We start from the raw sequence: 54597 nt of genomic DNA on the forward strand, positions 1-54597 counted from the left end.
TCTTCGCCGGCAAAGTGAGCGCCCAAGGCTTCGACGCAACCCACCACAAAATCGAGAACGTCAAAGCCGGAGACGTGAGCGCGGCCAGTACCGACGCCATCAACGGAGCGCAGCTGTGGAAGGCTTCGAGCAGCCTCGCCACCCACCTCGGCGGCGGCTCCTCCGTCAACCCCGACGGCACCGTCTCCGCCCCCACCTACAAGTTCAAGTACGTGGACGGCGGCAGCTACAACACCGTCGGCGACGCCTTGAGCGCCGTAGACAAACAGTTCGGCAAAGTCTACAACAACTTCGGCAACGTCTACAACCAGATGGGCGAACTGCGGCGCGACCTCAAGAACGTCGGCGCGCTCGGCTCCGCCCTGAGTGCCTTGAAACCGATGCAGTACGACCCGCTCGAACCCAGCCAGCTCATGGCCGGCTTCGGAACGTACAAAGGCGAATACGCCCTGGCCCTCGGCTGGGCGCACTACGTGAAAGAAGACTTCATGGTCCACGCCGGAGTGTCCGTCACCCACCACGGCGAGTCGATGGCCAACGCCGGCCTGACGTGGAAGATCGGCAGGAAAGCAGACAAGGAACAGATCCCCGAACGTTACCGCAAAGGCCCGATGAGCAGCGTCTACGTGATGCAGAAGGAGAACGCCCAGCTGCAGGCGCAGGTGGCGTCGCATGCACACGAGATCGCGGAGCTGAAGGCTTCCCAGGCGCACGAGATTGCCGAACTGAAGGCTTCTCAGGTCCGCGAGATGGCGGAACTGAAAGCCGACATGGAAGAGATGAAGCGTCTGCTGCGGGCTTCGAAACGGAGATAACGTTTCAGCCTAACGTTCCGATCCTTGGATCGGCACGTATCGGCAATGTAATGTAAAGAGAAAGGACTGCAAAGGAAAGGACCGGCAATGCAGAGAAAAAGGGCGGAGTCTTATTCGCTCCGCCCTTCTTCTTTGTTCGTTTTTTATCTGTTTCTATTTATTTTCTATCAATTTGCCATTTATTCGAGGAGGTTTTATCAGTGAAACGTTTGATGCAGGCGGCAGTTTTATTTCTGACATTCGCTATGTCCGCGGCGGCGTCCGCCACGGAGATCGCCGTGGTGGACACGGAAAAGCTCCTGGTCCAGTCCGAACCCGGCAAGCTGGGACGGGCCCATCTGGAGGCAGTGCAGAAAGTGCTCCAGAAAGGGTATAACGACCTGCGGGCGCTGTACCGCGGCCAGGAGAACACGGCCGAGGCGCAGAACGCGGTCGCGCAGGGACAGGCGGCGCTGGAACGGCAGATGGAAGTGGAACGCGCGGCGGTGACGTCGGTGCTGCAGTCGGAACTGATGGCGTCCGTGGAAACGTGGCGGAAGAAGAATCCGAAGTTCCACGCGGTGATGGCGCGTCAGCTGCTGCTCGACGCGGCGCCCAGGCTGGACGTCACCGACGCCGTGCTGAAGGAGATGAACAGGCGCAGGCCGAAGTTCGCCGCCCTTCCCACGGTGACGGTGAAGAAGCCGGAAGTCCCCGCCAAGGCGGAACAGGCGTCTGCGGAAGCGAAGTAACGGCCGAAACAGGAAAAACGGAACGACAGGATCCCCGAGCGGGGGAGGCGCAAAAAACGCGTCCCCCGCGCGGGCATCGTTTCGTCTCGGGTGTCCCGTCAGCGCCGCTCGGAATCGAGATAATGCGGCGTCCGGTACGTGAGCACTTCGGCCGAGCTTTCGCCGACCAGCATCATGTCTTTGATTGGGAAGAATAAGGACAAAAAAGCGCCCCGGATTTTCAAGCCCAGTGTGCCGTTCCCGAACGGCACACCGGGCTCGAAAATCCGGGCGCTTGGTTGATTTCGATTTTCCGCCGCTCTTTGCCCTCACGCCTGCGCGGCGATGGACAGCGGCACGACGGTGTTGTAGGTGACGCCGCCGCGCTGGAAATCGTGGATCGAGACGTTCACGCCGAAGGCGCGGCGCATGTTGTCTTCGGTGATGACGTCCGGCGCCGCGCCGTACAGATCCGTCTCGCCGCGCCCGAGCAGCAGCGCCTTGTCCGACAGCTTGAGGGCGTGCGCGGGAAAATGCGTGTTGACGATCACCGACATGCCGTGTTCGTGCGCCAGATGGCGGATGATGTCGAGGATCACCAGCTGGTTGCGGAAGTCGAGGTTGGATTCCGGCTCGTCCATGACCAGCAGCCGCGGCTGCGCCGCCAGGGCGCGGGCGGTGAGCACGAGCTGCAGCTCGCCGCCGCTCATGCGGTCGCAGCGCTTGTCCGCCAGTTTGACGATGCCCGCTTCTTCCATGGCTGCCGTGGCGATCGCCTCGTCCTTCGGTCCCGGCTGGCGCGTCACGCCGAGATGGGCGCTGCGCCCCAGCAGCACCATCTCGCGGGCGGTGTAGGGGAACAGGCTTCCCTTGGCCTGCGGCACGTAGGAAACGCGGCTCCACAGCTCGCGCGCCGCATAGTCCGCCAGCGGTCGGCCGTCGATGACGGTGCGCCCGCTCTTCCACGGCAGAAATCCCATCATGCAGCGCAGCAGCGTGGTCTTGCCGACGCCGTTGGGGCCGAGGATCGCCAGGATCTCGCCGGGGCGCACGGAGAAGGACAGGTCGCGCAGGATCGCGCGCCCGCCGTAATCGAAGCAGCCTTTTTCGACGGAAAAGATCATTGCGCCGTCCCCCTCGTCCTGCGCAGCAGCGAGATGAACACCGGCGCGCCCACGAGCGCTGTGAGGATCGACACGGGGATCTCGGCGGCGGTGAGGCTGCGCGAGCAGGTGTCGATGACGAGCGTGAAGACCGCGCCGAGCGAGACGCAGGCGGGGACGATGCGCTGGTTGTTGCCGCCGCGGAGCATGCGCGCGATGTGGGGGATCAGCAGGCCGATCCAGCCGATCTTGCCGCACATCGATACGCAGGACGCCGTCATCGCCGTGGCCGCCAGAATCACCGCCAGGCGCATGGCGCGCAGGTTGACGCCCATGGAGCGGGCCTCGTCCTCGCTGAGGGCGAGGATGTTGAGCCGCCAGCGCAGCAGGTAGATCGTGAGCGCGCCCGCGGCGATCATCGGCAGGCCGACCAGCAGCGTCGAGTAATTGGCGGCCGAAAGGCTGCCCATCAGCCAGTAGGTGATCGTCGGCAGCACTTCTTCCGGGTCGGCCACGTACTTGAGCAGCGACACGGCCGCCTCGAACAGCGCGCCGATGACCAGGCCCGACAGCACGATCATGATGATCGAGTTCTTGCCGCGCACCTTGGAGATGGTCCACGTCAGCGCCACGGCGCCGAGGCCGAAACAGAGCGCGAAAAGCTGCACGGAGACCATGTCGAGCCGGAACATCAGCGCCGCGACGGCGCCGCACGAAGCGCCGCTGGAAACGCCCAGCGTGTCGGGCGTCGCCAGCGGATTGTTGAACAGGCTTTGAAAGGCCGCTCCCGAGAGCGCCAGCGCCGCGCCGCAGCACAGCGCCGTGAGCACGCGGGGCAGGCGTACGCCGAAGACGACCGACCGCTCCATGGGCGCGATCTCCGCTCCGGTCAGCGGCGACAGCAGCACGCGCAGCGTGTCGCTCGTGCTCAGCGCGTAACGGCCGAAGCCGAGGCAGAGCAGCGCCGCCAGCACGGGAACGGCCCAGAGCAGCAGCGCGCCGAAGCGACGTGATTGACCGGCCATCAGAAGATCGCGGCCTCGCGGGGCGGGTTATAAATGGCTTTCAGATCCTCGCCGGTCAGCTCGTAACCGTAAAAGCGGCGGTAGTAATCCTTCATCATCGCGTCCAGGTCGACGTCGCCGAACAGCTCGGGATGCACGCGCTGCGCCACCCAGACCAGGCTCAGCGGCGTGTCGCCGGAGGGCGGGTACCAGCGGTAGACGCCGAGCGGGAACTTGTGGACGCGCCTGTTTTTGACGGCGGCGACGTTGCTCCAGTCGTAGCCCTCGATGGCGTTGTCGTAGAAGTCCTCGGGCACGTAGGGGCAGAAGTTGTTGATGAAGATCACCTCGGGATCCCAGCTGTAGATCTGCTCGAGGTTGACCGTCTTCCAGCCTTTCAGTTCCGCGGCCGCGTTGACGCCGCCGGCGTGTTTGAGGTAGAAGGAAGCGTAATCGCCTGAACCGGCGACCACCAGCTGGCCGCCGCTGAATCCGGCGAACATCAGCGCGCGCGGTTTTTCGGCTGTGTTCGCTGTGCGTTCCTGGATCATCTTCAGCGTCTCGCGGCCGAAGTCCGCCACGCCGTCGGTCTTGTCGCCGGAGCCGAAGATCTTGCCAAGATAGTCCGCCCAGTCGGCGAACGTGCCCACGGGATCGCCGCCGTACTTGCCGGGTTTGAAGCCCACGGCGGGGATGCCGGCGCGCCGGTACATCTCGCCCTCGGCCTTCTCGCTGGCGCGGTAGAACACCACGTCGGGGGCCATCTTGATGATCTCCTCGACGTTGATCTTGCCGCCTGTGGCGAAGTCGCACTTCAGCTTGAGGATGTCGGGATACATCTTCGCCAGGTAGGAATGTTCCGCCGCGCTCATGGCCGCCGCGGGGATGCCAACGAGCCCCTGCGCGCCGCCGCGGTAGAGGCAGTAAATGCTGGTCAGCGGCATGATCGAAGAGATCACCACGCGCTCGGGATTTTTCGGAACCGTCGCCTCGGCCCCCGTATCGTCGACAAAAGTCACCGTCTCCCCGCTTTTTCCCCAGCCGGGAGCGGCGAAAAAAAGCGCTCCGATCAGCAGGAACGAAAGAAAATTTGTCCGCTTCATCGCGATTCTCCTTTGATATGAACGAAATCGAATTTACGCGGCCGCGCCGCGAAAACGCCTAATAGACGGCCGCTTCGCGCGGCGGGGCGCAGATGTATTCCACGTCTCCGTCGCTCAGATCGTAGCCGTAGAAGCGGCGGTAATAGTCCTTCATCGCCTGCGCCATGTCCACATCGCCGAACAGTTCCGGCTGCAGGCATTTGGCCGCCCACAGCAGGCTGAGCGGCGCGTCGCCCGCGGGCGGGTACCAGCGGTACATGCCCAGCGGGAACTTGTAGACGCGCCTGTTCTTGACGGCGGAAACGCTGCTCCAGTCGTAGCCCTTGATGGCGTTGGCGTAGAAGTCCTCGGGCACGTAGGGGCAGAAGTTGTTGATGAAGATCACCTCGGGATCCCAGGCGTAGACCTGTTCGAGGTTGACCGTCTTCGAGCCGTTCAGCGCCGAAGCGACGTTGACGCCGCCGCCCTCGTTGATGTAGAACTCGGCGAAGATCGTGCCGCCGGCCGCCGCCAGCTGGCCGTCGCGGAACCCGGAGAAAACGATCGCGCGCGGACGCTGTTCGGGCTTGAGCGACGCGGTGCGGACGCGCAGTTTTTCCAGCGTCTCGCGGCCGTATTCGGCGATGCCGTTGGTCTGTCCGCCGCCGCCGAAGATCTGGTCGAGCCGCTCGATCCAGCCGGCGAACGTGGCGATGGTGTCGACGCCGTGCTTGCTGGTGCTGAACGCCACCGCGGGCAGCCCGGCCTTGCGGTACATGTCGCCCTCGGCGACCTCGTTGGCGCGGTAGAAGACCACGTCGGGATGCAGCTTCATCACTTCTTCGACGTTCACCTTGCCGCCTTTGGCGAAATCGCATTCCAGCGTGAGGATGTCGGGGTAGACCTTGGCCAGATAGGAATGGCGCGCCGCGCTCATGGCCGCCGCGGGGATGCCCACGAGATTCTGCACGCCGCCGCGGTACAGGCAGTAGACGCTGGTCAGCGGCAGGATCGAGGAGATCACGATGCGCTGGGGATTTTTCGGGAACGTCACTTCGACGCCGCGGTCGTCCACCAGCGTGATCGTCTCCCGCTCCGCGGCCGCAGCCGCAGCCGCGCCCGCCAGAGCCGCGCTGCAAAGCGCCGCGGCCAGAAAACTCGCGAAAAATCGTTTCATGTCTTTTACGCTCCTTTACTCTTCGATAGAATCGCCTCGACGAGGCGGTCCATTTCGGCGCCCAGCCAATGGGGCGCGTGATCCCAATAGAGTTTGCTCGACAGCGCCGGATGAGGCAGTCCGACGAGTTCGACGCCGCTGTCCGGCGGGATCAGCCCGGCGAACAGCGGATCGCCGACGATCGTGCGGAAGCGCCCCGACTCGACCAGCCCGCGCAGCGCCGTTTCGTCGGCGACGTCCAGATCGCCGGGCGAAGCGAGGCGGCGGTCCAGCCCCAGCATCGTGCCGACCGTCACGGGCAGGCCGGGCGAACGGGCGAGGAGCTCCGCGCGCAGCGCGGCGGCGCACGCCTGTTCGCCGACGATCAGCACGCCGCCGTCGCGGCTGGGCGCGTTTTGCGCGCGGCATTGGCCGTCGGCCAGCGTCCGTTCGATCAGTTCCAGCGCCGTCTCGCCGCCGCACAGCGGCAGCGCCGCGACCCACGGGGCGCCGTAACGGCGGCGCAGCAGTTCCGCCGCGTCCATCCCCGACTGCGTGACGGCGAGGTTGAGCGCGGCTTCGCCGAGGCGTTCGATTTGTTCGAGCGAAACGCCCATCATCAGGCGGCCGTTCACTTTCAGCCCATGCCCTTCGAGGAACGCGGCCAGTTCGGCGGCGTTGCCGTTGTCGGCAAAGTCCAGCGGCGTCATGCCGAGGATGTTGACGCTGCGGGGGATCTTCTCTTTCGTTTCCTTCGCGAAGCGCTCGATCAGCGCGGTCTGCGCGGCGCCGACGCCCGCGCCGTAGCGGACGATGCCGTTGGTCGGGAAACCGAAACAGGGCAGGCCGGTGTGGTTTTCCAGCTCCGCGGCGATGCCCTTGAAGTCCGTGCCGATCACCATCGGCACGGGGCTGCCGATCACGGCGACCATCGTGGGACGGAGTTCCTCGCAGGCCGCGATGACGCGGTCGACGAGCTTGTCGTCGTCGCCCAGCACGGCGTCGATCTCGCGCAGTCCCGAACAGAACGTCCGCGCCGGCGCGTCGTACCAGCGCGGCTCGTCGTAGCCCGTGTAGTTGCCCGTGCAGCCCGAGGCGTCGTGAATGACGGCGAGGCCGCCCAGCTCGTACATGGCGGAGCAGACGCCCGAATAATCGCCGGCGTAGGCCGGCAGCGTGATCCACAGTTTGCTCACAGCACCAGCCCCGCTTTCTTCACCATGTCTTTCAGGTCGCTCTCCGCGGCGGCCGCGGCGCGGATCATCTCCAGCATCGCCGCGATGCCGCGGTAGCCCCAGTGCCCCTGCTGCGCGTCGGCGGGGGCCACGTGCCGCGAGCCGGTGATGTAGCCGCTGTTGTAGCCGATGCAGAGGCTTCCGGGCAGGCGGTCGCGGAAAAGCGCGCGCTGCGGATCCTGCGGCTGCATGATCTCGACTGCGGCGCAGCGTTCGCGCAGCCAGCGGTAATTTTCCGCGTCGGGGCCGACGACGTCCTGCACGATCAGGCGCTTCACGCAGAAGCCGCGTTCCAGCAGCGCCCTGGCGAGATCGAACGGCCGCGTCACGGCGTCGCCGTCGAGGACGACGGGCTGTCCGGCCAGAACTTCGCGCGTGCGCGCGAAATCCTCTTCGCACGCCGCCTCGTAACCCGAAAGGTCGGGACAATCCGCGCCGAGCGCCGCCGCCAGAGCGCGATACGTTTTCGTCACCTCGCGCGGGTCGTAGCTGACCAGCGCCCGCAGCCAGGGCGTGCCGTGCTTCTTTTCCATCCGCTCCGCCGCGTAAACGCCCGGCGGCGCCAGAACCACGTTCAGGCGGCTGCGCGCCATCTGCTGGAACTCACCGAACGTCGAAAAGTCGGTGATCTGCCGCGCGGGAACCGCGCCCATGCGCGCCAGCAGATCGTAATACTCGCCGTCCTTCAGCAGCGGCACGAGGCTGCCGATCAGGTTGACGCCGCCGTCTTTCCGCTCGGCCACGTCGAGCGTGGAATAGATCTTGTCGCGGATGTTCACGGCCGGCGGCACCTTGGTGTCGGTGGTGATGGGGTTCATGTGGCAGTCGATGAAGCGCACTTCGGGATGGCGCGCGTGCAGTTCCGCCGCTAGCGCCTCGTGGTCGGTGCCGAGCAGGTCGTCGAGGCAGGTGACGAAGATCATCATCACCCGCGGCGTGCGGCCGCGCTTTTCCAGCCAAGCCAGCAGCTCTTCCGCGCCGTCGACGATGGCCTGTTCGTAGCCGCCGGAGACGATGTCGTCCTCGCTCAGATAGAGATAGGAGATGGTGTCCTTGCGCCCCTGCAGACAGGCGCTCAGCGCGCCGTGGCGGCCGCAGGCGGCCGGGCCGGCGAAAAGCTGATAGCTCTCGGGCAGCAGCTGCCCCATGCGCGCCACGCCCCAGCTGCCGTGAGCCGGCGACGTGTACGTCAGCGTGCCGCGAAACGGGCTGCCGCAGGAAGCGCAGCCGCCGCAGCTCATGAGCAGACCTCCATGACTTTTTGCGCCAACTCGCGGTAGCGAGACGCCATGGCCGAATCGGGCAGCGCTTCGACGACGGTTTTGCCCTGCGCTTCGGCGGCCTGCACGGCCCCGTCGCGAGGCACCGTGTAGAGCACCCGCGTCCCCATCTCCGAGGCGGCCTTTTCCACGAGCGCCTGTTCGTCCGCCACGTTGCGCGAGTTGAGGATCAGCCCGGCGACGCCGGCGTAGCCGCGCTTGCCGAAGTTATTCACGGCGCTCACGATGTTCGAAGCCGCGTAGAGCGCCATCATCTCGCCCGAGGTGACGATCAGCACGCGGTCGGCGTAGCCGCCGCGGATCGGCATCGCGAAACCGCCGCAGACCACGTCGCCGAGCACGTCGTAAAAGACGACGTCGGGCCGGTATGCGTCGTAGGCGCCGAGTTCCTCGAGCTTTTCGAAGGCGGTGATGATGCCGCGCCCCGCGCAGCCGATGCCGGGCGTGGGGCCGCCGGCTTCGACGCAGAGGATGCCGTCGAAGCCCGTAAAAACGATGTCTTCCAGCGTCACGCCGGTCGCGCCTTTTTCGCGGATGCGGTCCAGCACCGTCGGGATCCGCACGCCCCCCATGAGCGTTTTGGTGGAGTCCGACTTGGGATCGCAGCCGATCTGCATGACTTTATGGCCGAGGCGGCTCAGCGCCGCCGAGAGGTTGGACGCCGTCGTCGATTTGCCGATGCCGCCCTTTCCGTAAATCGCGATTTTGATCATTCTTTTGCCCCCGAAGATCTCTCTTTAAAAGTTAGATTTCTCTAATTCGGATGTTGAAAATAAAAGTCAGTCTCCGCCCGAATTTTTATTAGTTGAGACTAACTTTTTGAGTTATACCATTCCAATCGGACGCTGTCAATCCGCCTCGCGTCATGGGAACGTTCTTCTCCATGGCTCTTTCTTGTGCCGATAAAAAAGCTCCCCCTCGGGAGCGCCTCGCGAAATTTCTTCGCGTGTTCGCTTTGAGTGGGAGCTTGGCTCCGTTTTATACTATTTCTTAATTAAAAGGCCGAACGCAAGGGTGCTGCGGGGGAGTTCAGTCGCTCGGACATACTCGACCGCTACGCGGTCTGCGCGGCTCGCTTTGTGAATCTCCCCCGCAGCACCCGGAAAACTATGTTAATACTTTCTATCAAGAATTAGTATTATTTTTTCTCGATAATCTCCACGACAGGCGCGGGCCATCTCCGCGTCGTCGCGGCGCCCGCTATTCCCGATCCCGGTCCAGCAGCAGGTCGACGGCGTCGAGGTAGCCTTTCAGGCCGCGCCCGGCGATCTGGGCGACGCAGGCGGCGCGGGTGTAGGAATGGCGGCGGAAATCCTCGCGCGACTGGATGTCGCTGACGTGGACTTCGACGGCGGGAATGCCCACGGCGCGCAGCGCGTCGGGAATGGCGACGCTGGTATGGGTGTAGGCGGCGGGATTGATGACGATGCCGTCGACCTTCCCATAGGCTTCCTGGATGCGGTCGACGATCGCGCCTTCGTGGTTGCTTTGGAAGAATTCCACGTCCGCGCCGGCGGCGGCGCAGTGCGCGCAGATCATTTTCTCCAGGTCGGCCAGCGTGGCGCGGCCGTAGATCTCCGGCTCGCGCACGCCGAGCATGTTCATGTTGGGGCCGTTGACGACGAGGATCTTCATAGCTGCAAAGCCTCCTTGATTTTTGCGGCGGCGTCCTGCGCCGACGACGCGGAAACGGTCAGGTCGGCCCAGGCGCGGTACAGCGGCAGACGCCGGCGGCGCAGTTCTTCCACGCCGACGGACTGCGACAGGGGCCTTCCGTCGACGGGCAGTTCGCCAGGGCGGTCGAGCCAGACGCAGATCCCGTTCTGGCGGAGCAGCGGGCGGTTGCGCGGCTGCGTGACCACGCCGCCGCCGGTGGCGATGACGATGCCGCTCTCCTTGGAGACGTCGGCCAGCGCCTCGGTCTCGAGCCTGCGGAAGGCGGCTTCGCCGCGGCGGGCGAAAATTTCCGCGATCGGGCAGCCCTCGCGTTCGGCGACGATCCGATCGAGGTCGCGCACGGGGCGCCCCGTCAGCCGGCCGAGAACCTGCGCCGTCGTGGTCTTGCCGCAGCCGGGCATGCCGATGAGCGCGACGTTGCCGGTACGGCGGGCGATGGCTGCGGCGATGCGGTCCGTCAGCGCCGCGGGCAGTCCGCGGCCGAGGAACAGTTCGCCGGCGCGCACGGCCTGGGCGGCCAGCATCGCCAGGCCGCCGCGCGCGGGGAGGCCGAGTTCTTCGGCCTGAAGGAGCAGCGCCGTGCGCAGCGGGTTGTAGATCACGTCGAGCACGAGCCGGCATCTGGGAAAGAGCCGCAGATCCACGGGGGAGGCGCCGTTTTTCGGGTACATTCCCACGGGCGTCGCGTTGACGATCAGCTCGGCGTCGGCGTGCCTTTCGAGGGTGGCGTAGGTGTCGCTCCCCGAGCGCGAGATCACGGCGAAGGGGATGCCGCAGCTTGTCAGCACGGCGCGCACGGTGCGCGAAGCGCCGCCGCTGCCCAGCACGAGCGCGGGGCGACCGCGCAGACGTTCCGCGTCTTCCCCGAGCAGATGCAGAAAACCGTCCCAGTCCGTGTTGTCGCCGCGCCATCCCCCGCCGGGCAGGCGCGTCAGCGTGTTGACGCAGCCGACGGCGCGGGCGCGCTCCGACAGCTCGCGGCAGCTTTTCATCGCGTCGATCTTGTAGGGAATGGTGACGTTGAAGCCGTCGCCGTCGCTCGCGCGCAGAAAGCCGTCCAGCTCTTCCGGCTCCAGGGGATAGAGCTTGTACTCGTAATCGCCGATCAGGGCGTGGATGGCGGGCGAGAAGCTGTGGCCGAGCGCGCGTCCGATCAGGCCGAAGCGCCCCATTTACACCACCTCGGAGTAGCTGCCCAGATATTTGAGCGTGGTGACGGCGCCCTGCAGGTCGTCGAAGATGCGCAGGAAGGAATCGTCATAGACGGAGGAGTCGAGGTCGAAATAGAACATGAATTCGAAATCGCTGTTGGCCAGCGGCCGGCTCTCCAGCTTGAGCAGATTGATGTCCAGCGCCTTGAAGCGGGACAGCACGTGCGACAGCGAGCCGCGCTTGTGCGGCAGCACCATCATCAGGCTGGTGCGGTTGGCGCCGGGATAAATTTCCAGATCTTTGGCGATGCAGATGAAGCGCGTGAAGTTGCTGCCCGCGTCCTGTACGGAAGCCTTGAGGCAGTCCAGGCCATAGAGTTCGGCGCAGCCGCGCGACGACAGCGCCGCCAGATCCTTGCGCCCCGACTCGCGCACCATCTGCGCGGCGACGGCCGTGTTCTTGACGGGCGTGGCCTTGACGCCGAGCGACTTGAGAAAGCTCTGGCTCTGCGCCAGCGCCTGCTCGTGAGAGATGATCTCTTTGATGTCGCCGATGGAAACTCCGGGATTGGCGAGCAGGCAGTGGTCGATCTTGACGCGGCAGCTGCGCACGATGTAGCAGCTGTGCTCCATCATCAGATCGTAGATACGGTTCACCGAGCCGGCCGTGCTGTTCTCGATGGGCAGCACGCCGTAGCGGCACAGCCCCTGCTCGACGGCGGAAAAGACGTTTTCGAAGTACTGAAAGTACATGATGCTGCCCGAGGGGAACATGCGCTCGCAGGCCATCTGCGAATTGGCCCCCTCCGCGCCCTGACAGGCGACCGCGGAACGGATGGGAAACTGCGCCGGCGTGTTGGCCAGCGCCAGCGAGATCTGCCGCTTGAGCGGCGAACCGCCGGCGATGATGCGGTGCTGCTCGGAACGACTCAAGTCGAAGATCAGCGAGAACAGCGCGTCCATGGACGGCGCCATCTCTTCCCCGACCGAACCGGCCAGATCGTTGAGCTTCTGACGTTCGCGGGCGGGATCGTAGATGGGGATCTTGTTTTTGGCTTTGTAGGCGGCGATGTCGCGCACGACGGCGAAGCGCCGCGTGATCAGGTCGACCAGACCGCGGTCGATCTCGTCGATCTGGGTGCGAAAATCTTTCATGTCCATTTTTCATTCGGCTCCTTTGAGCGGTTCGTAATTTCCCGGAAGCAGGGCGTCGCAGAGGGCGACGGCGGCGGCCGCTTCGACGACGGGGACGGCGCGCACGGCCGCGCAGGGATCGTGACGGCCTTTGACTCTCAGCTCCGTGGGCTGCATGGTCCTGAGGTTGAGGGTCCGCTGCGCGCGGGCGATGGAAGGCGTCGGCTTGAAGGCGGCGCGGAAGATCAGCGGCATGCCCGTGGAGATGCCGCCGAGAATGCCGCCGGCGTGGTTCGTGGCCGTGCGTACGGCGCCGTCTTCGCACACGAACGGGTCGTTGTGCTCGCTGCCCCTCATGGCCGCGGCCGCGAAACCGCTGCCGAATTCCACGCCCTTGACGGCGGGAATGCCGAAAAGCAGCGAGGCGATCCCGCCTTCGAGCCCGCCGAACATCGGCTCGCCGAGCCCCGCCGGCAGGCCGACGGCGGCGCATTCGACCACGCCGCCGAGCGAATCCCCCGCGGCGCGGGCGGCCTCGATCGCCGCGGCCATACGCGCCCCGGCGGCCGCGTCGAGCACCGTCAGCGGCGAGAAAAGGCGCGCGTCGAAATCGGACCGGGAGACGGACACGGCGTCGAAAGCGCGATCCTCCACGCCGCCGACGCTCCTGAGATGCGCGCCGACGAAGATCCCCCGCGCCTCGAGGATTTGCAGACAAACGCCGCCGGCCGCGGTCAGCGGCGCCGTGAGCCGGCCGGAAAAATGGCCGCCGCCCGAGGCGTCCTGAAAGCCGCCGTACTTGACGGCACTCGTGTAGTCGGCGTGCCCCGGCCGCGGCACGTCCCGAAATTCGGAGTAATCGCCGGGCCGCGCGTCGGCGTTGCGGATGATCAGGCAGAGCGGAGAGCCGCACAGCCGCCCGCCGGCAAGACCCGAAAGGAACTCGATCCGGTCGGCCTCGCGGCGCGGCGTCGCCAGCGGGCCGCCGGGCGCGCGGCGTTTCATGAAGGCGTCCAGCCGCTCCATGTCCACGCGGAACCCGGCCGGCAGCCCCTCGATCACGGCGCCGACGGCGGCCGAATGGGACTGCCCGAAGATGGAGAGGCGGATGCGTTCCCCCCAGCTTGAACTCATGATCATGCCTCCGTTCTGACGACGCCGCCGAGCGCGGCGAAGTCGCCGAAAAAGCCCGGATAGGACTTGTCCACCGCTTCCGCGCCCGTGATCGTCACCGTCTCGGAACACAGCACCGAGGCGGCCGCGCCCAGCATGGCGATGCGGTGATCGCCGCACGCGTCGACGATGCCGCCGCGCAGCGAGCCGCACCCGTCGATGAGGATGCAGTTGCCGTCGGGCACCGCGTGTCCCCCCAGAGCGTTCAGCGCGCCGCAGACCGAGGCGACGCGGTCGCTCTCTTTGAGCCGCAGCCGCCCGACGTTCGCGATCGCCGTGCGCCCTTTGACCGCCGCCGCGGCGACGGCCAGCGCGGGCACCAGATCGGGCGTGTCGCTCGCGTCGATGCATGTTTCGCGCAGCTCCGCCGGCGCCGCCGCGATGGAATCGCCGGCGATCGAGACTTCGGCCCCCATGCGCCGCAGGAACTCCGCCACGGCGCTGTCGCCCTGCAGCGACGGCAGCGCCAGCCCCGTGACGGCGAGCTTTGCGCCGGCCGCCCCGGCGCAGAGCCAAAAGGCCGCGTTGGACCAATCGCCTTCGGCTCTCAGCTTGGCGGGGGCGACGTATCGCTGCGCGCCGGAGACGGAGAAGCCGCCGACGGAACGGCCGACGGTGATGCCGAAAGCCGCCAGCGCCGCCAGCGTCATGTCGACGTAACCGGCCGATTCCAGCCGGTCGGCGATGAGGACGCGGCTGCTGCCTTCGAGCAGCGGCAGCGCAAAGAGCAGTCCCGTGAAAAACTGCGACGACACCGTGCCGGGCAGACGGTACCGGCCCGCCGTCAGCCGCCCCTCGACGACGGGGTGAACCGTTCCCTTGCCGGTGATGACGGCGCCGTGCCGCTCCATTTCGTTCCACAGATCGTCCATCGGCCGCGACGGCAGTTTGCCGTGCAGCGTGAAGCGTGCCTTTCGCCCCAGCGCGGCCGCCAGCGGCGTCATGAACCGGTACGTGGAGCCGCTTTCCCCCGGATCGAGTTCGACCGCGCCGCCCGCGTTCCGGTCCAGCGGCGTGACGGCGATGGCGCTGCCGTCGAAGGCGATCCCGGCTCCCAGCGCTTTCAGGCAGCGCACCGTGGCCTCGATGTCCTGCGAGACGACGCGGCAGGGCAGCTTCGTCGGCCGGTCGCCCAGCGCGGCGCAGATCAGCAGACGATGGACGTGCGACTTCGAAGGGATGGCGGCGATCGTGCCGCTCAGTTTGCGGGGCGTGATGGTGACGATCATGCCGTGACGCCCTCCGTTTCGTCCGCGGACAGGGCTTCGAGCCCGTCTTCGAGGAATTCTCGCGCCTCTTCGAGCATGACCTTGCGCCGCTCCACGCTGCCGATGCCGCGGGGAAGCACGAGCGTGACCGTGTCGGAAGCGCGCTTTTTGTCGGCGAGCATGCCCGCGAAAAGTTCGTCGGCTCCGAACCGGGTCGTCTGCGGCAGGCCGCGCCGCCGCAGGGCGCCGGACAGCTGGACGAGCGTCTCCGGCGCGCAGATGCCGCGTTTGGCGCTGGCGGCGGTGATGATCATCATGCCGATGGCGACGCAAAAACCGTGCGGGATCGAAAAGCCGCTGCATTTTTCCACGGCGTGGCCGAACGTGTGCCCGAAGTTGAGGATCTGGCGCAGCCCCGTCTCCTTCTCGTCGCGGCGCACCACGTCGCGTTTGATCTCCACGCAGCGGTGCACGATCCCGGCGATCTCGGCGGCGCCGAGGTCGGGCTTGCACGCCGCGCCGAAAAGTTTGGCGTCGCGGATCATGCCCGTCTTGACGATCTCGCCGAAGCCGTTGGCCAGCTGCTCTTTCGGCAGCGTCGCCAGCGTTTCCGTGTCGTAGAGCACCAGATCGGGCTGATAGAACGTGCCGACCAGGTTTTTGCCCGTCTCGAGGTCGATGGCCGTCTTGCCGCCCACCGATGAGTCGACCGCGGCCAGCAGCGACGTCGGCAGTTGTACGAGGCCGATGCCGCGCATATACAGCGAGGCCGCCAGCCCGCCCAGGTCGCCGACGACCCCGCCGCCGAGGGCGAAGAGCGTGTCGCTGCGGATCATGCGCAGCGCGGCCATGCGGTTGAGCAGGTCGAGGAGCGAACGCATGTTCTTGTTCCGCTCGCCGGCGGGAACGACGTGCAGGGTCGGCCGGAAGCCGGCGCGTTCCAGCGAGTCGGCGACGCGCCGCGCGTAAAGCGGCGCCACGTTGGCGTCGGAGACGATCAGCGCCTGACCGGCGCCGCGCAGGGGCGCGGCGATCTCGCCGGCGGCGCCGAGCAGATCGGCGCCGGTGTGCACGTAGTACTTCTTCGAAGGCGTGGAAACTGTGACGCTGTTCATTTATCCGTCCACCTCTTCCTTTCTCCGGCGTCCCTCTTCGAGCAGCCGCCAGAGCCGTTTTTCGTCGCCGGCGGCGATGGCGTCGCGGTACTGCCGCAATTCGCCGAGAATCTGGTCGATCTCGGAGAGCAGATGATCGCGGTTTTCGAGGAACAGATCCGTCCACATCGTCGGGTTGAGCCAGGCCACGCGGGTCAGGTCGCGGTAGGAACCGGCGGAGAAGCCGCGGTGCTCGCGCGCCGTCGGGCTCTTCACGTAGGCGTTCGAGACCACGTGCGCCAGCTGCGACGTGAAGGCGATCAGCCGGTCGTGATTCTCCGCCGTCGTCACGGCGAGGCGTTGGAACCCCGCCGGCATCACGAAACTCCTGACGCGCTCCAGCAGCGCGACGTCGTCGTACACGCGCGGCACCACGACGAAACTGGCGCCGCGGAACATGTCGGCGCGGCTGTTTTTGAAACCCCAGCGGTGCGTGCCCGCCATCGGGTGCCCGCCGGCGTACTCGAAACCGTACCGCCTGGCGAGCCGAAAGCCGGCTTCGCAAATGCGGCGCTTGATGCCGCAGCAGTCCATCACCAGCGCCGCCGCCGGAATGAAGGGTGCGTTCGCCTCCAGCCACTGGCAGGAAAGTTCCGTGTGCAGGCAGACCAGCACGCCGTCGCATTTCCCCAGCGTCTCGCGGTCCAGCTCGCCGTCGATGGCCCCCAGCAGCCGGGCGAATTGCAGCGTGGACTGATCCCGATCGGCGGCGTAGACGGCAAACGTCTCGTCGGCCGCCTTGTAGGCGCGCGCGAACGAGCCGCCGATCAATCCCAGCCCGACGATGCCGATCGTCTTCATGCCAGCGCCTCGCGCACGGCGCGCACCTTCCGCGCCGCCGCGTCGAACTGCTCGGGCGTCAGCGACTGGGCGCCGTCGCACAGCGCGTGGGCGGGATCGTTGTGGACCTCGATGATCAGCCCGTCGGCGCCGGCCGCGGCGGCGGCGTAGGACATCGGCGCCACGTAGCGCGAGTAGCCCGTGGAATGGCTGGGGTCGATGATCACGGGCAGATGGGTGAGCTCGTGCAGCACGGGCACGGCGGAAAGATCGAGCGTGTTGCGCGTGTAGGTCTCGAACGTGCGGATGCCGCGCTCGCAGAGAATGACGTTCTCGTTGCCGCCGGCCATGATGTACTCCGCGCTCATCAGCAGTTCCTTGAGCGTGTTGGCCAGCCCCCGCTTGAGCAGGATCGGTTTGCGGCAGCGTCCCAGTTCCTTGAGCAGGTCGAAGTTCTGCATGTTGCGCGCTCCCACCTGAAGCACGTCCACCTCGGCGAACAGGTCGAGATCGTTGATGTTCATGATCTCCGAGACCAGCGGCAGCCCCGTTTCCTTCTTGGCCTCGAGCAGCAGCCCGATCCCCTCGCCGCGCAGCCCCTGGAACGCGTAGGGCGACGTGCGCGGCTTGAACGCGCCGCCGCGCAGCATCGTCGCGCCCGACGCCTTGACGGCTTTGGCGATCGAAACGATCTGCTCGCGGCTTTCCACCGAGCAGGGGCCGGCGATGATCTGGAAATGGCCGCCGCCGATCTTGACGCCGTTCACGTCGACGACGGTCGGCTCCTCGTGGAACTTGCGGTTCGCCTTTTTGAACGGATCGCTGATGCGCGTGACGCGCTCGACGATGGACAGGCTCTCGAGCATCTCGATGTCGACCTTGCTGACGTCGCCGATGAGGCCGATGATGGTGTGGAACTCGCCCTGCGAAACGTGGCAGGAGAGCCCCATGCCCTCGAACCATTTGCAGAGACTGTCGCGCTGCTCCGGGGTGGTGCCGTTCTTCAAGACTGCGATCATGTGAAAACTCCTCCTTAGGAAATCGTCGAAACCGTCTCGTCCTCCGCGGACGGAAAAAAACAAGGCCGTGCAGCGATTCTGCACGGCCTTATGACTCTCCGAAAAAAACTGCGTTTTACCGATCAGCTTTTTGGCAGCACAAAATCACTTTTCTGGAAGCTCCAAAAAAGTAAAAGTAATAGCATTCGGCTGCAAAAAAGCTGACGTTCATCATCAGGAACGCTCCGTCATGCCTCTGTGGGCAGGATACTTTTCGATACCGTTAAGTATACTGCGCCTCCCCCGGAATTGTCAATTATTGCGAAGATCGCGGGACGAGCGCGCAAACGGCGGTGGCTTTTGCCGCGTTTCTGCCTTAAAATAGCTCCAGATTCCCCCAACGACTTTCAAGGAGGCATGCTGATGAAAAAGTTTCTGGCCTGTGCGGTCGTTTTTCTGAGCGCCGCGGCGCCGGCGGCCGCGTCCGAGTCGCTCACGGTCTACGGCTTCGACGCCGCCCAGATGCAGCGCTTCATCCTGGCGACGTTCGACGGTTCCGCCCGCATGGACGTGATCGAGCAGAACGACGTCGTGCTGGCGCTGGCGAAAGAGATCCCCGCGTCCCGCGTGGAACATTTGATGCCGGAATACCGCGTCCCCTCGCGCGACCCCCTCGTTCCCGACCGCTGGGAACGCGAGCCCGTCGACTTTGCCGAAGAGCGGGCCACGTTCAGCTTCCGTCCCTCCCGCGACGGCGGCCTGACCGTGACGATGCGCGCCGACCTCGTCGCCAACCCCGGCATGTGGCGCCGGGAACGCACCGTATCGCGCGACTGCGGCGATTTCCACGCCTACGCCCGCTACGCCCAGGCCTTCTTCACCGGCGGCTGGGGCTCGGGCATGGATCTCGAAGAGCGGAACGGCCGCATGCACGTGCTCGACGTGCTCGAAGGCAGCTCGGCCTGGAACGCCGGCATCCGCGAAGGCGACCGCATCCGCGTCATCAATAAGACCCCTGCCGACAGCGTGGCGCTCGATTATTTCGGCCGCAAATACCAGTGGAGCGACTACGGCAAGCCCTTCACCGTCGAGATGGAGCGCCCCAACGGCGAACGCTGGCACGCCGAGCTGAGCAACGACTACATCCCCGCCCAGACGGCGCGGCTCGAACGATTCTTCGGAGTGAGCGGCGTCCAGCCCGGCCGGACGCGCGAAGAAGTGGAAGCCTCGACGCGGCGCTGGGTCTCCCCCGAGGAGAAAAGGGCGCGCGAAAATGCCCCCGCCGTACCGTCCAGCGGCATGGAATTCGACGACGCCGGCCGCGTCGCGTCGGTCGCGCCCGGTTCGCCGGCCGATCTTGCGGGCGTGAAGCCCGGCGACGTGATCGTCGAGCTCAATCTGGTCAAGTTCGGCGACACGGGCGCGGCGAAAGCCCGCGAAACCATCGAAAAGCGCGTCGCCGGCGGCCTGACGGCCATCCTCGACCTGAAGCGCGGCGGTGCGACCTTCACCGTCCGGGTGAAAAAGCCCGCCTCGGGCAAAAAATAAAAGGAGCGTGCGTTCGATGAAAGAAATCATGCAGGTCAAAGGCCTGAAACCCCGCGGGCATTACGCGCTGGCGCTGATCCACGACGGACTGATCTTCATCTCCGGCCAGCTCTCCAAGGATCCGGAAACGGGCGAGAACCGACCCGGATCCATATAAAGATGAAACCATGCGCGCGCTGAACAACGTCGACCTCATCCTCAGAGAGTGCGGTTCCTCGCGCGACAAGGTGCTGAAGACCACCGCCTTCGTCGGCGGCGAAGACGACTGGGCCGCGGTGAACCAGTGCTACGCCGAGTTCTTCGGCGCCCGTCACCCGGCCCGCTCGATCGTCCCCGTCGGCGCGCTGAACGCCGGCCTGAAAGTGGAGATCGAAGTCATCGCCGCCGTCGAGTAATACTGTTTCTCAATTAAAAGGCCGAACATAAGGGCGCTGCGAGGGAGATTCGCAAAGCGAGCTGCGCAGACCGCGCAGCGGTCGAGCTCCTTCTGAGCGACTGAACTTCCCCGCAGTCCCCCGAAAACTGTGCTGATGCTTTCTATCGAGAAATAGTATTACTTTTCCAATTTGCGATAGAAGTGCCGGCAATAAAAAGCCGTTCCCATCTCTGCGCCGCGGCGCGGAGACGGGAACGGCTTTTTCGTTTGGGGCTTACAGGCGCGCGGCCTGCGCTTCGATCTGGGCGGCGATCTTTTCCAGCGCGGCGCGGTCCGTTTCGTCGAAGCGAGCCGGTTCGGGGCTGTCGAGATCGAGCACGCCCCAGAGGCGGCCGCCGACGGTCAGCGGGATCACCAGCTCGGAGCGGGAGGCGTCGTCGCAGGCGATGTGCCCGGGGAAGGCGCGCACGTCGGGGACGAGCTGACTTTTGCCGGCGCGGACGGCGGCGCCGCACACGCCCTTGCCGGGCGCGAGGCGCGAGCAGGCGGGCTTGCCCGCGAAGGGGCCGAGCACGAGCTCGCCGCCGCGCAGGAGATACAGCCCGACCCAGTTGACGCCGCCCACGGTCCAGTACAGATAGGCCATGAAGTTGCACAGGTTGGCGAGCGGGTCGCGTTCGGCGGCGGCCAGGGCGGCCAGCCGGGCGGAAATGAGGCGGTAGCGTTCGTCCTTCGTCAGTTTGGCGGGGATTTCGACGGAGATCATCTCACAGGCTCCTTTCGCAGCGGGCGCTTTTGCGCCGCGTTTCTGCCGGCATTGTACCACGAAAGGCCGAGCGGGCGGCGGGAAAATATTGTACAATAAGACCACGCCGGGAAAAATCCGGCGCGAGGAGGAATAAAAGTCATGAAGTACGTCTGTTCGAGATGCGGGAAAGAGGAAGACGCCGCAACGCGAAAGCCGCGCTGCGAGTGCGGCGGGCTGTGGGATCTCGAGTTCGAAAAGCCGAAGTTCAGCCTCGACCTCGTCGACCGGGACGAGTGGAGCGTTTTCCGCTACCGCGCCTTCATGCCGCCGCTCGGCGAGGCATGGAGAGCCGTCAGCCTCGGCGAGGGGCTGACGCCCGTGGTGCGCTTCGACGACGATCTGTCGCTGAAGATGGATTACTTCATGCCGACGCTGTCGTTCAAGGACCGCGGCGCCGCCGTGCTGGTGTCGCACTGCCGCGCCGCCGGCGTAGAATCGGTGGCGCAGGACAGCAGCGGCAACGCCGGCAACAGCGTGGCGGCCTACTGCGCGCGGGCCGGCATCGCCTGCGAGATCTTCGTGCCCGAAGGCACCTCGCCGAAGAAGATCGACATGATCCGCGCCCACGGCGCCGTCGCCAACGTGGTTCCCGGCTCTCGCGACCACTGCGCTGACGTGTGCCGCGCCGCCGTGCGCGAGCGCGGATTGTATTACGCCAACCACGTCTACAATCCCTTCTTCTACGAAGGGACCAAGACCTACCTGTACGAGATTTACGAGCAGCTGGGGCGCGTGCCGCGGAACATCTTCGTGCCTGTCGGCAACGGCACGCTCTACCTCGGCGTCGTCAAAGCGCTGGAAGAGTTCCTCGCCGCCGGGATCATCACGGGAATGCCCAACGTCGTCGTCATGCAGAGCGAGAACTGCGCGCCGCTGCTGGAAGCCTGGCGCAGCGGCGAGGAGCGGCTGGCGCGGATCGTCCCCCGTCCCACGCTGGCCGAGGGCATCGCCATCGGACAGCCGATGCGCGGCGAAGCCATCCTCGCGTCGGTGCGCAAGTACCATTTCAAGATCGTCGCCGTGCCCGAGGACGCGATCCTCGCCTGCCGCCGCGAACTGGCCGCGAAAGGCGTTTACTGCGAGCACACGGCGGCCGCCAACTACGCCGGCTACCGCCGCTACTGCGAACTGTACGGGAGAACGCCCGACAGCGTCATCCCCATGTGCGGCGCGGGGCTGAAATCCGATCACTGAGGCGCGAAAACGACGCCCGGCATGAAACGGCGAAAACGGGGACATCTCGCCGACACAGGAGACATCGGCGTCGAGCGCGAAATGTTCCACGTGGAACATTTCGCGGCGGCGCGCATCGACAGGAGCGAATCGCATGGAACGGGACGGCGGGGAAACGATCATTCGGTTGGATATGAGTCGGAGCAGGACTTGCGTGTACGCTGAACTCGCCGCGTTTCTGGACGAAGCGGCGCGGGCCGCGCGGACGCCGCTGAGCGGCTTTCGCGTCGGCGCGTCGGCGCTGGGAAATTCGGGGCGCGTCTATCTGGGCGCCAATCAGGAGTTCGCGGGGCTGCCGCTGAACTTCACCGTCCACGCCGAACAGGCCGCGGCGATCGCCGCCCGCGCGCACGGCGAAACGCGGCTGATCGCGCTGGCCGTGTCGGCCGCGCCCTGCGGCTACTGCCGCCAGTTTTTGACGGAGCTGAAAGCGCCGCTGGACGTTGTGCTGAACGGCGAAGCGCGGCCGCTCGGCGCTTATCTGCCGCACGCTTTCGTCCTGGAACGCGGCGGCGAGAATCTGCTTACCCGCGCCGCGGTTCTGAAAGCGGCCGACCTGGACGGGCTGGCGCGGGCCGCGGCCGCGCACGGCTACGCCCCCTACACGGGCACGCGCAGCGGCCTGGCGCTGCGCACGGCTTCCGGCCGGGTCTACGCCGGCTGTCTGCTGGAAAGCGGCGCCTACAACCCTTCGCTGACGGCGCTGCAGACGGCCCTGACGCTGCGCGCCCTCGACGGCGCGGCGGACGACCCTGTCGCCGCGGCCGTGCTGGCCGAGGCCGGCCCTGCTCCCTTGGCCCCGCTCCTGCCCGCGCTGCTGGCGCGCATCGCGCCGCGCGCGGAAGTTCGGACGATCCCTTTGAACGACGTCTCATAAACGACAAGCCTGTCTCAAAGCTCGCGTAAGGCGAACCGGGAGACAGGCTCTTTTTGTGGGATGACCGTAGATCGTGCCGTTTTTTTTCCGCGGCTGGCGCCGTTTCCCTTGACGCTTTTGCGGCGCGTTCCGTTTACGTCTAAAAGAACAGAGGGCGCTCCCCCAGCCGCGCCGTCACGAACAGGCTGTCGGTAAAAACCGGCCGCAGCAGGCGGAAGAACAGCTTCATACTTCCGTGAAGGCGGCGCAGCAGCCCGCTGTCGCCGTAATTGCTGACCTCGATGTCGCCGAGGACGGGGAACAGCGCCTTGACCTGTTCGGGGCGCGCGTCGTATTTGAAGCCCCAGCCGCCGAACAGCCCCGGTTTGACGCCGCGCACGATGCGGTGCGCGTGGCGGGCGAAAAACGGCGTGGCCGTGTCGAAGAGCACCGCCGCTCCCGGGCTGTGCCGCGCCAGCCGCGCGAACATCTCGTTCAGCGCGTCCGCTTTGAGGTACATGAGAACGCCGCAGGCGTAAAACAGATCGACGCGCGGCGGCAGGAGCTCGACAAACTCGGGCTGCAGCACGTCGGCGGCGATGAAATGGTGCGCCGCGTCCTCGGCGTAGACCGACCGGCGGGCCGCGATCCCGTCCGGCAGGTCGTAGTCGTACCACCGCGCGGCCAGATCGCCGAGGCGGAACGGGCGGCTGTCCAGCCCCGCGCCGAGATTGGCGACCACGCCCTGCGGCTTCTCCTTCAAAATTTTCGCGACGGCGGCGTCGAAGGCCAGCTCGCGTACCAAAACGCCCGCGTTGATGCGCCCCGTTTCCACACTTTTGATCTGCTCGGGCGTCAGGTTCCCGACGATCTCCTCCGCCCACGGGTCGTAAAAGTCTTCGTCCGGGTTCTGCGACGCCCGCGCCCGGGCGACGACGGTGATCAGCGCCGTGCCTTCCAGCTCTCGAAGTTTCAGTTCCATCGTGTTCCCTCCTTGCGCGCAATTGAGTTAGTCTATTATAACTTGCTCCGCTCCCCTTGAAAAGGCGCGCCCGCGGGCGATTCCATGAGGAACGTTCATCGGCTGTAATGGAACGCGGCGACGGTCGGAGTTCCCTGTTTTGCGAAGCCGGCGCCGCAGTAATACTAATTCTTAATTAAAAGGCCGAACGCAAGGGGCTGCGGGGGAGTTCAGTCGCTCGGAAAACTATGTTAATACTTTCTATCAAGAATTAGTATAAAACCGGCTCCCGCACCAAAACGCGCGCGAAAAATCGCCCGGCCAGTGGATTTGGCCGGGCGATCCTTTGTGCGCGGATACGTTTGTTATTTGGCGGGACGGGTGACGGGGCCGTAGCCGATGAAGTCGTTCCACTCCTGCGGATAGGGCGTGGTCTTGAAGTTGACGTAGCCGAGGGCGTATTTACCCAGCAGCACGTCGCCGAGGGTCTGCCAGCGCTGGTTGAAATCGACGGCGTTGGCGTAGGCGAAGTCGGTGATCAGGGAGACGGCTTCGTCGCGCTTGCCGGCCTTGATCAGCTCGGCGGCCTTGTCCTGGACCATGGGCGTCAGCACGTAGAGCGGCTGAAGTTTCTCGTCGCGGGCGGCGTGGATGTCCTTGCGGGCGTCCTGATAGTGCAGGCCGGCGATCTCCTGGACGCGGGTGTTGACCCACCAGCCGGACTTGCTGTCGTAGGGGTGGAAGCGGTCGCCGATGTTGTAGAAATCGGGCAGCTTTCTCATGATGGGCCACAGCGGCGTGATGTAGGTGGTGTCGGAAGCGCCGTAGCCGAACCAGCTGATGCCGCGGATCTCTTCGGGCAGGTCGCCGCGGACCTGGGCGATGTGCACGTAGCAGGTGCGCATCATGTTGATGGAGCGCTCCCACGTCGAACCGGGCTTGGTCTTGCTGCTGTTGGCGAAGCGGATCGGATTGCCCCAGGGGCCGGCGGCGGGACCCTTGCTGAGGTCGTAGGGCGTGCCTCCGTACCAGTCGCCGGTGATCGTGAAGATGTCCTGAACGCTGACCTTCTTGTCGGGAACGATGGACATGGGCAGCTCCATGGCGTTGGGATCGAACGTCTTGCTGGGGGCGATCAGCGACAGCACGCGCCACTCGCGGCGCATGGCGTACAGCTCGGTGCTGGGGCAGTACACGTCGGCAGGGCTGAAGTTCTTGCGGTCGACCTTTTTGGCGTCGACGAAGCCGTTCTTGACGGCGAAGTCGACGATGTCGGGGCAGGCCATGACGTTTTCCTTGTCGTCCAGATTCAGATTGCGCAGACGGGCGCGGTTGGCGGCCACGAAGATGTGGTCGTCGGGCATGCGCCAGGCGGCCCAGATGCCGTTGCCGTAGACTTCGAAGATCCAAACCTCGTTGCCGTCGGTGATCGGCATGGTCTCGCTGAGATCGTAGAAGCCGTGCTTCTCGACCATCTCGCCCATGACCTTGACGGCCTCGCGGGCGGTGGAAGCGCGCTCGAGGGCGATGTCCTGAAGGCTCCAGGCGTCCAGAGAGCCGACGGCGTCCTTCTCCATGATCTGCTTGACTTTGAGCGCGCGTTCGTCGGTGTCGTCCACGCCGTTGGTGGCTTCGCTCATGGCGACGCCCTTCTCGTTCATGAAGGAATAGCGGGAAGAGAAATAACGGTAGGTGTGCTTGACCTGGGGCGTCTCGTCGAGCTTCTGCTGTTCGCCCGGGTAACCGTGCTGGTCCTTGACGATCGCGCGCATGGATCCTTCGGGCCAGTCGGCCTCGGGCACGATGTACAGGCGCGAATTGGCCGTGCGCGAGTCGTCGTTGTGCGTGATCATGGCGCTGCCGTCGACGCTGGCCTTCTTGCCGACGGCGATGACGGTGCAGGCGAACGACGCCTGGGCGGTCAGCGACAGGGCGAGCAGTGCGCCGACGAGAACTTTGCGGTTCAGTTTCATAAATGAATCCCTCCTGAAAAATCATTTTCTCTCCGGCAGCCGGAGAGGGCGGTGCAAGGGCAGCCGAAAGCCGCCCGAAAAACCAGTCGCGTCAGTCGAGGAACACTTTCTTGGGATCGGCCGTGGCCGGATCGTGCAGGAACGCGCCCAGCCCCTTTTCCTTCAGGTCGGGATGGCGCGGGAACTCCACCAGCAGCTCTTTTTCGGGCTCGTCGATCAGGAAGTCGTTCATCTGGTTGATCATCTCGAGCGCGCCCGAAAGGTGACGGCCGACGCGGTCCCACATCGGGCAGCCGTCCTTGATGTCGTAGTCGCAGTAAAGCAGGCCGTGATCGGCCGCCGTCTGCAAAAATTCGTCCTTGCCGTCCATCATCAGCTTCTCGGTGATCTTGCCGGCGACGCGGTCGATGAACGGTTCCGGCGTCTCCATCAGCACCACGTAGGAGTCGCAGAAGTCGCCCGCGTCGCGGTGGCTCAGACCGCGCAGGCTCTTGGGCGAAGCTTCGCACTTCATCGGGAACTCGGAAGCCGTCAGCACCATCGAAGCCATCATGGCCATGTCCAGCGAACGGTCGTGGGCCACGTAGGTGGCGACCACGGGGTACATCAGCGACGCTTCGTGGGAATCGACGAACAGCGTGATGTTCTCCTTGCGGTTCACTTCCATGATCGCCCAGGTCAGCTGCTCGGTCAGGTTGCCGTCGGGGCGGCCGGGATAGGTGCGGTTGAGGTTGCGCGAGTCGGTGTAGTCGAGGTTCTGTCCCGAAGGATAGTGCACGTAGGTGAACGGGTCGGGCCACTGATCGACGGGCGCCGTGTTGCGGTCGCCGATGCGGTAGCGGCGCAGGCCGTGATCGGTCTCCACGTGGAAGAACTTGGGATAGGCGTTGCCCAGCATGCCCACGGTGGAGGCGCTGTAATTGGCATGCGGCGCGATCAGCACGCGGCCTTTTTTGACCTTGATGTTTTCCATCATCACGTAGGCCGACATCGACGTGGCCGGCTCGTAAGGGTGCGTGCCGCCGAGGTAGAACATGCTGCCGCCGGGCACGCCCGAGTCGAACACGTAGACGGGGGTGTCCACGCCCGTGCCCTTGATCGGCGGGAACCAGTCGGAGAGCATCTTCTTCTCCGTGAACGAATCGGAAACGACCACCTGTTCCTTGTAGTTGCGAAGCTCCAAAAATTCTTTGCCGCCCAGCCAGGCCATGACGCCCGCGACGGCGAGGAACGCCAGCTTGCGCGCGACGGCGCCTTTTTCGTAGTTGAAAGCCATTGTGTCCGTCCTCCTACTTGATGCGCAGCGCGCGCAGGATGAAGGGGATCAGCGTGTACGCGTAGACGATGTCGTAAACGATCGAGCGGCGCGTTTTCCTGAAAAACAGCCCCCTCAGCAGGACGAGGCCGCAGATTCCGGCCATGCCGAAGTAGATGTAGTGGATGATCTCATTGGCGTTGCGCATGAATTCGTCCATGTTCAACCATCCTCCCTAGTAAACGATGAGCCAGCTCAGCTTGTTGGCGTAGATCAGCATGAGCACGGCGACGACGGCCATGAAGATGCAGGGGACGAGAATGGCCCCAAGGAACGACATGTAGCTGCCCTTGTAGCCCGAAACGTCGACCGCGACGCGGCCGGAGATGCGCGAGGGCGGCAGGCAGTCGCCCAGCGGGTAGAGCAGGCTCAGCGCCGTGGCGATGATCGTCACGTTGACGCCGACCGAGTTGAACAAAAAGATCAACGGCGTGCCGAGGATGATGCCGCTGCTGTAACTGAGCGAGCCCTGCGCGAGGGGCAGCACGAACGGCGCGAAGACGTAGATCAGCACCACCGGCAGCGTCACGAACGTGATCGCGATCAGGCCGCGCACGCCCGTGGCGGTCATGATGTTGACCAGCACGCCGACGCTGATGACCGTCGCCAGCAGCGGGAACACCTGCTCCGACGTGTTGGCGAGCACCTCGTACCAGCGCTTGAAGCCGCTCCTTTTGGGCGAGACCAGCACGGCCACCAGCGTGCTGATCAGGAAGATCAGCGGGATGCCCAGCGTCGGGATGCTGAAAGCCGCGTACTTGGAAAGCAGCAGCAGCACGATGAAGACAGCCAGCGGCGCGAGGATGCGGAACCAGTTCATGCCCGCCGGCGCTTCGGGCAGCTCGGCCAAAATCTGTTCCTTGGATTCGGGCTTGCCGCCGCGCAGCAGATAGAACACTGTGAAAACCGTGATGAGGACGATCGGCGCCAGCAGCGGCACGTCGAAACCGACGTAGGGCATGTTGGCCTGGGCGCACATCAGCATCACCCACAGGTTGATGGGCGGCGCCACGGCGGCCAGCATCGAAGTGACGTAGATGAAGGCGACGATCTTCCTGTCGCCGATGCCCATGAAGCGCAGCACCGTCGCGACCATGCCGCCGACCACGAACATGGAGACGCTGCCCGCGCCGGTCAGCGCGCCGGGGATCAGCATGATCACCGCCAGCAGAAAGAAGAGCACCCATTTGGAGCCGTAGAAGCGCTCCACCATCTTGCGCACGAGCGCGTCCATGGCGCCCGTCTCGGAGTAGAAATTGATGAAGATCGAGGCGGTCAGGAACGTGAAGGCCACGTCGAAATACGTGAACGTTCCCTCCACGAAAAGGCGGACGGGGAACCCCAGACCGCCGGCCAGCGCTCCGGCGATGGCCGTGACGACCATGGAAAGCTCGGGCGATTTCAGCTTCCAGCTGGCCAGGGCGAAGACGATCACCATGACCGCCAGAACCATAGAAGTTTCGGCGTACATTACGAACCTCCTGTCACAATAAAGAGCGCTCGATCGGCGACGCGGGGGGAAACGAAAACTTCTCTCTCACAGGCCGGGATCCAGCGCTCAGCTTCTGGTGCCGCGAAATTCTACTTGGCGTACATCGTCTTGACGAATTCGCCCAGATCCATAGCGCTGTCAAGATAGGTGATAGGGATGTTCTTTTCCTTGGCGAGGTTCGTGAACTTGCCGTCGGCGTCGCCTTCCTTGTTGACCACGATCTGGTCGGCCAGAGGGATGATGGCGTCGATGGAACGCTCGTCGGCGCTGCCGGGCTTGCCGCGGCGGGCCTTGCCTTCGATGTGGGCGGCGATGACCTGGATGCCCAGCTCCTTGGCCTTGGCCATCATCGCGTCCAGACGGACGATCTCCTGATCGATGGTGATGCCGGAAGCGCCCAGCCCCTTGGCGGACGAGCCGATCACCACGACCATGGTCTTGTAGCCGCCGGCGACCAGGTCTTCGGGCTTGGGTTCGGCATTGTAGGTCATGTCTTCCACGGCCTTGGCGCGGCGGATCAGCAGACGGCCCATCTTGCCTCCGGGGCCCTGCCCGGCGTTGGTCACCAGCAGCGGCAGATCGCCCTTGGGCGCTTCGGCGCCGGTTACGGCGGCGAACGAGCCCGCCGCGAGCGCAAGGCACAGCAGCATGATTACCAGCAGCGACAACGAAATCTTCTTCATGAAAAAAGCCTCCTCACAAAAAATGGCGGTCAAACTTTTTCCCGACGCCGTTTCACCGGGAAATCGCCGCGGCATAGACCACGGTGTACCGAACTTTTATAAAGCGAAAATGCCTTTTCATCAAGAAGAAAATCAATGTAATATTGTATACGTGCCGTTGTGCAGAGCGCCGCGCGGGCGGTGTTGGGGACTAAATCGAACAAAACCGAACAAAATTTTTATTGCGTGAATCGGAATCTTTTGTAAATCAACGGAACACGGAATCCGGCGCGTTGCGTCGATCAAATCTCCCGGTTTTTGTTCACGTTCGAAACGGACGACAAACTATAAAAAATATCCGGCCTCCTTCCACGGCGGAAGAAAACCGGATATTTTGCTGTTGTTTGCGGATTTTCTTGCTAATGGTTTAAAGTTCCTTGCCGGTGAGGAGCTTATAGGCTTCTTTGTACTTGCCAATCGTCTTTTCGACGACGTCGGGGGGCAGCGTGCCGTCGTTGCCGGGATGGGCCTTGTACCAGTCGCGGGCGAACTGCTTGTCGAACGACGGCTGGCCGTGCCCCGGCTCGTAGCCTTCCAGCGGCCAGAAGCGGCTGCTGTCGGGCGTGAGCATTTCGTCGCCGAGCACGACGCGCCCGTTCTCGTCGACGCCGAACTCGAATTTGGTGTCGGCGATGATGAGGCCGCGCGACAGCGCGTAGGCGGCGCATTTTTCGTACAGCGCCAGCGTGCGGTCGCGGATCGTGCGCGCGTACTCTTCGCCGCGGCCGGGAAAAGCCTTTTCGAGCAGCGCCGCGCTCCGCGCGAAGTCGATGTTCTCGTCGTGATCGCCGATCTCGGCCTTGGTACTGGGCGTGAAGATCGGCTTGGGCAGCTTCTGGCACTCTTTCAGCCCCGCGGGCAGGCGGACGCCGCAGACGGCCCCGTCCTTTTGGTAACTGGCCCAGCCGCTGCCGGTGATGTAACCGCGCACGATGCACTCCACGGGGATCATCTTCAGTTTTTTGCACAGCATGGCGCGGCCCTGGAAGCGGGGCGCGCGGAAGAACTCCGGCATCGCCGCGTTGTCGGTGCCGATCATGTGGTTGGGGACGATGTCCCGCGTGAAGTCGAACCAGAACCGGCTCATCTGCGTGAGCACGGCGCCCTTGCCGCGCACCTCGTTCCTGAGGATGATGTCGAAGACGCTGATGCGGTCGGTGGCGATCATGACGAGATTTTCGCCGAGGTCGTAGATCTCGCGGACTTTCCCTTCTTTTACGGGCACGAACTGCTGCATCGTTTGTATCACTCCTGATTTTTAAGGATGAAAAATCTTAATTTCAGCATTCAGTATAAAGCAATTTCCGCAGGACACAAGAGATAAATAAGAAATGCGAATGAAAATTTTATGCATCCGCGCCGCGCCGGAACGCCGGGCGCGTTGCTCTTTGGCCGCGCAGATTCTATAATGGAACCGATTCCACCGGCGGTGCGCGACGGCGCGCCGCCGCGGCTGAAAAGATCCTTTCAGCGGAAGGGAGCGAGTCCAATGAGTCTGAACGAAACGCCGCGCTCGGAGCGGCTGCACATCGGCATTTTCGGGCGGCGCAACAGCGGCAAGTCGTCGCTGATCAACGCGCTGACCGGGCAGGCGGCGGCCATCGTCAGCGACGTGCCGGGCACCACCGCCGACCCGGTCTACAAGGCCATGGAGATCCGCGGCGTCGGCCCAGCGGTGCTGATCGACACGGCCGGATTCGACGACGAAGGCGGGCTCGGCGCGCTGCGCGTGGGCAAAACGCGCGAGGCCTCCGACCGCACCGACGTGGCGCTGATGGTCTTTGCCGGCGCTGCATGTCCCGAAGATCTGGAATGGATCGGTCTGCTGAAAGCGAAAGGTGTCCCCGTGATCGCCGTCCTGAACAAGATCGACCGCATGAGCGACGGCGAGCGGGAAGCGGCGCTACGAAGTCTTAAAGCCGCGACCGGATTCGACGCCGTGCCCGTCAGCGCCGCGAACGGCGAAGGCGTGGCGGCGCTGCGCGAGGCGCTGCTGACGGCGCTGCCCGAGCGGGAAGACCTGAGCATCACCGGCTCGCTGTGCCGTGCCGGCGACACGGTGGTGCTGGTGATGCCTCAGGACATCCAGGCGCCGAAAGGGCGTCTGATCCTGCCGCAGGTGCAGACAATCCGCGAGCTGCTCGACAAGAAATGCCGCGCCCTCTGCGCGACATCCGACGGTTTTGCCTCGGCGCTGGCGTCGCTGAAGGAGCCACCGGCGCTGGTGATCGTCGATTCGCAGACGTTCGCCGAAATTTACCCGCAGGTCCCGCCAGGCGTGAAGCTGACGTCGTTCTCGATCCTGTTTGCCGGCTACAAGGGCGACATCGCCGCCTTCGCCGCCGGGGCGCGGGCGCTGGAAAAACTGACCGGACGGTCGCGCGTGCTGATCGCCGAAGCCTGCACGCACGCGCCTTTGGAAGAGGACATTGGCCGCGTCAAGATCCCGCGCCTGCTGCGCAAACGTTTCGGCGCGGGGCTGACGATCGATTTCGCGCGCGGCGTCGATTTTCCCGCCGATCTGGGCGGCTACGACCTCGTCGTCCATTGCGGCGCCTGCATGTTCAACCGCCGCTTCGTGCTGGCCCGCATCGCCGAAGCGCGCCGGCAGGGCGTGCCCATCACCAACTACGGCATCGCGCTGGCGTGGCTGACGGGCATCCTCGACAAGGTCAGCCTCGGCGTGGAGGTCCGCCCATGACCCGACGAATTTTCGCCAAGCGCTGCATCCTGCCGGCGCTGCTGTTCGCGCTCTGGTGGTGGGGGAGCTCACGCCAGTGGTGGAGTCCGTACGTGCTGCCGTCGCCCGCGCAGGTGTGGCGGGCCTTCTGGTCGATGACATGCAGCGGCGCGTTGCTCGGCGATCTGTGGGCCAGCGTGCGTCGCGTCGCTGTCGGCTTTTCCATCTCCTTCGCTCTGGCATTCGCGTTGGGGTTGGCGTCGATCTGGACGCGCCGCGCCGAGTACTACGGGCACCTCGTCGAATTCTTGCGCCACGTGCCGCCGCTCAGCCTGATCCCGCTGCTGATCCTCTGGTTCGGCATCGGCGAAAAGTCCAAGACCGTGCTGATCGTGCTGGCGACGTTTTTCCCCATCTACATGAGCGTCCACAAGGGCTTCGTCACCGCCAACAGGAAGCTGATGGAGGTGGGGCGCACGATGGGATTCTCCAAATGGCGGCTGTTCTCGCGCATCATGTTTCCCTGCGCCGTGCCCGACATCCTCGTGGGCATGCGCATCGGCATCGGCTACAGCTGGCGCGCCATCATCAGCGCGGAGATGATCGCTGCCGCCAGCGGGCTTGGCTACATGATCCTCGACGCCCAGCAGATGTCGCGTTCCGACAAAGTCGTGGCCGGCGTCTTCGTGATCGGCCTCGTCGGTTATCTGACCGACGCGGCGCTGGCGGCGCTGATCGCCCGCGTCGCGCCCGGAGCGGGAGGCGACGGCGTTGGCTAAGTATGAGATCGTCGGTCTGCGCAAAAGCTTCGCCTTCGGCGGCGAAAAGCTGACCGTGCTGCGCGGCCTGAACCTGACGCTGGAAGACGGGGACTTCGTGGTCGTGGCTGGCCGCAGCGGCTGCGGCAAGACCACGCTGCTGCGCGTCCTCGCCGGGCTGGAGTCCTACGAGGGCGAGGTGCGCGCTCCGGAGCGCGCCCGCGTCGGCATGGTCTTTCAGGAGCCGCGCCTGATGCCGTGGCTGAACGTGTACGACAACGTCGCTTTCGGCGTCGAAAAACCGGAGAAAGCCCGCATCATGGAGCTGATCCACGCCGTGCACCTCGACGGCTTCGAAAACGTCAGGCCGGCGCAGCTTTCCGGCGGCATGCAGCACCGCGCCGCTCTGGCCCGCGCGCTGGCGCTCGACCCCGGCGTGCTGCTCATGGACGAACCGTTCGCGGCGCTCGATTACTTTACGCGCATGGCCATGCAGGAACTGCTCATCGAGCTGTACCAACGCACCGGCGTCACCGTGGTGTTCGTCACTCACAGCATCGACGAGGCGCTGCTGCTCGGGCGCCGGGTCGTCGTCCTCGACCGCGGCGTCATCGACGCCCGCTACGACCTCGGCTCGCTGCCCTATCCGCGCGATCTTTCGCTGCCCGAGGTGGGCAGGCTGCGCCGGGAAATACTCGCGCGCATCATGAATCAGGATCCTCAGAAGAAAGAAGGAAAACGATGAAAAAATATGTATGTTTGTGTCTGTTCTGGTTTGTGTCCGCCGCGCCCGTCCTGGCGGTCCCCGCGCCGCTGGAGCGGCTGCGCGTCGCCTTTGCGCCGGGCGCGGAGCGTCTCTCCGTGCTGGCCGCCGCGCCGGAATCGCTGTGGCGCGACCATCTCGGTCTGCCGGTGGAGAAAGTTTTCTGCGCCGGCGACGAGGAACAGTTGGCGGCTCTGGCCGAAGGGCGCGTCCACATCGTCGCTTCGATCCGCGCCTCGAAAGTCTTCGCGGCTGCCGCCCGGGGCCAGGTGTTGCGCATCGTCACCATCGCCTGTCGCCCGCGGCCGGAACGTGCCGGATATACGGCGGAAGACGACGAACTGGTCTCCGTCACGACCGGCCAGTTCATCATGGATCACAACGACGCCGTGCGCGCTTTCATGGACGCGCAGGCCGACGCGGCCGAATGGCTGGAACGGGATGGAGAAGCGGCGGCGCTCCTGGCGCGGACTGCCGGTCTTGACGCCGCTCAGGGCGAAGAACTGCGCCGCGGACGTTCCTTCTCGCCGCAGCTGACCGACAAGGATTTCGACGCGCTCACGCGCACGCAGGCGCGCCAAAGAGCGCTCGGACTCACCGGGCCGCGGGCCCTGCGCTCGTTTATTTACTATCGTCAGCTGCGCCTGCTGACGCCCAGCTGATGCAGCGAATGATCTCCGGCGGAGATCGTGCATCTGAAAAAAAATCGCGCCGCAGCGCGGCGCTCGCGCGAAGGAGGTTACCCCATGCGCATCACGGATTTTGATCATCTCGTTCTCACCACGGCCGACCCCGAATCCTGCCGCCGCTTCTACTGCGGCGCGCTCGGCATGGAGTATCGCGAACAGGATGGCCGCGGCGCCTTCCATTTCGGTGCCCGCAAGATCAACGTTCACACCCGCCCCGCCGAGTTCCTGCCGGCGGCGGAACGCCCTCTCTCTGGCAGCCTCGACTTCTGCCTGATCACGACGGACGACATCGAAACCGTCAAAGCCGAACTCGTCGCCAAAGGCGTGCCCATCGTCGCGGGCGTTGTCGACAGGAACGGCGCTCGCGGTCCGATACGGAGCGTTTACGCGCGCGACCCCGACGGCAATCTCGTAGAGATCGCCCAGTACGCTCATCGATAAGGGGGCCGACGATGAACGGGCGTCTGAAAGAATGTGCCGCCGCGCTGCTGCTGGCGCTTTCCTCCCTGCCCGCGCGCGCCGGCGGCAGGATCGCCGTGACCTACATCACGCCGCCGCTCAACGTCCCCTCCATGGTCGAAAAACGCCTCGGGCTGTTCGCAAAGCATTTCGGCCAGCCCGTGGAATACGTCGTCCTCAGGAATGGCCCCGAACAGGCTCACGCTCTCGCTGCCGGCGACGTTCAGTTTCTGCCCGCGGCCGGCTCCACCAACGTGTTCCTGTCCGTTGCCAGCGGCGCGCCGTTCAGGATCCTCGGCATCTTCGCGCGCTCGCCGCAAAGCTTCAAGATCCTCGCGCCCAAGGGCTCGCCGCTGACGTGTCCCGAAGATTTGCGCGGCAAAACCGTCGCCGGACCGCGCGGTACCATTCTGCACGAACTGCTCGCTCTCTGGCTGGCCGGAGCCGGCATGACCGTCAACGACGTGAATTTCGTCTCCATGAACGTGCCCGCGGCGGCGGCCGCTCTCGCCGCCGGCAGGGTCGACGCCGCGCTCGTCACCGGCGTGCCGGCCTGGCGGATGGCCCGCGACGGCTACACAGTGCTGCGCGACGGCGACGGGCTGGTCGGCGGCGAAGTGCTTTCCGTCACCACGGAAGCGACGCTGCGTGACCACCCCGACCTGGTGGAAAAATTCCTTGCCGCTCGCCGCGAGACGCTGCGATGGATCGCCGATCATCGCGGCGAGGCCGTGCGCATCGCTGCCGAAGAACTGGACCTGAGCCCCGAAGACGTGGAAGCGCAGCTGCCGCTCTACGATTTTTCCATGGAGATCACTCCCGCCGACGCCGCGGGCTTGCAGCGCACCGCCGACTTCATGGCCGCGCAGGGCATGATGGAACGCCCCATCGACGTGCGCAGCCTGTTCGCCGCGCCGCGGCCGTAAAAAAGCGCGAGGACGCGAATCCCCGCTCGTCGAAAAATCCCCTGCAGCCTGGCGACTGCAGGGGATTTTTTTGCGCATGCGATACTGACGTTGATTTTCAATTGAAAGCCGTAATTGAAAATCGGTGTCAGGATCCGTATGCGGCGATGCCGAGGAAGGCTGACAGAATGATCAGCGCGATCGGCGATATTCTCCGCCGATGCGGCAGGATGGGGAAGAAAAACGCTGCCGCCAAAAGGGCCGAAAGAGCCATGGCCTTTACGTCGGCTCCGCCCGCCTCCTTGCGCAGGCAGTTATGAATGGTCATGCTGACGCCGGCCGCGAGGACGATGCCGATCACGGCCGGTTTCAGGCCGGATAGGACGGCCTGGAAACGTCGGTTGCGGAACGCGGCGCTGAAGAAGCCCATGACCAGCAGGATCATGACGAAAGACGGCAGCACGACGGCGGCAGTGGCGACAAGCGCTCCCGGAATGCCGGCCTGTTGGCTGCCGACGCAGGTCGCCAGATTGACCATAATGGGGCCGGGCGTGCTTTCGCTGACGGCGATCCAGTAGCTCAGTCGCTCCTCGCTGAGCCAGCCGTAAGACAGAACGACGTCGCGGATGAGAGGGATGGCTCCGTAGGCGCCGCCGAAAGCGAAAAAGCCCACCTTGAGAAAAGCGCACAGCAGATCGGCAAGGATCATTTTTCTTCTCTCCCGGCGCGGAGAAGGTTTCCCGCTGAAAACAGCGCGAGGCTCAGCAGAGCGGCGCACGACAGGAGCGCGATCGAAGAAATTTTCAGCGCGAAAATTTCCGACGCTCCCATGGTTAAGAACGCGCCGGCCATGAACAGGCGGGGGCGCGCCTTTTTCGGCATCTTCCGGACCATGCGGATCCCCGCGTCCAAAACAAGAAGGCCGACAGACAGCTTGATGCCCCGAAACGCGGACGACACGGCTCGTATCGCGAGAAAACGGTCGAAGCGGGAGGCGATGAGATAGATCACCGCAAAAGACGGCAGCACGATTCCCAGCGTCGCCGCCAGCGCGCCGCTCAGACCGGCCTGGCGGTAACCGACGAAGGTGGCGCAGTTGATGGCGATCGGTCCGGGCGTCGACTCGGCGATGACGACGACGTTCATCATCTCGTCGTGAGTGATCCAGCCTTCTCGCTCGACGCAGAGATGTTCAATCAGAGAGATCATGGCATAGCCGCCGCCAAACGTGAAAAAACCGACTTTCATGAAGACGAGCAGCAGCCTGAGCAGAATGCCGGGCTTTTTCATTGTCTCTCCTCCTTCGTCTCGCGCTCGCCGGCAGTTGAAAAGTCCGATCGACAACGAGCACCCGCGTTTTGGCAGCGCCGTGCGTCGGGCGGGCACGTCCGTTCGACGGCGCCCAGGTCTCCGATTTCCCGGGCCAGATCTTGAAGGGTCCGACGATCGGCGTCGTAATGCATAAAATATCCCCGCCTCTGCCCGATGACGATGCCGGCCTCCCGCAGCACTTTCAGATGCTGGGATACGGCGGCTTCGGAAAGCTCCAGCTCGCGGGCCAGCGCGCGTACGCAACGGCGATGTTCGAGCAGCAGCCTGACGATTTTCAGGCGCGTCCCGTCCGCAAGCGCTTTGAAAAGAACCAGATGATCCATTTTGCACGCTCCTTTAATTAAGTGTCTGCTTAATTAAATTTTAGCGGGAGCTTCCGATGAAGTCAACGATAAAAACATGGCGGATACAAAACGGGCTGCGGCGAAAGACTTTTCCTTTCGCTGCAGCCCGGTCGTACAGGTTTTCGATTTAACCTTATTGATCAAGAAACCGAACGGCCCCGCGCAAACGCGCCGTCCCAGACGATGCGGCGGTAGTTGGCGCGGTCGGTGGCGCCTTCGGTGGAAAAGCAGAGCACGCGCGAGTTTTCGTCGAGGCGCAGCTGCTCCTTGAGCCATTTCAGCCCGGGGCTGCGCAGGACCTCGGTCACCAGGCCGAAGGCGGAAGCGCCGCTTTCGCCGGAGATCACGCGCGGATCGCCGGGCAGCGGCGCGCCGAGGATGCGCATGCCCTGCGCGGCCGGGTAGTCGGGCATGGAGACGAAGTTGTCGGCGCAGCGCCGCAGCAGCTCCCAGGCCGTCATGCCCGGCACGCCGCAGGCCAGCCCGGCCATGATCGTACGCATGTCGCCGTTCACGGCATGGATCTTGCCGTCCCGCGCCGCGGCGGTGCGGTAGATGCAGTCGGCCTGATTCGACTCGACGATGGTGACGATCGGGCGTTCCGCGCCGTACAGATTGGCGAAGAACGCCGCCGCCGCGGCCGGCATGGAACCGACGCCGGCCTGCAGGAACACGTGCGTGGGCTTTTTGCCGCCCAGCTGCTCCGCCGTCTCCAGCGTCATGGTCAGATAGCCCTGCATGATCCGCAGAGGGATCTCCTCGTAGCCCGGCCAGGAAGTGTCCTGCACCAGCGTCCAGCCGTTCTTCGCAGCGGTATCGCGGGCCAGCGCCACGGTATCGTTGTAATTGAATTCCGTAATCGACGCGTCGGCGCCTGTCCTGCGGATGTTCTCGAGGCGCTCGGCGGCGCTGCCCTTGGGCATGTAAACGACGCAGCGCTGTTTCAGCTTGGCGGCCGTCCAGGCCACGCCGCGGCCGTGGTTGCCGTCGGTGGCGGTGACGAAGGTGGAGCCGTCGATCTTCGCCAGCACTTCGGGGCTGGTCAGCTCCGCGAAGGTCAACGAATCGGGATCGAGCCCGAGCCGTTCGGCGACGCAGCGGCCGAGGCAGTAGCTGCCGCCGAGCACTTTGAAAGCGTTGAGGCCGAAGCGATGGCTTTCGTCCTTGACGCGCAGCGCCGCGATCCCCAGTTCACGCGCCAAATGCGGCAGGTCGGCCAGCGGCGTGGGGGCGTACTCGGGAAAGCTGCGGTGGAAGGCGCGCACCTTCTCCGCCTGAGCCGGGCCGAATTGTTCCATCGCCGCGGGGCCGATGCCGGCGTCGCGCTCGTAATGAATCGCCTTGAACCGTTCCTCCATTTTCGTTCCTCCTTGAATGGTCATACAAAAAGGGCAAGGAACTCGCACCCTTTTCAGAGCGTCTCGATCAGATGGATATAAAAACAGCAGGCCTCTTCGACCTTTGCGAGAGCGCAGCGTTCGTCGGTCATGTGCGCCAGCTTGTACTCGCCGGGGCCGAAGCCGATCGTGGGCACGCCCATCGCCACGGGAACGACGGCGTTGGTGCCGAAGTCCCAGAAGTCGTAGCGAGCGGGCGCTTCGCCGAACGTCTTTTCGTACGCGGCGTTGCAGGCGAGCGTGAGCGGGTGGCTCTCGCCGATCTTCCAAGGATCGTGCTCGGGCCGATAGACGAGCCGCGCTCCGTTCCAGCTGGTGTGGATCAGCGTGCCGGGTTCGACGGAAGCTCGTTTGCCGGCGGCCAGCGCCGCCAGTTCCGTCGCGACCTGCGCGGTGGTCTCGCCGAGGCGCAGGCGCCGGTCGAGATAGATCTCGCAGCGGTCGGGCACGGCGTTCAACGACGCCGTCTGGCAGGAGATGTGCGACAGCACGATGGTGCCGCCGCCGTTCTCGCGCAGTGCGGCGTTGAGGGCTTCGACGCGCTGGATGATCTCCGCCATCTCGTAGACGGCGTTGACGCCCTTTTCGGGCGCCGAGCCGTGCGCCGAGACGCCGTGCGTGACGAGGCGCGCCTGCACTTTGCCGGTGTGCCCGAGCGTGATCACGTTGTCGGACGGCTCGCAGATCACGCAGAAGTCGGGCCTGACGCCGCTGTCGCGGTAAAAATGTTCGAGACAGACGCCGTCGCAGTACTCCTCGCAGACGGAGCCTGTCACCCAGACGGTCTTGCCTTCGAGCAGACCGAGCTTCTTCGCCGCTCCCGCCGCGCAGATCGACGCGGTCAGGCCGCCTTTCATGTCCACGGCGCCGCGGCCGTAGAGCATGCCGTCCTCGATCTCGCCGGCAAAGGGCGGATGCTTCCATTCGTCTGCGTTCTCGGCCAGCACGGTGTCCATGTGCGAATCGAAGTGAACCACCTTGTCGCCGCAGCCGACGCGGCCGCAGACGTTGCCCGCGGCATCGACGTATGCCTCGTCATAATCCAGCTCCTTCATTTTGGCGAGGAGTTTCTGCGCCAGTTCGCCCTCCTGATCGGAATAGCTGCGCGTTTTCACGGTTTCGACGTAAAAATCCAGCAGGTCGCTGCGGTGCGTTTCGTTCCAGAATTTCTGAGCGATCATAAAAAAGCCCCCTTTGCGGATGATGTTCTCCGAGCTGAATCAAGTATATTGATTTCTGCGCCGTAAAGTATCACAATAGAAGCGAAAAATGCAGCGTCATTGCGCAAAAACTTCCCCAACCGGTATGAGAGCGCATTGTGCAGAAAGATTCGGAGGAAGACCATGAGGCCCGCCAGGGAATACCGCAACATCGTTTTCGACATGGGACACGTGCTGTCCGAGTACGACTCGCGCCGCGCCATCGAGCGGTTCACGGACGACGAGGCCGTGATCAAGGAGATCCGTTACGTGCTGTACTGCTCCTGCGAGTGGCAGATGCTCGATGCGGGCCTCATCGACGAGGACACGGCGCTGCGGTACACGCTGCGCCGCCTCAGCTCCGACGCCGTGCGAGAGATCGCGCGGAAAAGCTTCGAGCACTGGGAGGATTACAACCTGTGGCCCAAGCCCGGCATGGAAGAAGTGGTCAAAGCCGTCAAAGCGCGCGGCCAGAACGTCTACGTGCTTTCCAACGCGGGGATGCGCCTGACGCAGTGCTGGCGGCGCGTGCTGCCCTGCCCGGATCTGTACGACGGCGTCGTCTTCTCCGCGCCGGAACGGTGCGTCAAGCCGCAGAAATGGATCTATCGGCTTTTTTTCGAGCGCTACGGCCTGGACCCGGCCGACTGCCTCTTCATCGACGACCTGCCATGGAACGTGCAGGGGGCCGTCGACTGCGGCATGGACGCCTGGCAGTTCGCCAGCGGCGACGTGGCCGAACTGCGCCGCGTGCTGGAGCTGGATTGAAAAACTTCCGCGCCGCCGCGCGAATAAAAACGAGCGGCCGCTCGCACGTCATACGGTTGTTGATCGGCGGAACGGAGGTTACCTTTCGAAAGACTTCATCAACGCGGCGAAGTATTCGGGTTCTCCGGTAGAAAAATAGTCGTACCACGCGCTTACGGTCGCTGGCGAATAGAGGGCCAACCGTTCGATGATATATCTTGCCCAGAGCAGGGAGCCTGCCGAGCCGGCCGTTATCAGATTCCCGTCGCAAACGGCCGGGACGTGCCTGTAATGAGCCAGGCCGCCGTAATTCTTAGCCAGTCCGCTCAGGAAGGAAGGCGAGTTGCTGGTATGCTCCCTGTCGTTCAGGATCCCTCGCTCGGCCAATCCCAATGTCGCGCCGCAGATCGCCGCGACTACGGCGTTTTTTTCGACCAGAGCGGCCGCTAGATCGAGCGCTTCTTTTTGTTCTTCTTTCAGCCACGCGTCTCCGCCGATCAGCAGCAAGGCGGAGACGCTGTTTCCGTCGATCTCTTTCAGCGCGGCGTCTGGGACGATCGTCAGTCCGCCTGCGGTATGAACGGGATTTTTTGAATTCGAAACGGTGAGAAGTTCGTATTTTTTCTCGGGCAGCATCTTCTGCAGCGACAGCCCCTGCAGCGCATAACCGTGCTCCCAGTCCGCCATTGCCTCGCATAAATACATGCATATTTTTTTCATTCGCGTTCGCTTCTCTCTGGATAAAATGTATATTTATAATAACATGTCAGGCAATTTTGCCGCAACATGTTCATGGACAGGGAATCTGAACGCCGGCCGGTCCAGAAGCGTTTGAAAAATTTTCTTGTAAGGCTGCCCGCGGCGGGCTATGATCCGGGCAGGTCCAAAATTCGAATGGAATTCATTTGAAGGAGTCATTCACATGAAACGAATGCCCGCGGTTTTCCTCGGTCACGGCGATCCGATGATCGCGCTGGCCGACAACGAGCTGACGCGCCGCTTCCGCGCGTTGGGGGAGCGGATCGTCGCCGGATTCGGCAGGCCGAAAGCGATCCTGGCGGTCTCCGCCCATTGGTACAACGCGCGCACGTTTGTGCAGACCGATTCCGAGCCGCGTCAGGTCTACGACATGACGGGCTTTCCGAAAGAATTGTACGAGCTGAAGTACCCCGTCCGCGGCGACGCGGGGCTGAGCGCCCGCGTGCTGGCCGCGCCGGGGCTCGACGCGCGCGTCGACGACAGCTGGGGCGTCGACCACGGCGTGTGGTCGGTGCTGGTGCACGTGTTCCCCGAAGCCGACGTGCCGGTGGTGCAGCTGAGCGTGAACCGCTTTCTGGACGCATCGGCGTCCTACGAAGCCGGCAAAAAGCTGGCCTTCCTGCGCGACGAGGGCTATCTGATCCTCGCCAGCGGCAACGTGGTGCACAATCTGCGCCGCGTGAACTGGGACAACCCCGCTGGAACGCCCGAGGCGGACGCTTTCGACGAGTGGATCCGCGCGCAGGTGGAAGCGCGCCGCGACGACGCCGTGATCGACTACAGGCGGCACGAGGACGCGGCCTACGCCGTTCCGTCGCCCGATCACTTCCTGCCGCTGCTTTACGCGCTGGGCGCGTCGGCCGGCGAAAAACCCTGCGTGTTCAACGCCGTGCGCACGCTGGCCGCCATTTCGATGACCAGCTATGCTTTCGGCATGGATGCTTGAGCTGCGCCGCCCGAAAATCTTTCGATACAAAATATCCAGCCTTCGCGTACGCGCGGGCTGGATATTTTTTCGCCTGGCGCGCTCACTCCGCGGCGGGCTGTTTTTTCATCGCCGCGGCGATGAAGGACGCGAACAGCGGATGGGGACGGACGGGGCGGGATTTGAACTCGGGGTGGAACTGCACGCCCACGAACCAGCGGCAATCGACGTTCTCCATGATCTCCACCTGTCCGCCGCTTGGACAGACGCCGGCCACTTTCATGCCGGCGGCTTCGTAACGGGCGCGATAGCGCTCGTTGAACTCGAAGCGGTGACGGTGGCGTTCGCTGACGGCGGCGACGCGATAGATTTCGTCCCGCGCCTTGGAACCGGCGACGAGATCGCAGGGATACGCGCCGAGGCGCATGGTGCCGCCCCGCACGACGACGCCCTTTTGAGTCTCCATAAGGTGGATCACGGGATCGGGAGTGTCGGGGTTGAACTCGCAGCTGTCGGCTTCGGCGAGGCCCAGCACGCCGCGGGCGAACTCGATGGCGGCGACCTGCATGCCCAGACAGATGCCGAGGTAAGGCACGTCGTGCACGCGGGCGAAGCGGGCGGCGAGGATCTTGCCGGGGATGCCGCGGGCGCCGAAGCCGCCGGGCACGAGGATGCCGTCGGCGCAGGCCAGCGTCTCGTCCACGTTTTCGGGCGTCAGCGTTTCCGAGTCGACGGGAACGATCGTAACGGCGGCGCCGTTGGCGATGGCCGCGTGGGACAGCGCTTCGTTGACGCTCAGATAGGCGTCCCTGTTCTCGGTGTACTTGCCGACGAGCGCAATGGTCACGGTTTGGGCGGCGGCGTCGCGCCTCCTCAGGAACTGGCTCCAGTCGCTCCGGTCGGGCTCCTTCGCGCCGTCGAGCCCGAGACAACGCAGCACGAGCGCGTCGAAGTTTTGGGCGCGGAGTACCTCCGGCACGCGGTAGATCGTGTCGGCGTCGCGCTCCTCGATAACGTTCTGCGGCGGCACGGAGCAGAACAGGGCGATCTTCTCGCGCGTCTCCGCCGTGACGGGCAGGGGCGAGCGGCAGACGATGACGTCGGGCTGGATGCCGAGACGGCGCAGCTCGTTGACGCTGTGCTGGGTGGGCTTGGTCTTCAGCTCGCCGGAGGCGCCGATGTAGGGCAGCAGCGTCACGTGGCAGTACAAAACGTTGCCCTTGCCGACGCGCGCGGGCAGCTGACGGATGGCTTCGAGAAAGGGCTGCCCCTCGATGTCGCCGACGGTGCCGCCGATTTCGGAGATGAGCACGTCGCACGCGGCGCCGAGCGCGGTGATGCGGCGCAGGATCTCGTCGGTGACGTGGGGAATGACCTGTACGGTGCGGCCGTCGTAATCGCCGCGGCGCTCGTTGGTGATGACCGACAGGTAGACCTTGCCGGAAGTGCAGCTGTTGGCGCCGCTCAGGTTTTCGTCGATGAAGCGTTCGTAGTGGCCGAGGTCGAGGTCGGTCTCGGCGCCGTCGTCGGTGACGAACACCTCGCCGTGCTGGAACGGGCTCATGGTCCCCGCGTCCACGTTCAGATAGGGATCCATCTTGAGGATGCCGACGTTCAAGCCGCGCTGTTTCAGCAGCATGCCCAATGAGGCCGCGGTGATGCCCTTGCCGAGCGACGAAACGACGCCGCCGGTGACGAAAACGTATTTTGCCATACAGATCTCTCCTTTGATGGCGGCGCAACCCTTATCTCCGCTGCGTGATTCGGTTTTGCGCCGCCGTGGTCGCGTCTCGAAGACGCTTAAAAAATAAGAACGCCCCCGCGGAGACGGGGGCGCGTGACGCCTAGACGACGCCGAGGATCGCCCTGAGGGCATCGGCGGCGCTTGGGAATTTGACGACGTTGTGGTTGAGCTGCGTACCGACGGAGATGAAATCGCCGCAGCCGAAGCTTTCCATCAGCTCGAGGTCGGCGGGAAGACTGCCGAGATAGAGCGGCCAGCGGCAGCCCAACGATCTGCACAGATTCTCGAGCCCGGCAGTGTCGGGTTTGCGGGCGATATCCGACGTGACGCAGCGTTCCTTGGGCAGGTCCTGCCAGCCGAGCGTCCGTAAGGCGCAGTCAAGCTCGTCTCGATCGCGCGAGGTGCAGATGCCCACGGGAAGCGGCAGTTTGTCCCAGCGCGTCGAAAAAAGCGGTCTTTCAAGGACGCAAGCTCCTTCCGGCAGGTCTTCCAGCAACGGCGCCTTGCCGTCGGTCGGTCCGAAGTAGATGTCGTTGTAAAGGGCGACGATAGTGCGGCAGTCGGCGGCGGAGATCGTGGACGTGAAATCCTCCATGCCGTGTCCGTCTTCGGCGGCGATCAGGCGGGCCTCCCATTGTTCCGGGGCAGGCAGCGCCTCGGCGAGACGTTGCCGTTCGCTCTTCATGGCCAGGGACAGAAGCGTCCAGGCTATGTCGCCGCGACTGCCGAAAATGTTGTGACGGCGCGCCGCCTGCAGGTAGGGCGCCGCGTCGACCGCCTCCGACGCTTCCCGCTTCAGCAGCTCGCTCCAGCTGAGCGAAAGCGCGCGGGAAAGGGCGGCGGAGATGCCGGCGCCGTCGACGAGAACGCCGTCGACGCTGAAGACGATACAGTCCGCGCGGCTGGGACTCAACAGCATAGATCACACTTCCTTTCGCAAAAGCTTCTCTCAAATGAAAGCCCCCTCGCCATCGGCGGGGGCAAATTTCTACGGGAAATATCATACCACATTCTTGAGCGGCTGAGAAAAACAGCTCCCAAAATTTGTGGAGACGGCCTAGTCGTCACCGCTGTTCTGGGATTCTTCGCGCAGCTTGCGGCGCAGGATTTTGCCGAGAGCGTTGCGGGGCAGATCGGTGACCAGCTTGATGCTGCGCGGCACTTTGTAGTGAGGCAGGCGCTCGCGGCACCATTCCGTCAGCTCGGAAGACGAGCAGGTGACGCCCTCCTTGAGGATGACGAAGGCGCGCACGATCTGTCCCGTAACCGAGCGCGACACGCCGACGGCGGCCGATTCTCTGACTTTGGGATTGGCGTTGAGCACGGCTTCGACTTCCTGCGGGTAGACGTTGAAGCCGCCGACGATGATAAGGTCGCTGACGCGTTCCTGGATGAAGACGTTGCGCTTCTCGTCGACGCGCACCATGTCGCCGGTGTTGAACCAGCCGTCTTGAAATTTCTCGGCCGTGATCTGGGGGGCGTTGAAGTATCCCGACGCCACGTTGGGGCCTTTGACCCAGAGCACGCCTTCGTCGCCAGTCGCGGGGGAGCCGTCGATGTCGCGCAGCTGGTATTCGATGCCTTCGAGCAGCGGACCCACGGAACCTTCGGGAGAACCACCCGTCGCCTGCGCTGCGAGGATCGGCGAGCACTCGGTCAGGCCGTACCCCTCGATGGGCTTGCCGCCGAGAAGCTGAGCGATGCGGCCGCGCAGCGAGGGCACGAGGCGGTCGCCGCCGGAGACCACGTATTTGACGCGGCGGGGCTTCCAGCCGGTCTTGACGGCGGCGCCGCAAAGGAAGTGCAGCAGCGTGGGCACCGTCACCAGCAATGTAGCGTCGCCTTCGTCGATGGCGCGCATGGTGCCTTCGACGGGCAGGAAGCTGTTGCGGATCACCTGAGGAATGCCGACAAACAGGGGCATGAAACCGGAAACGACGCAGCCGAGCGTGTGAAAGTTGGGCAGCACGTTGAGCATGGTCTGTTCGCCGATGTCGGGAAGCACCTGTTTCAGCGCCTGATCCAGGCAGGTGAGGATGTTCATGTGAGTGAGCGGCACGCCCTTGGGCGTGCCCGTCGTGCCGGAGGTATAGAAGATCGAGCAGCAGTCTTCGCTGGATTTGAGCGAAGGCACGGCTCTGAACTCGGGCAGCGGGCCCGTGGCTTCGAGAAACACGAGCGGGAACGGCAGCCCTTTGAGCCCCTCGGCATGTCCCTTCAACGCCGGATCGGCAACGATCACCGCCGGCATGGAATGCTCGATCAGCGCGCCGAGCGCCTGAGGTCCGGCCAGGGCGTTGAGCGGGGTCACTGAACCGCGCATTTCCCAGGCAGCCATGCACAGCGCCAGAAACGACGGACTGTTGGGCAGCATCGTCACGATGCGGTCTCCGGCGCCGAAACCGGCGGCCTGCAGCCGCTTTACGTTTTCCCCCACAAGACGGAACACGCGCTCCGCGGTCCACCATTCGCCTTCGTACCATGCCATCTGCCGAGGCGCCGACCAGTGAGCCGCAATAACGTCTTCCAGTCTCAATTTCTCTGCCATGGAAATACCCCTCCTGAAAAATTCCTTTGAACTCTCATGAATCCGCCGTAAAAAGCATAAGAAAACCTACGGGAAGAACTCCGCTGCATAAAAAACGGCGTTTCGAGCGCAAGCGGCAAACGTCGTAAAATCGTTTTTGGGCCGCAGCGCTTGTCCCTCGGCGTGCAAAAAAGAAAAAAAGAGACAAATTTTCCCCCTGAAAAAATGTCCCGACCGCGTCTCAAATGCCAGGCAATAGTGTATCATATACAAGATAAAGTGGAGCGATTTTTTTGAAATCTTTTCGCCCTTTCGTGGGATAATAGACGGCGAATGAAAATATTCAGCGTAGGAGGCTGATGGCAATGGCAGCACCATGGGTATACGTCAAAGATCTGAAAGAGCACGTGGGCGAGAGCGTCTGCGTGAAAGGCTGGATGTACAACAAACGCAGTTCGGGAAAGATCCACTTCCTCCAGCTCCGCGACGGCTCGGGAACCGTTCAGGGCGTGGTGGTCAAAGGCGAAGTCCCCGACGGACAGTTCGACGCCGCCAAGGGGCTCTGGCTCGAGGCCAGCCTCGAAGTCGCCGGCGTCGTCCGCGCGGACGGCCGCGCCCCTTCCGGCGTGGAGCTGACCGTGACGGATCTGAAAATCCTTCAGAACCCCAGCGAAGAGTACCCCATCGGCAAGAAGGACCACGGCATCGACTTCCTGCTCGATCAGCGCCATCTCTGGCTGCGCTCCAGCCGTCAGAACGCGCTGATGAAGATCCGCAACGAGATCATCTGGAGCTGGCGCTGCTTCTTCCACGACCGCGGCTTCATGCTCATGGACAGCCCCATCCTCACCGGCTCCATCGGCGAAGGATCCGACGGCCTGTTCGAGCTCGACTACTTCGACCAGAAAGCCTATCTGGCCCAGACCGGCCAGCTCTACGCCGAAGCGGCGGCCATGGCCTTCGGCAAAGTTTACTGCTTCGGCCCCACCTTCCGCGCCGAAAAATCGAAGACCCGCCGCCACCTCACCGAGTTCTGGATGCTCGAGCCGGAAATGGCGTTCTACGACAACAAGATGAACATGCAGCTTCAGGAAGACCTGGTCGCCGACACGGTGAAGAACGTCCTCGCCCGCTGCGGGAAGGAACTGGCCGCGCTCGAACGCGACGTCGAGCCGCTCGAGAAAGTCGTCGCCGGCCCGTTCTACCACCTCGACTACCGCGACGCCGTCAAGAAACTCAACGAACTGGGCAGCGACATCGAATTCGGCGACGACCTCGGCGCCGACGACGAGACCGTCCTCACCCGGCAGTACGACCGCCCCGTCTTCGTCGAGAACTACCCCAGAGACGCCAAGGCGTTTTACATGAAAGCCAACCCCGAAGACAACGGCGAGACCGTGGTCTGCTCCGACCTGCTCGCGCCCGAAGGCTACGGCGAGATCATCGGCGGTTCGCAGCGCGAAGACGATTACGACACACTCGTCGCCCGCATGAAAGAGCTGAAGATGGACCCCGCCGCCTACGACTGGTACCTCGACCTGCGCAAGTTCGGCTCCGTGCCCCACAGCGGCTTCGGCATCGGCCTCGAACGCACCATCACCTGGATCTGCGGCCTGCCCCACATCCGCGAAGTCATCCCCTTCCCCAGAACCATCTACCGCCTCAAGCCGTAAGCGACGGACGCTTTCGAAACAACACGCTCTCCCCGATCCTCGCGCGAAAAAAGAATCCGCGCTGCGGGATCGGGGAGAGCGTGTCCCAAGAGGGCTGTTGACAGAAGTTTGCTCCCAATGTAGACTCATAAAGTATATAAATATAAAGAATCATAAGATTCTGCATCAACGAAAGGAGCTTGTTTTTGGATGAAAAAACTGTTTCTGGCGGCTGCCGCCGCCGCGGTGCTTGCCGGTGCGGCCGGCGCGGCGGAGATGACGCAGAGCGGCAAGGGCATGACGGTGTGGTTCGACGCGGGCGGCTCGGTCGGCGAGCCGTACGCGACGACTGTGGTCAACGGCGCCAAGCAGGCGGCCGTCGATCTGGGCGTCGAGCTCAAGATCGTCTATTCGGACTGGAACCCGGAAAAGATGCTCGAAAACTTCAAGACCGGCCTGGCTGCCAATCCCACCGGATTCGTGGTGATGGGACATCCCGGCGACGATGCCTACGAGCCGCTGATCGACGAGGCGTTCGCCAAGGGCATGATCGTTACCTGCGTGGACACGGCGCTGCCACGTCTGCAGGGCAAGTATCAGGCGCGTGGCTTCGGCTACATCGGCACGGACAACTGGCGTCAGGGCGCCGAGATGGCGCGCGAGATCCTGCGCCGCGGCGGCGCCAAGCAGGGCGATCGCGCCTTCGTGTGGGGGCTGAAGCGTCTCGAAGGCCGCGGCCGCCGCGCTCGCGCGTTGCTGGAAGAGTTCGAAAAAGCCGGGCTGACCGTGGACTACCTCGAAATCTCCGACGAGATCAACAAGGACGCGGCCCTCGGCGCGCCGGTACTGGCGGGCTATCTGGCTTCGCATCCCGACTGCAGGGCGATCGTCGTCGATCACGGCGGACTGACGGGACAGCTGGGCAACTTCCTGCAGGCGGCGGGCGTCAAGCCGGGCGAGATCTACGCCACGGGATTCAGCCTCACTCCGGCAACGGTCAGTGGCATCGAGCGCGGCTACGTGAGTCTGACTTCCGAAGCGCAGCCCTATCTGATGGGTTACCTGTCGGTGCTGCAGATCGTCAGCACGGCCAAGTACAAGTTCGGCGGTCTGAACGTGGACACGGGCGGCGGCTACGTCTCGCAGGACAACATCGCGACGGTCGCGCCGCTGGCGAACGCCGGCATCCGATAAAGCGGCTTTTTCGCGGCGGGGAGAGTTTTTCTCCCCGCTTTTTGTTTATGACGGGGAAAATTTTTTTCGAATCGGAGGCGATGGAATGGCGTCATCATACGCGGTGGAGCTGCGCGGGCTGTGGAAGTCCTTCGGCGCGGTGTCGGCGCTGCGCGGCGTCGATCTGGAGCTGAAAAAGGGCGAGATTTTGGCGCTGCTGGGCGACAACGGCGCGGGCAAATCGACGTTGATCAAAATTCTGGCCGGAGTCCATCGTCCGGACCGCGGCGAGATGATCGTGGACGGGCGGCCGGTCGATTTCCGCGCATATTCGGTGTCGCAGGCACGGGCGATGGGGATCGAGACAGTCTATCAGGAACGGTCGCTGGGGGAGCGTCAGCCGCTGTGGCGCAACGTCTTCGCGGGACGGCCGCTGAAGAATCGGCTGGGCTTCATCGACGCGCGGCGCGAGAAGGCGGAGACGATGAAGCTGCTGTCGGACGTTCTTGGCCTGAAGGGCGCGGGGCTGCACGCCGACGCCAGCGTCCTTACGCTTTCCGGCGGCGAGCGGCAGGGGCTGGCCATCGCGCGGGCCATGTACTTCGACGCTTCGATCATCGTTCTCGACGAGCCGACCACGGCGCTGGCCGTCTCGGAGGTGGAGAAGGTGCTCCAGTTCGTGGCGCGCATCCGCGCCGCGGGCAAAAGCTGCATCTTCATCAGCCACGAGCTGCCGCACGTTTACCGTGCCGCCGACCGCTTCGCGGTGCTGGAGCGCGGGCGAATCGCCGTCGTGCTGGATAAATCCGCAGTATCGCTGGACGGGCTGATGCGCCGTCTGATGGCGGGAGGCGAAGGCGATGAACTGGCGTAATTACCGTCGCCAGATGCTGGTGACGCTGCTTTTGCTGGTGCTGTGGGGCGCGTTCGCTCTCGCCAGCCCGGTTTCGTTTGGCAGCGCGCGGCTGTATCGTTCCTTTATGTCCACCATTCCCGTGACGACGGTTCTAACGCTGGGCATGACGCTGCTGATCGTGGCGGGCGAGATGGACATGAGTTTTCCGTCTGTGTCGGCGGCCGCGGCCTTCGTCTTCGCCTGGGCCTACGCGAAGGCGGGGATCGATCCGTGGGCGGCGTTCGTCGCCGCGCTGGCGGCGGGCGCTCTGATGGGCTGGCTCAACGGTCTGCTGGTCGTCGTCGTGGGCGTGCCGTCGATCATCGCTACGATCGGTGCGCAGTTTTTGTGGCGCGGTCTGGCACTGCTGCTTTCCGACGGCGTGGCGATCCCGCTGGCGCAAGTGCGCGGTACGGCGCTGCATCAAGTTTTCGCGGGCCGTCTGGGCGCGTGGGGAGTTCCCGCTCAGGCGCTCTGGGCGGTGGGGGCGGCCGTCTGTCTGGGGCTGTTGTTGAGCCGCCGCCCGTTCGGCGAGGCGCTGTTGTTCATCGGCGACAACCGCAAGACGGCGGAGATGATGGGTATCCGCGTGCCGCGCGTGCGCGTCGGCGCGTTCGTGCTGATGGGTTTTCTGGCGGCTTTCGCCGGGATGCTGGCGACGCTGGAACTGAACAACTGGTGGCCGACGCAGGGCGACGGCTATATGCTGTTGGTCTTTGCGGCCGTCTTCGTGGGCGGCACGTCGGCCTACGGCGGACAGGGAACGGTCTACGGCTCGTTCATTGGCTCCGTCGTCATCGGCATCATTGAAGCCGGCATCGTCAGCGCCGGGCTGACGGGCCTCTGGACGCGGTTTGTCCACGGGATGGTGATCATCCTTTCCCTGTCGGGCTACGCGCTGTTCGCCCGCCGCCGCTGAAAACCGAGGACAATGGAAGGAGCCCAATATCATGGAAGCGATTCTCGGCAACGTGATGGTCGACTGCGGCGACGAAACGGAACTGCAAAATTTTTACGCCGAGCTGCTGGGCTGGGAAAAGTGTGCGCTGTTTGGCTGCCCGGCGGTCAGAAGCTCGGGCGGCGTCGTCTTCCTGTTCATCGAGGAAGAAGATTACGCGCCGCCCGTGTGGCCGGAGGAAAAAGGGAAACAGCAGAAGCAGATGCACTTCGACTTTCAGGTGGAGGATCTGCCGGAGGCGGTGAAAAGAGCCGAAGCGCTGGGCGCGGTCAAAGCCGCGGCGCAGTTCGGCGGCGAACGGTTCGTGACCATGATCGACCCGGCCGGGCACCCGTTCTGCCTGTGCCGGAAGTGACCCGCGCGGCGTTTTTCGGAGTTTTTTCTCAAATATAAAAAACAACATGTAATGAGAGAGCAGTTCCTGCAATGAACCGCGGAAAATGTTCCACGCCTAGATATACAATCTAAGAGCACCATGAGAAGAAAATAAGCAAGGGCTCATAGTTTCCGGTAAAATGATGTTTACGCCAACAACCATATTACGAGGAGAACTATGAGATCCTATATTCATCTTACGCCATTCGATCGCGAAAAGCTCATGTTGCTTCACAATAACGGCGAAGGAATCTCCGAAATCGCACGCCGTCCTGGACGTCATAAATCGACGATCTCCAGAGAGCTGAAGAGGGACTCTTTTCCCGGATGTTACTCTTCGTTTGCGGCACAGGGAGCATATCGTTCCCGCAGAAAGGTTGCTGTCCCCGGCGAAAGCTCGACGACGGGGAGACTTTGAAGCGGGTACGGGAACTTTTCTGCTTCGGGCAGTGGTCTCCCGAACAGATCGCTGCCCGCCCGAAAGAAGAGAAAAACCCGATCTCCATCAGCTATGCGACGCTCTACCGCGGTATCTCCAGCGGCGCTTTTGTCTGTACGTACTTCAAGAGCGTCGCCAGTTCCGTCCAAAACGGCGGACTCGCGGCGTGTTTTGGAACATGTGCGGCCGGCTTGTGCGCTTGATATAATGGAACAGCCTTTTTCTGTCTCCGCGATCCTGCCCAAAGGAAGTGTTTCCGATGAACTCGATGAAATGGCTCATGGCCGGGGCGATGCTGATCTTCGGCTCGATCGGCCTGTTCGCGCGCCGCGTTCCGCTTTCATCGGCGCAGCTCTCGCTGTGGCGCGCCGCCGTCGGCGGCCTTTGCCTGCTCGCCGCGGCCGTGACGGTGGGCAATGGACTCTCGTGGAAGAGGATCCGTGCCAACGCCCGATATTTGCTCACGGCCGGAGCTTTTATAGGCATGAACTTGATTTTGTTCTTCGAGGCTTTCCGCTGGACGTCGATCGCCACGGGCACGGTCTGTTATTATCTGGCTCCCGTGTTCATGCTCTGTCTTGCGCCGTGGCTGCTGCGCGAAAAGCTGGAAAAGCGTACGGTCGTCTGCGTCTTCGTCTCGCTGTGCGGCCTGGCCTGCGTCGCGGGCGGCAGCGGCGGCGCGGGGAGAAACGACCTGCTCGGCGTCGCCTGCGGCGTCGGCGCGGCCGTCTTCTACGCCTGCGCGGTCATGGCCAACAAGTTCCTGCGCGGCGTCACGCCGTACGAGTCCACCGCCGCCGAGCTGCTGCTCGCGGCGGCTTTTCTCGCCCCCTACGTGCTCGTCGAAGGGGGCCCCCCGCTGGCCAGCCTGGACGGCGCGGGCTGGTCCTGCCTGGCGGCGCTGTGCCTGATCCACACCGGGCTGGCCTATCTGATGTACTTCACGGCGCTGCGCCGCCTGCCCGCCCAGACCACGGCGGCGCTGAGCTATATCGACCCGCTCTCGGCGGTCCTCATGAGCTGGCTGCTCCTCGGCGAATCGATAACGCCGCTGCAGCTCGCCGGCGGCGCCCTGATCCTCGGCGCGACGTTCCTGAACGAAATGAAAAAGGATTGACGCACAAAGTCCCCGCTTCCAGACGGAAGCGGGGACTTTGTGCGCGATGCGCGCTATTGATTGAGGAACGCCCAGGCGCAGGCGGCTTCGAAGGCCGCGCCTTTGCAGAGTTGAGATTCGTCGATGGTGAACTTGCAGTGATGGTGCGGCCAGTCGGAGCCTTTGGCGGCGTCGCCGCAGCCGATGAAGAAGAACGCGCCGGGGATTTTTTCGAGGTAGAAACTGAAATCCTCGCCGCCCATGGTCGGCGGCACTTCGCGCACCATGTCGGCGCCGAAGATCCCGCGGCCGGTCTCCGCTCCCAGCCGCGCCATTTCCGCGTCGTTGACGGTGGGCGGCAGGTTGCGGCGGTAATCCAGCTCGGCCGTGCAGCGGAAGGCCGCGCCGATGTTCTCGGCCATGCGGCGGATGAACGCCTCGCAGTCGCGGCTGATCTGCGGCTCGAAGGATCGGGCCGTGCCGATCAGCTCCGCTTCCGAAGGGATGACGTTGAACGCGCCGCCGGCTTTCATGACGCCGGTGGAGAGCACGGCGCTCTTTTGCGGGTCGAGCTCGCGGCTGACGAACGTTTGCAGCGCGCAGATCAGCTGCGCCGCCGCCACGGTCGGGTCGTGCGTCTGATGGGGCGAGGCGCCGTGCCCGCCTTGTCCGCGCAGCTTCACCGTCCACGAGTCGGAACAGGCCATCATCGGCCCGGCGCGCCAGCCCAGCACGCCCGACGGCAGCGGGCTCCACAGGTGCGCGCCGAAGATCGCGTCCACTCCGTCGAGCGCGCGCCCGTCTTCCACTACGGCCCGCGCACCCTGCACGAAATTGGCCGATTCTTCCGAGGGCTGGAAGATCAGCCGCACCGAGCCGCGCAGCTGGGTCCTCGCTTCGCAGAGCATCCGCGCCGCCCCCAGCAGCATGGCCATGTGGCCGTCGTGCCCGCAGGCGTGCATGACGCCGGGGCGCTGCGAGGAAAACGGCAGTCCCGTCTCCTCCGCGACCGGCAGCGCGTCGATGTCGGCGCGCAGGGCAACCCGCCGCCCGGGAAGCGCGCCCGCAATGTCGGCGATCACGCCGGTGGGCCGTCCGCGCGTGCCGACGGCGACGTTCTCGCAGCCCATCTCCGACAGCGCCGCGGCGATGTAATCGCTGGTCTTCACTTCGTCGAAGGAGAGCTCGGGAAAAGCATGAAGATGCCGCCGCCAGGCGACGACGGCACTTTCAAGTTCTTCGGCGCGGGTTTTGAAGTCAGGCGTTTTCATGGTTCAATTCCAGCCGATGGCGATTCCCACGCACATGAAGACCCAGCCGAGCAGCACCACCTTGACGACCAGCGGGAACACGAAACGGAACCAGCGGTCGAAGGGCACGCGGGTCAGAGCCAGCATGGCCAGCATGCCGCCGCCGGTGGGATAGCACAGGTTGGTGACGCCGTCGCCGATCTGGAACGCCATCACGGAGACCTGGCGCGTCATGCCGACGAGGTCGGAGAGCGGGATCATCACCGGCATCGTCGCCAATGCCTGGCCGGAGCCGGAGGGGATCAGGAAGTTGATCAGGCAGTGGGCGACCGACATCAGCACGGCGGAGGCGTAAATGCCGAGCCCCTGCAGCGGCGCGACCAGCCCGTGGATGACGGCGTCGGTGATGTTGCCGTCCTTCATGACGACCTGAATGGCCAGAGCCACGCCGATGGCCAGCGCGCCGCCGGCGACCGACTTGGCCCCCTCGATCATCAGCTCCACCATCCGGTTGGGACGGATACCGCCCACAAAAGCGCCGACGATGCCGATGAGCAGGAACAGCCCCGCCATCTCGTTCAGGTACC

General features: G+C 64.2%; 59 protein-coding genes (1 of these 59 only partly in view). 25 read left to right on the forward strand and 34 right to left on the reverse strand.

The features are described from left to right. Window positions 1–815 (forward strand): YadA-like family protein (locus B0D78_RS02700; RefSeq protein ID WP_205948251.1); only part of this gene is annotated, 815 nt, incomplete at its 5' end. 200 nt (window positions 816–1015) lie between these two features. Next, on the forward strand, window positions 1016–1546 hold the full coding sequence (locus B0D78_RS02705; protein WP_078015453.1) for an OmpH family outer membrane protein: 531 nt from the start codon (window positions 1016–1018) through the stop codon (window positions 1544–1546). Between the two features lie 308 nt (window positions 1547–1854). Here the strand turns inward: B0D78_RS02705 and B0D78_RS02710 are convergent, their stop codons facing one another. The 15 genes from B0D78_RS02710 to aroF form a co-directional block, all read right to left on the reverse strand. Further along, window positions 1855–2649, reverse strand: a complete 795-nt coding sequence (locus B0D78_RS02710; RefSeq protein WP_078015454.1) for an ABC transporter ATP-binding protein — start codon at window positions 2647–2649, stop codon at window positions 1855–1857. Then, window positions 2646–3653 carry a FecCD family ABC transporter permease gene (locus B0D78_RS02715; protein WP_078015455.1) on the reverse strand — a complete coding sequence of 336 codons (1008 nt, stop codon included), beginning with the start codon at window positions 3651–3653 and terminating at the stop codon, window positions 2646–2648. The genes B0D78_RS02710 and B0D78_RS02715 overlap by 4 nt, the downstream gene beginning before the upstream one ends. Further along, a complete protein-coding gene (locus B0D78_RS02720; protein ID WP_078015456.1) occupies window positions 3653–4735 on the reverse strand; it encodes an ABC transporter substrate-binding protein in 1083 nt (360 codons plus the stop codon). The genes B0D78_RS02715 and B0D78_RS02720 overlap by 1 nt, the downstream gene beginning before the upstream one ends. A gap of 58 nt (window positions 4736–4793) precedes the next feature. Beyond that, window positions 4794–5891 carry an ABC transporter substrate-binding protein gene (locus B0D78_RS02725; protein ID WP_078015457.1) on the reverse strand — a complete coding sequence of 366 codons (1098 nt, stop codon included), beginning with the start codon at window positions 5889–5891 and terminating at the stop codon, window positions 4794–4796. Between the two features lie 5 nt (window positions 5892–5896). After that, window positions 5897–7066, reverse strand: a complete 1170-nt coding sequence (locus B0D78_RS02730) for a nitrogenase component 1 (protein ID WP_078015458.1) — start codon at window positions 7064–7066, stop codon at window positions 5897–5899. Beyond that, window positions 7063–8346 (reverse strand): nitrogenase component 1, encoded by a 1284-nt coding sequence (locus tag B0D78_RS02735; RefSeq protein ID WP_078015459.1) that lies wholly within the window; start codon window positions 8344–8346, stop codon window positions 7063–7065. The genes B0D78_RS02730 and B0D78_RS02735 overlap by 4 nt, the downstream gene beginning before the upstream one ends. Further along, the gene (locus B0D78_RS02740; RefSeq protein WP_078015460.1) at window positions 8343–9098 is read right to left on the reverse strand and encodes a nucleotide-binding protein; all 756 of its coding nucleotides are present in this window, start codon (window positions 9096–9098) and stop codon (window positions 8343–8345) included. Before B0D78_RS02740 ends, B0D78_RS02735 begins: the two co-directional genes overlap by 4 nt. 487 nt (window positions 9099–9585) lie before the next feature. Beyond that, complete coding sequence (aroQ, locus tag B0D78_RS02745) at window positions 9586–10020, reverse strand: type II 3-dehydroquinate dehydratase (protein WP_078015461.1); 435 nt, start codon at window positions 10018–10020, stop codon at window positions 9586–9588. Next, window positions 10017–11234, reverse strand: coding sequence for a shikimate kinase (locus tag B0D78_RS02750; RefSeq protein WP_078015462.1), 1218 nt, complete (start codon window positions 11232–11234; stop codon window positions 10017–10019). Before B0D78_RS02750 ends, aroQ begins: the two co-directional genes overlap by 4 nt. Beyond that, window positions 11235–12374 carry a bifunctional chorismate mutase/prephenate dehydratase gene (locus tag B0D78_RS02755; RefSeq protein WP_078015463.1) on the reverse strand — a complete coding sequence of 380 codons (1140 nt, stop codon included), beginning with the start codon at window positions 12372–12374 and terminating at the stop codon, window positions 11235–11237. It abuts the gene before it with no gap. Between the two features lie 3 nt (window positions 12375–12377). After that, a complete protein-coding gene (aroC, locus tag B0D78_RS02760) occupies window positions 12378–13481 on the reverse strand; it encodes a chorismate synthase (RefSeq protein ID WP_078015464.1) in 1104 nt (367 codons plus the stop codon). A gap of 2 nt (window positions 13482–13483) precedes the next feature. Further along, entirely contained in the window at window positions 13484–14749 is a 1266-nt protein-coding gene (gene aroA / locus B0D78_RS02765; RefSeq protein ID WP_078015465.1) for a 3-phosphoshikimate 1-carboxyvinyltransferase, read from the reverse strand. Beyond that, window positions 14746–15843, reverse strand: coding sequence for a 3-dehydroquinate synthase (gene aroB / locus B0D78_RS02770; RefSeq protein WP_078015466.1), 1098 nt, complete (start codon window positions 15841–15843; stop codon window positions 14746–14748). Before aroB ends, aroA begins: the two co-directional genes overlap by 4 nt. Next, complete coding sequence (locus B0D78_RS02775) at window positions 15844–16683, reverse strand: prephenate dehydrogenase (protein ID WP_078015467.1); 840 nt, start codon at window positions 16681–16683, stop codon at window positions 15844–15846. After that, window positions 16680–17681 (reverse strand): 3-deoxy-7-phosphoheptulonate synthase, encoded by a 1002-nt coding sequence (aroF, locus tag B0D78_RS02780; protein WP_078015468.1) that lies wholly within the window; start codon window positions 17679–17681, stop codon window positions 16680–16682. Before aroF ends, B0D78_RS02775 begins: the two co-directional genes overlap by 4 nt. 402 nt (window positions 17682–18083) lie before the next feature. Between aroF and B0D78_RS02785 the strand changes: the two genes are divergently transcribed. Genes B0D78_RS02785 through B0D78_RS02790 form a run of 3 tightly spaced genes read left to right on the forward strand, consistent with a single transcriptional unit; the run spans window position 18084 to window position 19603 of the window. Next, entirely contained in the window at window positions 18084–19208 is a 1125-nt protein-coding gene (locus B0D78_RS02785) for a PDZ domain-containing protein (protein WP_078015469.1), read from the forward strand. Between the two features lie 16 nt (window positions 19209–19224). Next, a complete protein-coding gene (locus B0D78_RS12735) occupies window positions 19225–19365 on the forward strand; it encodes a RidA family protein (RefSeq protein ID WP_168169976.1) in 141 nt (46 codons plus the stop codon). A 10-nt stretch (window positions 19366–19375) separates the two neighbouring features. Continuing rightward, entirely contained in the window at window positions 19376–19603 is a 228-nt protein-coding gene (locus tag B0D78_RS02790) for a RidA family protein (RefSeq protein ID WP_078015470.1), read from the forward strand. Between the two features lie 255 nt (window positions 19604–19858). Here B0D78_RS02790 and B0D78_RS02795 read toward each other — a convergent pair whose 3' ends face one another. Then, entirely contained in the window at window positions 19859–20350 is a 492-nt protein-coding gene (locus B0D78_RS02795; protein ID WP_078015471.1) for a GAF domain-containing protein, read from the reverse strand. Window positions 20351–20491: 141 nt separating this feature from the next. Here B0D78_RS02795 and B0D78_RS02800 point away from each other — a divergent pair, with 141 nt between their 5' ends. The 3 genes from B0D78_RS02800 to cdd are packed head-to-tail and all read left to right on the forward strand — an operon-like array spanning window position 20492 to window position 22502. Beyond that, window positions 20492–21586, forward strand: coding sequence for a threonine synthase (locus tag B0D78_RS02800; protein WP_078015472.1), 1095 nt, complete (start codon window positions 20492–20494; stop codon window positions 21584–21586). A 21-nt stretch (window positions 21587–21607) separates the two neighbouring features. Further along, a complete protein-coding gene (locus tag B0D78_RS12740; RefSeq protein WP_158606357.1) occupies window positions 21608–21790 on the forward strand; it encodes a hypothetical protein in 183 nt (60 codons plus the stop codon). Further along, complete coding sequence (gene cdd, locus B0D78_RS02805) at window positions 21780–22502, forward strand: cytidine deaminase (protein WP_168169977.1); 723 nt, start codon at window positions 21780–21782, stop codon at window positions 22500–22502. The genes B0D78_RS12740 and cdd overlap by 11 nt, the downstream gene beginning before the upstream one ends. Before the next feature lie 139 nt (window positions 22503–22641). On the opposite strand, the gene B0D78_RS02810 is transcribed toward cdd, so the two are convergent. The 6 genes from B0D78_RS02810 to B0D78_RS02835 all read right to left on the reverse strand — a co-directional run bounded on the left by B0D78_RS02810 (window position 22642) and on the right by B0D78_RS02835 (window position 28905). Continuing rightward, window positions 22642–23463, reverse strand: coding sequence for a class I SAM-dependent methyltransferase (locus B0D78_RS02810; protein ID WP_078015474.1), 822 nt, complete (start codon window positions 23461–23463; stop codon window positions 22642–22644). Between the two features lie 344 nt (window positions 23464–23807). Beyond that, on the reverse strand, window positions 23808–25415 hold the full coding sequence (locus B0D78_RS02815; protein WP_078015475.1) for a dipeptidase: 1608 nt from the start codon (window positions 25413–25415) through the stop codon (window positions 23808–23810). Between the two features lie 91 nt (window positions 25416–25506). Beyond that, window positions 25507–26691 (reverse strand): deacylase, encoded by a 1185-nt coding sequence (locus B0D78_RS02820; RefSeq protein ID WP_078015476.1) that lies wholly within the window; start codon window positions 26689–26691, stop codon window positions 25507–25509. 13 nt (window positions 26692–26704) lie between these two features. Further along, window positions 26705–26890 (reverse strand): hypothetical protein, encoded by a 186-nt coding sequence (locus B0D78_RS02825; RefSeq protein ID WP_078015477.1) that lies wholly within the window; start codon window positions 26888–26890, stop codon window positions 26705–26707. Window positions 26891–26905: 15 nt separating this feature from the next. Then, window positions 26906–28201, reverse strand: a complete 1296-nt coding sequence (locus B0D78_RS02830; protein ID WP_078015478.1) for a citrate transporter — start codon at window positions 28199–28201, stop codon at window positions 26906–26908. Between the two features lie 110 nt (window positions 28202–28311). Further along, window positions 28312–28905, reverse strand: coding sequence for a DUF6305 family protein (locus B0D78_RS02835; protein WP_078015479.1), 594 nt, complete (start codon window positions 28903–28905; stop codon window positions 28312–28314). Here B0D78_RS02835 and B0D78_RS12745 point away from each other — a divergent pair. Beyond that, window positions 28904–29134 carry a hypothetical protein gene (locus B0D78_RS12745; protein WP_168169978.1) on the forward strand — a complete coding sequence of 77 codons (231 nt, stop codon included), beginning with the start codon at window positions 28904–28906 and terminating at the stop codon, window positions 29132–29134. The two genes, B0D78_RS02835 and B0D78_RS12745, sit on opposite strands and share 2 nt — an antisense overlap. 177 nt (window positions 29135–29311) lie before the next feature. On the opposite strand, the gene B0D78_RS02840 is transcribed toward B0D78_RS12745, so the two are convergent. Then, the gene (locus tag B0D78_RS02840; protein WP_078015480.1) at window positions 29312–30181 is read right to left on the reverse strand and encodes a phosphoribosylaminoimidazolesuccinocarboxamide synthase; all 870 of its coding nucleotides are present in this window, start codon (window positions 30179–30181) and stop codon (window positions 29312–29314) included. Between the two features lie 252 nt (window positions 30182–30433). Between B0D78_RS02840 and hydF the strand changes: the two genes are divergently transcribed. The 6 genes from hydF (at window position 30434) to B0D78_RS02870 (ending at window position 35219) form a co-directional block, all read left to right on the forward strand. Next, window positions 30434–31645 carry a [FeFe] hydrogenase H-cluster maturation GTPase HydF gene (gene hydF, locus B0D78_RS02845; RefSeq protein ID WP_078015481.1) on the forward strand — a complete coding sequence of 404 codons (1212 nt, stop codon included), beginning with the start codon at window positions 30434–30436 and terminating at the stop codon, window positions 31643–31645. Further along, on the forward strand, window positions 31642–32403 hold the full coding sequence (locus B0D78_RS02850; RefSeq protein WP_078015482.1) for an ABC transporter permease: 762 nt from the start codon (window positions 31642–31644) through the stop codon (window positions 32401–32403). The genes hydF and B0D78_RS02850 overlap by 4 nt, the downstream gene beginning before the upstream one ends. Then, on the forward strand, window positions 32396–33127 hold the full coding sequence (locus B0D78_RS02855; RefSeq protein WP_078015483.1) for an ABC transporter ATP-binding protein: 732 nt from the start codon (window positions 32396–32398) through the stop codon (window positions 33125–33127). The genes B0D78_RS02850 and B0D78_RS02855 overlap by 8 nt, the downstream gene beginning before the upstream one ends. Beyond that, window positions 33124–33807, forward strand: a complete 684-nt coding sequence (locus B0D78_RS02860) for a hypothetical protein (protein ID WP_078015484.1) — start codon at window positions 33124–33126, stop codon at window positions 33805–33807. The genes B0D78_RS02855 and B0D78_RS02860 overlap by 4 nt, the downstream gene beginning before the upstream one ends. Before the next feature lie 84 nt (window positions 33808–33891). Next, complete coding sequence (locus tag B0D78_RS02865) at window positions 33892–34275, forward strand: VOC family protein (RefSeq protein ID WP_078015485.1); 384 nt, start codon at window positions 33892–33894, stop codon at window positions 34273–34275. Between the two features lie 11 nt (window positions 34276–34286). Then, a complete protein-coding gene (locus tag B0D78_RS02870; RefSeq protein ID WP_078015486.1) occupies window positions 34287–35219 on the forward strand; it encodes an ABC transporter substrate-binding protein in 933 nt (310 codons plus the stop codon). A 127-nt stretch (window positions 35220–35346) separates the two neighbouring features. Here B0D78_RS02870 and B0D78_RS02875 read toward each other — a convergent pair whose 3' ends face one another. The 5 genes from B0D78_RS02875 to B0D78_RS02895 all read right to left on the reverse strand — a co-directional run bounded on the left by B0D78_RS02875 (window position 35347) and on the right by B0D78_RS02895 (window position 39452). Then, window positions 35347–35907, reverse strand: a complete 561-nt coding sequence (locus B0D78_RS02875) for a chromate transporter (protein ID WP_078015487.1) — start codon at window positions 35905–35907, stop codon at window positions 35347–35349. Next, entirely contained in the window at window positions 35904–36488 is a 585-nt protein-coding gene (locus tag B0D78_RS02880) for a chromate transporter (RefSeq protein WP_009163978.1), read from the reverse strand. The genes B0D78_RS02875 and B0D78_RS02880 overlap by 4 nt, the downstream gene beginning before the upstream one ends. After that, window positions 36485–36853, reverse strand: coding sequence for an ArsR/SmtB family transcription factor (locus B0D78_RS02885; RefSeq protein WP_078015488.1), 369 nt, complete (start codon window positions 36851–36853; stop codon window positions 36485–36487). Before B0D78_RS02885 ends, B0D78_RS02880 begins: the two co-directional genes overlap by 4 nt. Before the next feature lie 161 nt (window positions 36854–37014). Continuing rightward, window positions 37015–38232: a diaminopropionate ammonia-lyase gene (gene dpaL / locus B0D78_RS02890; protein WP_078015489.1), complete on the reverse strand. Its 1218-nt coding sequence runs from the start codon at window positions 38230–38232 to the stop codon at window positions 37015–37017. Window positions 38233–38285: 53 nt separating this feature from the next. Continuing rightward, window positions 38286–39452 carry a YgeY family selenium metabolism-linked hydrolase gene (locus B0D78_RS02895; RefSeq protein WP_078015490.1) on the reverse strand — a complete coding sequence of 389 codons (1167 nt, stop codon included), beginning with the start codon at window positions 39450–39452 and terminating at the stop codon, window positions 38286–38288. A gap of 162 nt (window positions 39453–39614) precedes the next feature. Here B0D78_RS02895 and B0D78_RS02900 point away from each other — a divergent pair, with 162 nt between their 5' ends. Continuing rightward, window positions 39615–40238, forward strand: coding sequence for an HAD family hydrolase (locus B0D78_RS02900; RefSeq protein WP_078015491.1), 624 nt, complete (start codon window positions 39615–39617; stop codon window positions 40236–40238). 78 nt (window positions 40239–40316) lie between these two features. Here B0D78_RS02900 and B0D78_RS02905 read toward each other — a convergent pair whose 3' ends face one another. Beyond that, window positions 40317–40937, reverse strand: a complete 621-nt coding sequence (locus B0D78_RS02905) for a DJ-1/PfpI family protein (protein ID WP_078015492.1) — start codon at window positions 40935–40937, stop codon at window positions 40317–40319. A 202-nt stretch (window positions 40938–41139) separates the two neighbouring features. Between B0D78_RS02905 and ygiD the strand changes: the two genes are divergently transcribed. Continuing rightward, window positions 41140–41922, forward strand: a complete 783-nt coding sequence (ygiD, locus tag B0D78_RS02910) for a 4,5-DOPA-extradiol-dioxygenase (protein WP_078015493.1) — start codon at window positions 41140–41142, stop codon at window positions 41920–41922. An 82-nt stretch (window positions 41923–42004) separates the two neighbouring features. On the opposite strand, the gene B0D78_RS02915 is transcribed toward ygiD, so the two are convergent. The 3 genes from B0D78_RS02915 to B0D78_RS02925 form a co-directional block, all read right to left on the reverse strand. After that, the gene (locus tag B0D78_RS02915; protein WP_078015494.1) at window positions 42005–43615 is read right to left on the reverse strand and encodes a CTP synthase; all 1611 of its coding nucleotides are present in this window, start codon (window positions 43613–43615) and stop codon (window positions 42005–42007) included. Between the two features lie 130 nt (window positions 43616–43745). Beyond that, complete coding sequence (locus B0D78_RS02920; protein ID WP_078015495.1) at window positions 43746–44564, reverse strand: HAD family hydrolase; 819 nt, start codon at window positions 44562–44564, stop codon at window positions 43746–43748. Window positions 44565–44702: 138 nt separating this feature from the next. Next, the gene (locus B0D78_RS02925; RefSeq protein WP_078015496.1) at window positions 44703–46193 is read right to left on the reverse strand and encodes an AMP-binding protein; all 1491 of its coding nucleotides are present in this window, start codon (window positions 46191–46193) and stop codon (window positions 44703–44705) included. 344 nt (window positions 46194–46537) lie between these two features. Between B0D78_RS02925 and asnS the strand changes: the two genes are divergently transcribed. The 8 genes from asnS (at window position 46538) to B0D78_RS02965 (ending at window position 52781) form a co-directional block, all read left to right on the forward strand. Next, complete coding sequence (gene asnS, locus B0D78_RS02930) at window positions 46538–47845, forward strand: asparagine--tRNA ligase (RefSeq protein WP_078015497.1); 1308 nt, start codon at window positions 46538–46540, stop codon at window positions 47843–47845. 189 nt (window positions 47846–48034) lie between these two features. Continuing rightward, entirely contained in the window at window positions 48035–49018 is a 984-nt protein-coding gene (locus tag B0D78_RS02935) for a sugar ABC transporter substrate-binding protein (protein ID WP_078015498.1), read from the forward strand. Window positions 49019–49103: 85 nt separating this feature from the next. Continuing rightward, window positions 49104–49871 carry an ATP-binding cassette domain-containing protein gene (locus B0D78_RS02940; RefSeq protein WP_078015499.1) on the forward strand — a complete coding sequence of 256 codons (768 nt, stop codon included), beginning with the start codon at window positions 49104–49106 and terminating at the stop codon, window positions 49869–49871. After that, window positions 49858–50811, forward strand: coding sequence for an ABC transporter permease (locus tag B0D78_RS02945; RefSeq protein ID WP_078015500.1), 954 nt, complete (start codon window positions 49858–49860; stop codon window positions 50809–50811). The genes B0D78_RS02940 and B0D78_RS02945 overlap by 14 nt, the downstream gene beginning before the upstream one ends. A gap of 31 nt (window positions 50812–50842) precedes the next feature. Further along, the gene (locus B0D78_RS02950) at window positions 50843–51205 is read left to right on the forward strand and encodes a VOC family protein (protein ID WP_078015501.1); all 363 of its coding nucleotides are present in this window, start codon (window positions 50843–50845) and stop codon (window positions 51203–51205) included. 243 nt (window positions 51206–51448) lie between these two features. Continuing rightward, a complete protein-coding gene (locus tag B0D78_RS13555; RefSeq protein ID WP_446737327.1) occupies window positions 51449–51643 on the forward strand; it encodes a helix-turn-helix domain-containing protein in 195 nt (64 codons plus the stop codon). Continuing rightward, on the forward strand, window positions 51640–51867 hold the full coding sequence (locus tag B0D78_RS02960) for a helix-turn-helix domain-containing protein (RefSeq protein WP_078015503.1): 228 nt from the start codon (window positions 51640–51642) through the stop codon (window positions 51865–51867). The genes B0D78_RS13555 and B0D78_RS02960 overlap by 4 nt, the downstream gene beginning before the upstream one ends. Window positions 51868–51923: 56 nt before the next feature. After that, window positions 51924–52781: a DMT family transporter gene (locus tag B0D78_RS02965; RefSeq protein ID WP_078015504.1), complete on the forward strand. Its 858-nt coding sequence runs from the start codon at window positions 51924–51926 to the stop codon at window positions 52779–52781. Window positions 52782–52834: 53 nt separating this feature from the next. Here B0D78_RS02965 and B0D78_RS02970 read toward each other — a convergent pair whose 3' ends face one another. Beyond that, on the reverse strand, window positions 52835–54031 hold the full coding sequence (locus B0D78_RS02970) for a M20 metallopeptidase family protein (RefSeq protein WP_078015505.1): 1197 nt from the start codon (window positions 54029–54031) through the stop codon (window positions 52835–52837). Between the two features lie 3 nt (window positions 54032–54034). Further along, window positions 54035–54597, reverse strand: the final stretch of a protein-coding gene (locus B0D78_RS02975) for a YfcC family protein (RefSeq protein WP_078015568.1). It continues 832 nt past the right edge of the window; 563 of the gene's 1395 nt are visible here — the last part of the coding sequence; the start codon falls outside the window, past its right edge; it ends in the stop codon at window positions 54035–54037.

The sequence above is a fragment of the Pyramidobacter sp. C12-8 genome, from assembly GCF_002007215.1.
In the GTDB taxonomy this organism is placed as follows: Bacteria; Synergistota; Synergistia; order Synergistales; family Dethiosulfovibrionaceae; genus Pyramidobacter.

Excerpts from the sequence above, each read along its gene's own strand:
- B0D78_RS02710 (WP_078015454.1), bottom strand. The coding sequence starts at position 2,649 with ATGATCTTTTCCGTCGAAAAAGGCTGCTTCGATTACGGCGGGCGCGCG.
- B0D78_RS02715 (WP_078015455.1), bottom strand. The coding sequence starts at position 3,653 with ATGGCCGGTCAATCACGTCGCTTCGGCGCGCTGCTGCTCTGGGCCGTT.
- B0D78_RS02720 (WP_078015456.1), bottom strand. The coding sequence starts at position 4,735 with ATGAAGCGGACAAATTTTCTTTCGTTCCTGCTGATCGGAGCGCTTTTT.
- B0D78_RS02725 (WP_078015457.1), bottom strand. The coding sequence starts at position 5,891 with ATGAAACGATTTTTCGCGAGTTTTCTGGCCGCGGCGCTTTGCAGCGCG.
- B0D78_RS02735 (WP_078015459.1), bottom strand. The coding sequence starts at position 8,346 with ATGAGCTGCGGCGGCTGCGCTTCCTGCGGCAGCCCGTTTCGCGGCACG.
- B0D78_RS02740 (WP_078015460.1), bottom strand. The coding sequence starts at position 9,098 with ATGATCAAAATCGCGATTTACGGAAAGGGCGGCATCGGCAAATCGACG.
- aroQ (WP_078015461.1), bottom strand. The coding sequence starts at position 10,020 with ATGAAGATCCTCGTCGTCAACGGCCCCAACATGAACATGCTCGGCGTG.
- B0D78_RS02750 (WP_078015462.1), bottom strand. The coding sequence starts at position 11,234 with ATGGGGCGCTTCGGCCTGATCGGACGCGCGCTCGGCCACAGCTTCTCG.
- B0D78_RS02755 (WP_078015463.1), bottom strand. The coding sequence starts at position 12,374 with ATGGACATGAAAGATTTTCGCACCCAGATCGACGAGATCGACCGCGGT.
- aroC (WP_078015464.1), bottom strand. The coding sequence starts at position 13,481 with ATGAGTTCAAGCTGGGGGGAACGCATCCGCCTCTCCATCTTCGGGCAG.
- aroA (WP_078015465.1), bottom strand. The coding sequence starts at position 14,749 with ATGATCGTCACCATCACGCCCCGCAAACTGAGCGGCACGATCGCCGCC.
- aroB (WP_078015466.1), bottom strand. The coding sequence starts at position 15,843 with ATGAACAGCGTCACAGTTTCCACGCCTTCGAAGAAGTACTACGTGCAC.
- B0D78_RS02775 (WP_078015467.1), bottom strand. The coding sequence starts at position 16,683 with ATGAAGACGATCGGCATCGTCGGGCTGGGATTGATCGGCGGCTCGTTC.
- aroF (WP_078015468.1), bottom strand. The coding sequence starts at position 17,681 with ATGATCGCAGTCTTGAAGAACGGCACCACCCCGGAGCAGCGCGACAGT.
- B0D78_RS02785 (WP_078015469.1), top strand. The coding sequence starts at position 18,084 with ATGAAAAAGTTTCTGGCCTGTGCGGTCGTTTTTCTGAGCGCCGCGGCG.
- B0D78_RS12735 (WP_168169976.1), top strand. The coding sequence starts at position 19,225 with ATGAAAGAAATCATGCAGGTCAAAGGCCTGAAACCCCGCGGGCATTAC.
- B0D78_RS02790 (WP_078015470.1), top strand. The coding sequence starts at position 19,376 with ATGCGCGCGCTGAACAACGTCGACCTCATCCTCAGAGAGTGCGGTTCC.
- B0D78_RS02795 (WP_078015471.1), bottom strand. The coding sequence starts at position 20,350 with ATGATCTCCGTCGAAATCCCCGCCAAACTGACGAAGGACGAACGCTAC.
- B0D78_RS02800 (WP_078015472.1), top strand. The coding sequence starts at position 20,492 with ATGAAGTACGTCTGTTCGAGATGCGGGAAAGAGGAAGACGCCGCAACG.
- B0D78_RS12740 (WP_158606357.1), top strand. The coding sequence starts at position 21,608 with ATGAAACGGCGAAAACGGGGACATCTCGCCGACACAGGAGACATCGGC.
- B0D78_RS02810 (WP_078015474.1), bottom strand. The coding sequence starts at position 23,463 with ATGGAACTGAAACTTCGAGAGCTGGAAGGCACGGCGCTGATCACCGTC.
- B0D78_RS02815 (WP_078015475.1), bottom strand. The coding sequence starts at position 25,415 with ATGAAACTGAACCGCAAAGTTCTCGTCGGCGCACTGCTCGCCCTGTCG.
- B0D78_RS02820 (WP_078015476.1), bottom strand. The coding sequence starts at position 26,691 with ATGGCTTTCAACTACGAAAAAGGCGCCGTCGCGCGCAAGCTGGCGTTC.
- B0D78_RS02825 (WP_078015477.1), bottom strand. The coding sequence starts at position 26,890 with ATGGACGAATTCATGCGCAACGCCAATGAGATCATCCACTACATCTAC.
- B0D78_RS02830 (WP_078015478.1), bottom strand. The coding sequence starts at position 28,201 with ATGTACGCCGAAACTTCTATGGTTCTGGCGGTCATGGTGATCGTCTTC.
- B0D78_RS12745 (WP_168169978.1), top strand. The coding sequence starts at position 28,904 with ATGAAAAAAGCCTCCTCACAAAAAATGGCGGTCAAACTTTTTCCCGAC.
- B0D78_RS02835 (WP_078015479.1), bottom strand. The coding sequence starts at position 28,905 with ATGAAGAAGATTTCGTTGTCGCTGCTGGTAATCATGCTGCTGTGCCTT.
- B0D78_RS02840 (WP_078015480.1), bottom strand. The coding sequence starts at position 30,181 with ATGCAGCAGTTCGTGCCCGTAAAAGAAGGGAAAGTCCGCGAGATCTAC.
- hydF (WP_078015481.1), top strand. The coding sequence starts at position 30,434 with ATGAGTCTGAACGAAACGCCGCGCTCGGAGCGGCTGCACATCGGCATT.
- B0D78_RS02850 (WP_078015482.1), top strand. The coding sequence starts at position 31,642 with ATGACCCGACGAATTTTCGCCAAGCGCTGCATCCTGCCGGCGCTGCTG.
- B0D78_RS02860 (WP_078015484.1), top strand. The coding sequence starts at position 33,124 with ATGAAAAAATATGTATGTTTGTGTCTGTTCTGGTTTGTGTCCGCCGCG.
- B0D78_RS02865 (WP_078015485.1), top strand. The coding sequence starts at position 33,892 with ATGCGCATCACGGATTTTGATCATCTCGTTCTCACCACGGCCGACCCC.
- B0D78_RS02870 (WP_078015486.1), top strand. The coding sequence starts at position 34,287 with ATGAACGGGCGTCTGAAAGAATGTGCCGCCGCGCTGCTGCTGGCGCTT.
- B0D78_RS02875 (WP_078015487.1), bottom strand. The coding sequence starts at position 35,907 with ATGATCCTTGCCGATCTGCTGTGCGCTTTTCTCAAGGTGGGCTTTTTC.
- B0D78_RS02880 (WP_009163978.1), bottom strand. The coding sequence starts at position 36,488 with ATGAAAAAGCCCGGCATTCTGCTCAGGCTGCTGCTCGTCTTCATGAAA.
- B0D78_RS02885 (WP_078015488.1), bottom strand. The coding sequence starts at position 36,853 with ATGGATCATCTGGTTCTTTTCAAAGCGCTTGCGGACGGGACGCGCCTG.
- dpaL (WP_078015489.1), bottom strand. The coding sequence starts at position 38,232 with ATGGAGGAACGGTTCAAGGCGATTCATTACGAGCGCGACGCCGGCATC.
- B0D78_RS02895 (WP_078015490.1), bottom strand. The coding sequence starts at position 39,452 with ATGATCGCTCAGAAATTCTGGAACGAAACGCACCGCAGCGACCTGCTG.
- B0D78_RS02900 (WP_078015491.1), top strand. The coding sequence starts at position 39,615 with ATGAGGCCCGCCAGGGAATACCGCAACATCGTTTTCGACATGGGACAC.
- B0D78_RS02905 (WP_078015492.1), bottom strand. The coding sequence starts at position 40,937 with ATGAAAAAAATATGCATGTATTTATGCGAGGCAATGGCGGACTGGGAG.
- ygiD (WP_078015493.1), top strand. The coding sequence starts at position 41,140 with ATGAAACGAATGCCCGCGGTTTTCCTCGGTCACGGCGATCCGATGATC.
- B0D78_RS02915 (WP_078015494.1), bottom strand. The coding sequence starts at position 43,615 with ATGGCAAAATACGTTTTCGTCACCGGCGGCGTCGTTTCGTCGCTCGGC.
- B0D78_RS02920 (WP_078015495.1), bottom strand. The coding sequence starts at position 44,564 with ATGCTGTTGAGTCCCAGCCGCGCGGACTGTATCGTCTTCAGCGTCGAC.
- B0D78_RS02925 (WP_078015496.1), bottom strand. The coding sequence starts at position 46,193 with ATGGCAGAGAAATTGAGACTGGAAGACGTTATTGCGGCTCACTGGTCG.
- asnS (WP_078015497.1), top strand. The coding sequence starts at position 46,538 with ATGGCAGCACCATGGGTATACGTCAAAGATCTGAAAGAGCACGTGGGC.
- B0D78_RS02935 (WP_078015498.1), top strand. The coding sequence starts at position 48,035 with ATGAAAAAACTGTTTCTGGCGGCTGCCGCCGCCGCGGTGCTTGCCGGT.
- B0D78_RS02940 (WP_078015499.1), top strand. The coding sequence starts at position 49,104 with ATGGCGTCATCATACGCGGTGGAGCTGCGCGGGCTGTGGAAGTCCTTC.
- B0D78_RS02945 (WP_078015500.1), top strand. The coding sequence starts at position 49,858 with ATGAACTGGCGTAATTACCGTCGCCAGATGCTGGTGACGCTGCTTTTG.
- B0D78_RS02950 (WP_078015501.1), top strand. The coding sequence starts at position 50,843 with ATGGAAGCGATTCTCGGCAACGTGATGGTCGACTGCGGCGACGAAACG.
- B0D78_RS13555 (WP_446737327.1), top strand. The coding sequence starts at position 51,449 with ATGTTGCTTCACAATAACGGCGAAGGAATCTCCGAAATCGCACGCCGT.
- B0D78_RS02965 (WP_078015504.1), top strand. The coding sequence starts at position 51,924 with ATGAACTCGATGAAATGGCTCATGGCCGGGGCGATGCTGATCTTCGGC.
- B0D78_RS02970 (WP_078015505.1), bottom strand. The coding sequence starts at position 54,031 with ATGAAAACGCCTGACTTCAAAACCCGCGCCGAAGAACTTGAAAGTGCC.